This window comes from Calothrix sp. UHCC 0171 (assembly GCF_034931845.1).
Taxonomy (GTDB): domain Bacteria; phylum Cyanobacteriota; class Cyanobacteriia; order Cyanobacteriales; family Nostocaceae; genus Brunnivagina.
Genome location: NZ_JAYGHN010000003.1, coordinates 115,344 through 173,014, shown reverse-complemented (window position 1 = coordinate 173,014; position 57,671 = coordinate 115,344). Strand labels below are relative to the sequence as shown.

Below are 57,671 nucleotides of genomic sequence, written 5' to 3'. Positions count from 1 at the left end.
TCTTGGGAATTAAAAGCATCATTTGCTAAAACAGCAATTTGCCGGGTTTGAATTGAGTTTTTGGGCTGATTTTCCATACTTAAAGCTGGGGAACTCTTACCGTGGTTGGGAATTACTTCTTTTGTTGGTGTAGGAAGTCCTAATCCCATAGCAACACGTTTGGCAAATTCATGTTCAACATGGTTAAACAAACCAACCACACGCTCTTTGACTTCCTTATGCATTACCTTACCCAACTCAAATTGAGCAGCTTTAACTAAATGCTCCTTCTCAACTGCTGATAAACTATTCCAAAATAAAGTCGCTTGGGAAAAATGATCGCTAAAGCTTTGGCTCCGTTCCCTAACTTTCTGTCCCTGCATCTTTTCCATGTAGTGAGCAAAACCACCCATATTTTCTGGTGCTGCCATTGGACAACCACCACCCAGGGAATTGGGGAAATAATTCACTTTGGAAGTGGGAATATTGTACTGGGAAAAACCGTCGCGTTGGTCGTTGTGAACCGGACAAACGGGTTTATTTATCGGTAGATTTTCAAAGTTTGCAGTGCCTAAACGATGTCTTTGAGTGTCTGGGTAAGAGAATATTCGACCTTGTAATAATGGATCATCGGAAAAGTCGATACCTGGAACTACATTTGTTGGTTGGAAAGCAACTTGCTCGGTTTCGGCAAAGAAATTATCGGGGTTGCGATTCAGCACCATTTTCCCAATTGGTTTCACTGGGACTAACTCTTCGGGAATTAACTTTGTAGCGTCGAGAATATCAAAATCAAATTTAGACTCGTCCTCTTCCTCAATAATCTGTACTCCCAGTTCATACTCTGGATAATCCCCCATTTCAATCGCTGCCGACAAATCTCGACGATGGAAATCTGGGTCTTTTCCTCCCAATTGCTGCATTTCATCCCAAACTACCGAATGTACACCCAGTAAAGGTTTCCAGTGAAATTTGACAAACCTGGCTTTCCCTTGCTCATTCACAAACCGGAAAGTATGCACACCAAAACCCTGCATCATTCTGTAGCTGCGGGGAATAGTTCTGTCGGACAAAATCCACATAATCATGTGCATTGATTCCGGCATTAACGAGATGAAATCCCAGAAATTATCGTGGGCTGTCGATGCTTGAGGCATTTCGTTGTGGGGTTCTGGCTTTAATGCATGAACCAAATCGGGAAACTTGATGGCATCTTGGATAAAGAAAACAGGAATGTTATTCCCTACCAAATCATAATTACCATCTTCCGTGTAAAACTTGACTGCAAAGCCTCTGACATCCCGTACAGGGTCTGGAGAACCACGAAAACCAGCTACTGTCGAAATTCTGGCAAATACGGGAGTTTTAACGCTAGGGTCTTGTAAAAACTTCGCTTTCGTTAATTCAGATAGCGATTCGTACACTTGAAAATAACCATGTGCGCCAACTCCACGTGCGTGAACTACACGTTCGGGAATACGTTCACGGTTAAAATGAGCATTCTTTTCTGTGAAGTGGAAATCTTCGAGTAAAGTTGGTCCCCTGGAGCCAGCTTTCAGTGAATCATTGGTGCTGGTAACTTTAACACCTTCATTAGTAGTAATAAATTCGCCAGGTTGCTGACGGAATTGTTCCAAGCTTTGATTCTTACTTTGCTCGTTGATATTTTTCTCGTTGGTGCGATCGCTCATAAAGTTCTTGTTTACCTTTTGTTGATGAGTCGGGATTAATTAGACTTTTCCAGTGCGTAGATAAAAATGCATCGAAATCAATCGAAGTTGAAATTAAATGCAATAGAAAAGTCTAGTTGTAATGTTTTGTTAGAGATTATTTTTACTACCGTCTATCATTGTTCAAATTTTTAGCTAGAATAAACATCAACCAAATGTAATACTTAGTTCTATTGATATTTATGTAAAAAGATAGATGACGAAAATATCTAAGTTTATATACTCAATTTTTTTAATAATTAAGTAAGCAATTTTTACAATTTATTTTTTTAAGTAGAACGGTGCAAATAAACCGTAGACGCGGAGCGGCTTCTCGCAGAGTAGTATGTAACGAAAAGTAAACTGACTTGAAAAGCTCTTCCCTCCTGCCTTATGCCCTCTGACTTGAAAGAGTCATTAGTTATTAGTCATTTATTATTCCCCGCGTCCCCGCGTCCCCTATTATTCCCCGCGTCCCCTCGTCCCCCTTTCATGCTTGGCGATGAAATTTTTTCATTAGGACTGCCTCCTGCCTTGCCATAACGACAATTTTTAACACCGACCTACTTAATACTGATGTTAAGTATTCGTGTAAAAATAAATAGAACAAGTAGTCAGCGTTTGACTGAGACGTTCGACGAGCGCTTACACCAAAGGTCTTGCCCAACTTTGGGAAATAGTAAGCGAGACGCTTGCACTACTGATTTTTAGATGATTCCTAATTGAATAAAAAATAATAATTAAACGTTTCTATAGAAATCTAGTTTGATGTATGAAAAAAGATTAACTAGTACACAACGCCAGAAATAAAGCTACCATCTAACATGCTTGAAAAGCTGATAAAATGCTCTTTCTTTCTTTTGCCTTCTTACAAAGTTAGAAGTGACGGAAACCGACACCGTCTATTTTGCGCTTCTGACTTTTGCCTTCACGCACTAGTGGCGCGACACAGCTAAAATGATGCAATAGAAAATGTTCGTAGTTGTGCTTTAGCACATTCTCAAGCATAAGTCTAATGCACTAAATTTAGCTATGTCCTAGCAAATATTAGCGAAATCACTAATTAGCTAAAAGCTTCCGAAAGATATTCTGCGGCTGCCGCAACAACTGCGATCGCATTTTCATAGTCTAGTCTAGTAGGTCCCAAAACCCCTACACTACCCACAGCTACCGAACCGCGTCGGTAAGTCGAAGAAATTAGCGAGCAGCTACGTATCGGTTCTAATGGGTTTTCCGCACCAATCCGAACTGTCACCTTCTGCTTACCTGCTTCCTCGGCTTCTGGTTCCTCAAAAATCAATCGCCAAAGTTGTTCCTGTTCTTCTTCTAATAACTGAATGATAGTTTGTACCTGCTGTAATTGCGAAAACTCCGGTTGCCGCAACACCTCAGAAACCCCCCGCACCATAATTTGCGCGTTGGCTGGTGTAAAATTGCGACGGTTAATTTCCGCTAGCGAAGTCTTCAAAAATTCCCCATAATATTGAAATTCACGATCTAATTCCGTCCAATCTAGATTCGCTAATTCCAACAAACTTTTGCCCCGCAAATGACTATTCAAAAAGTTGGAGACAATCTGTAATTCCCTGTCAATTACTTCTACATCTGGTTGATTCCCATTATCACGTGTAGGAACGTCCAGTAACATTGAATGTGTCTCATATCCATCCGTCACCACAATCAACATTACCTTCCCAGCCTCGATTTGCACCATTTGTAAATGACGCAGCATCGCCGCACTATTTTGCGGCATCGTAATTAAAGTTACACAACCGCTTAAAGTGGACAAAATTTGCGCCGCACCATGCAACAGCGCTTCTAAACTCCAATCTTCCAACTTCAAACGCTTTTGTAGCGCTTGTTCAACTTGCAAAGATAGCACTTCACTCGGCGTTATTAACTGGTCTACATAGATACGATAGCCCGAATCGGAAGGAATTCGCCCTGCGGAAGTATGCGGTTGATACAACAATCCCACCTTTTCTAACATCCCCATCACATTACGGATTGTGGCAGAACTGACACCAAGGTTATATTCCTCAAGCAAGGTTTTGGAACCAACTGGCTCTGCTGTGGCAATGTAATGTCGCACCGTTGCCCAAAGTATATGCTGTTGTCGATTAGTTAGCTGGACTTGCATAGGTTGTGTTTACTAAAGGCAATTCTTAAATAAAAGTTTGATAAAGACATTGAAGAAGAGATGTAATCAGAAACTGAGAAAAAGAAAATTAAATTAATATTTAGTTAAGAAAGATAGCAAATTAAGTTGTTCAGAATAGAAAAAGCAAAATAAAGTTACATCTTTGGGGAAAATAATCGTATGATTACGCAAAGTTAACCAATCTGAGGTATTTTTGGAGTCAGCCGATGCAGTCATTGTTGGCAATTAACTGAATCAAATTGTCATCCGGCGAATACTCATAAACTTTACTTATATAAATATATTTTCACATATATCACCAAAAGGCTGTAGTTTTGATTACTAAAATACTTGTCAACTTGTTGTTGTAGCCTGCGTAGAAATGCGGGGTTTATTTTCCGAGGGATGCATAGGGGACAAGACTATGCTGATGTTTCCGTGTATCCCCCTCTTGCCAAAGTTTTCTAGTCTTGGCTAATGGTTAATACTGGGGAATTGAGGAGTCAACAATAATTGAATAGGCATCTATCCCACCAGAGATATTTTTAACATTTGTAAAGCCTTGGTTAACTAGCCACTGACACATTTGTTGCGATCGCACACCATGATGACAGAGAACAAGGGTTTCTTTTTCGGAATCTAAACGAGAATGAATTTCATCGCCCCAAGCAGCAAACTCGCTCAAAGGCAAATTAGTAAAGCCAGCGATGCTGGCGATATCTATCTCTTGAGGTTCGCGGACATCGACTAATTGCAGATGAGAATCGCCGGAGACTAAACGTTCTTGCAATTCTTCGACGCTGATTTGGGTAATAGTTAGATGCGGAGGTCTGCCAGTCATGAACTTTTAGTTAACAATATCTTTATCTTTACTTATCCTATTCTCCCATCTTGACAAAAAATTTATCAAATTGCTTAGTGGTGAGTGAAAATAGAGCATTTGTCATCAGTCTTTCTTTTTTCCCCTTTCCCCCTTCCCCCTTTACCTTTAACCTTAAATATCAGTGAGTGTGGAATAAAAATATGAGGAGAAGTCTATTCTTTCGTTTTCTGGCAGCAAGCTTGGTTGTGCTGCTGGTAAATTGCTTTATCTTCAGTGAAACTTCGGTTGCTGCTGCTTTTGGCTCTAACAAAAGTATTGGTGGTGGAGAGCAACCCAATGCAGCTATTTTTGTATCAAAACAAGCTCCAGCAATGGTGTCAATACTAAATACAGAACGCTTGCAGGGACTGGAGAAGCAAGTTGATTTATCGAATTTGAAAGCAAGTTTTTTGAGTAATTCTGGTATAGATTATCGCCAAGATATACAGCCTTGGCTTGGTAGTGAAATAACACTTGCTATCACGAGTTTAGATTTTGATCGTGATGCTGAGAATGGGAAACAACCTGGTTACTTGATGGCACTGGCAACTAAAGCACCTGAGAAAAGTCGCGAATTTCTGCAATTATTATTTTCTAAGCGTGTATTGGCAGGTGCAGATTTAAATGTTGAAGAATATGCTGGTATAAAAATTATCGCTGATTATTCCCAGCCCGAAAAAGGAATGCTAAGTGGTGCGGTTGTTGGTGATAAATTTGTGTTGTTTGCTAATGATCCGAAGGTGTTACGGGAAGCTATTAATAATGTCCAAGCACCCGATTTAAATTTAACTAGTTCCCCCCAGTATCAAGAAGCCGCCCAGCAAATTTCTCAGGGTGCGTTAGGCGTGACTTATTTAAATCTGCCTGCGGTTGCTGAATGGCAAGGCTTAAAGCTACCCGTACAAACTTTCGACACCCAGCTTGTTTCCCTATCTCTAGCCGCAAAAGGTTTACTCGCCGAAACCGTTGCCTTTACTCCTGAGGCAATTCCCACATCTTCGCCAAAACTCTCAAAACCAGTAGGCGCATTGCAATATATTCCACCCACTTTTGGAGTGACTTTTTCCAGCAGTGATTTGAGCAATATCAGTAGCAGCAATCTCGCCCGCTATTGGCAGCAACTAGCTGGTGCTTTATCAGGAAAAAGCGAAGTTAGCATTACTAATTTTGTACTACCTTTAGCAGAAGCACAAAATCGTTGGGGTGTAAACTTATCGGCAGATATATTTAAGTGGGTGACAGGCGAATATGCAGTTGCATTAATGTCAAACCCGCAACAAGGAAATCCTGATTGGGTTTTTGTGGTGGAAAAAACACCTTCATCACCCGATGGAATTTCCCGCTTGGATGAAATTGCTGCAAAAAACGGCTTAAGCGTGAGTTCGTTCACTTTGGACAAGCAACCCATCACCGCTTGGACACAATTAGCTGCTACTACCACCAAAACTGACGCTAAAGCCAAACCATCTTTCAGCATTGCCGCCCAAGCTTACGGGGTGCATACTACTCTTGGTAATTACGAAATTTTCACTTCATCTTTAGAGACAATGCATGAAGTTCTCGCCAGTAAAGATCATAATTTCACAGACAACCGTAATTTTCAAAAAAGTATTGCTGTATTTCCCAAAACCAATCAGGGGTACATCCATATTGATTGGGCAAATAGCCAAGATATTCTCCAAAAACAGCTACCCATCCTCAAACTGCTAAAAGTTGTCGCCAAACCATTATTTGACAATTTGCGATCGCTTACCATCAGTAACTACGATAACAGCGAGCGATCGCTCAAAGGTGGTGCGTTTTTCCAACTTGATAATTTTTGACTCAATATTTCTCCGTGTCCCCGCGTCTCTAAGTCTCCGTGTCAGTCTCAATAAATCAGTATTTAACCGAACATAGTGTGACACATTCACATCTGACACACCCCCTAAATTCTTCAGGGGTATATCACTATAAAATAGTGTATATAAAAATACTTTATGCAATAAGGGATGGCTGTTATGAGTAAACGTCGCTCCCAAAAGCTGCCAATCCTGACAACAATAAAAGCTCAATTAAAAGCTCAAATAGGGAATGGTTGCTTAAAAAGTGGATGGCTTTTGAGTATAATTACAATATTTTTCACAGCACCTGTACTTGCAGATGCTGCTCACTTTGGCACGATTAGTTTATCGCCTGGATTTAATCCAAACGCAACATCAATTTCTGGTTACACAGGGGGTGCTTACTCACTGTCAGCCATCACAAATCGAGACATTAACAACAAAGCTTGTTTGGGTTTCGCTGACCCTACTCCTGACCACATTATCATTTTAGAACAAGATTTTTCTCAACTGAAGGTACTGGTAAATAGTGGTGGTACTGACACCACCCTCTTAATTCAGGCTCCAGACAATACGATATACTGCGGTGATGATACTGGTATGAATAAAGACGCAAGCATCAACCTAAAAAGTTTGCAGGCTGGAAAATATAAAGTTTGGGTGGGAACATTTAATGCCAACGTCAAACAAAATTACACCCTGAATCTCCAGTAGTAGTTAGGAGATGTAGTAACAAAAATAACTCTTGTTTTCTCCGCCTCTCCTTCACTCTCCCCCTAGATGTTGACGTAAAAGCCAATTACTAATTTCCAATCGGATTAGGGGATGATGACAGGAAAAACGCTAAGATAGATTGGAGCTATTTTGGCAAATCGAGGATGTTGTGAACGTGTTATCTACACTCCTAGTTGACTTCCGCATTATATTTGAACGTGACCCGGCAGCGCGTAACTGGTTGGAAGTGTTATTTTGCTATCCCGGTTTGCAAGCACTGCTCTTTCACAGAATTGCACATCAACTGTACAAGGTTGGTATCCCCTTTATTCCCCGTTTCATTTCCCATATTGCCCGGTTTCTCACTGGGATTGAAATCCACCCAGGTGCGACAATTGGACATGGAGTATTTATCGATCATGGTATGGGTGTCGTGATTGGTGAAACTGCGATCGTTGGTGATTATGCTCTCATTTACCAGGGTGTCACCCTTGGTGGGACTGGAAAAGAAAGTGGTAAACGTCACCCAACGTTAGGCAAAAATGTTGTTGTCGGCACAGGGGCAAAAGTTCTCGGTAATATTGAAATAGGTAATGATGTCCGTATTGGTGCGGGTTCGGTTGTATTACGAGATGTTCCTTCTGATTGCACAGTAGTTGGCATACCCGGACGTATCGTTTTTCGCTCCGGTGTACGTGTGAACCCGTTAGAACACGCTAGTTTACCTGATGCCGAAGCACAAGCAATTCGGGCATTAGTTGACAGAATTGAACAACTAGAAGAACAAATAAACCAGTTGCAAAATTTACAAAAACAATCAAGTGTTTATACTAGTATGCCAGCGTTTGTTAATGCTGGTGATAGTCAAAGGCTAGAGCAAGCCATACGTAGTGACATCCACGAGATACATAATTATTGCCGTATTCAAGATAAGGCAATAGATGAATTTTTAGACGGTTCGGGAATTTAATTGGTATTTTGGGGAATTTGCATAGGCGATCGCACTACTTCCCATCAATGATTTAATTAATAGAAATTTAATGAACAGAAATGCGATCGTAATCAGAGTAACGGTTGTGTGGAATTGCATAGCTGCTGCTAGCCCGAAAAACAAACAGAGACGTTACATGTAACGTCTCTAAATGTTTAAACCTATCAATACCTCAGCTAGCAGGAGGATTTTGGGGAGTATCCTCTATAGGTTCTTCAGCAGTAGGTGCTAATGCAGCATCGGGGGCTAATTCCTCCACAGGAATGTTTGGTTTGTACTCTGAATCTGGTTGGGCATTTTCCACTAACTCCGCAGATGGGGGATTGGGCGGGACTGCTGCGGGTGGGGTAATTTCCACTACTTGTGTTTCCGTATTGGTGGCAGCCACATCACCCGTTGCATCAGTAAATTCCTCTTTAGTCAAAGCTTCGATAATTTGTGTTGGGGAAGCAGTCGCAGAAGTTGTATCTTGAGGCTTATTTTTATTAATGACTTGTTGTGCCTTATTTTTTGCCCCAGAAAACAAACTACTAAGGCGCTGCGGCAACGATATCTTACTAACTTGCTGCTCGAATATTGCTTTGACTTCCTCTGTGCTGGGTACAGGAGTTTGCAAAGCGTTAGGTGTGACTTGGCGACGCAATGTAAATGTTTGCCAGCCAAACCAATATAGCAATGCCACGCTAGCAATATGACCCAACAACAAACCTCCACTAATGCGGTGAGCAAATATCCATATGACTAATGCATAAAATAAACCAACACCGCTCCAGATAAAATCATTTTTCCGGTGAACTTCGGGAAAAAAGAAAGCCACCATGTAAATTGCGGTACTGCCCATGAAAACAGCTAAAGCCAGAACATATGCAAGCATTTTTGTTACTCCTCCAAATATAAGATAAGAGTGCTGAGTAGAAGTTGTGGGAACTTTTGAGTTATTGTATTAATGAACCAAAGCACTGAGTTGCAATTCAAGGTAAGATTTTAAAGATAGGCTTCACTTATCACTTGATGACTTTTAAATCTACTCAGCACAGCCTGCGGTAGAGACTTTAAGCGGCTGATTGTAGAGTAGCAAACAACAGCACACCCTTTGGGAAGGTCTTTGGCGTACAGCACCCAGCAATACCTCTATTCCAATTTCGCGCTTTTTGCAAGCTATTATGTTGACTCAGATACAAATTTAAATTTTTTATCTGTGTAAATTATGGATTTTTACTCTTTGCCACAACTCTTAATGTCTTCTTTAGGGAAGAAGCGAAATTCTCGGACTACCCTAAAAAATGAAAGAATCTGCAAGAGTTAGCCAATAGAATTATGACATTGCAAAGTTTTGGTGTGATTGGTTTGGCTGTTATGGGCGAGAATATCGCGCTCAACGTTGAACGTAACGGCTTTCCAATCGCGGTTTACAACAGATCGCGAGAAAAAACTGATGCCTTCATGGCGAACCGTGCAGGAGGTCGTAATGTTGTCGCGGCATTTGACCTTAAGGATTTTGTTGCTTCCTTAGAACGTCCTCGCCGTATCTTGGTGATGGTACAAGCCGGTAAGCCAGTTGACGCAGTAATTGAAAACCTCAAACCATTGTTGGATGAAGGCGATATTATTATCGACGGTGGTAACTCTTGGTTTGAAGATACAGACAGACGTACCAAGGAGCTAGAACCAACTGGTTTACGCTATATCGGTATGGGAGTCAGTGGCGGTGAAGAAGGCGCTTTAAACGGTCCTTCGTTGATGCCTGGTGGTACCGAAAGTTCCTATCAGTTCCTATCGCCAATTTTCAATAAGGTAGCTGCTCAGGTTGATGATGGTCCTTGTGTCACCTACATTGGTCCTGGTGGTTCCGGTCACTATGTGAAAATGGTTCACAACGGGATTGAGTATGGCGATATGCAGCTAATTGCTGAGGCATATGACTTGCTCAAAAATGTAGCTGGACTGAACCATACACAACTTCACGATGTTTTCACCCAGTGGAACACCACTGACGAACTCAATTCATTTTTGGTTGAGATTACTGCCAATATCTTCCCCTACATTGACCCTGATACTAAGAAGCCTCTAGTTGAGTTGATTGTAGACGCTGCTGGGCAAAAGGGAACCGGACGCTGGACAGTACAAACCGCTTTAGAATTGGGTGTTGCCGTACCGACAATTATTGCGGCTGTAAATTCCCGGATTCTCTCTTCTATCCGCGATGAACGTATTGCTGCCTCGAAGCAGTTAACAGGTCCTTCTGGTAAGTTTAGTGGCGACACTAAGGCTTTTATTAATAAAGTCCGTGATGCCCTATATTGCTCGAAGATTTGTTCCTATGCACAAGGCATGGCATTGTTAGGTACTGCTTCCAGCACCTATAATTGGAATTTAAAATTGGGCGAACTAGCACGAATTTGGAAAGGTGGTTGTATTATTCGGGCTGGTTTCTTAAATAAGATTAAGCACGCATATGATGAAAATGCGACTTTGGCAAACTTATTGTTAGCACCAGAATTTAAACAAACCATTCTTGATAGACAAGCTGCTTGGCGCGAAGTGATTGTAACTGCGGCACAGTTAGGTATTCCTGTACCTGCATTTAGCGCATCTTTAGATTACTTCGATAGCTACAGACGCGATCGCTTGCCCCAAAATCTCACTCAAGCACAACGCGACTACTTCGGGGCACATACTTACAAACGCATCGATAAAGAAGGTACATTCCACACTGAATGGGTTCCTATTACTGAAGCGAAGAAATAAGCGATTTGCTGATTGGTTATTGATTTAATGGTTAATGATTAATTGTTTTTAACTTTTGATTTTTAACTTTAAATCAATAGCTCTAATTCATCGATTGTTTCACTTTTGAATTGGATAATTCATGTCCCTGACTTCTATCATATATAGAGGTTAGGGATATTTTTTTATTAAGTGTAATAATTTGAATGATGTTTTTCTACTGATTATTTCCTAAGAATTTTGAACGCATTTCTTCTAATTCTTCATCAATTTTACTTTTGCTGGGAATTGCATTATTTGTTGTTTGTGATGTTGAAGATGTAGGATTAGGATTATTTACTGGCTTGCCAGCACCAAGAAACATCGTTTTTATTTCGTTTAATTCTGTATCAATCTGACTTTGACTTTTTTGCTGATTATTACTTGCTGGGGTTTTAATTGCTTGATTATTAGTTATGAGTGCTACTGGTAATTTGACAGGAGTTGTTAGAGGTTTATTTGTTGGTTGCCATTGTTCTAAATCTTGCAATATCTCATCTACAAGCTGATAGCGACGTGCTGGAATTGTTTGCAGCATACTATCAATAATTGCTGCTAATTCATTGCTCAGAGGCGTTGTTAAAAACTGTCTCCAAATCCAAGTATCGTTATGGATATCGTGCAAATCAAAAGGAGATTTGCCTGTGAGTAAGTTAATGCAAGTTACACCCAAGCTATAAATATCGCTAGCAAATAATGCTTTCCCGCGAATTTGTTCAGGTGCCACATATTCAGGACTCCCAATACTTGTACCAGTTTTATTCACATCCGCGTTTGTAGCGACTTTTGACGCACCAAAATCTACCAATACTAAATTACCAGGATTATGTTCGCTAATCGCCGTAGAACGTCCTGGAAGTGCGCGACGACGGATAATATTTTCTGGTTTGATATCGCGATGAATTACATTACGTGCATGGCAAAATTGCAACACGGGCAATAAATCATAGAGCAGATGACGAATTTGCGTTTCGCCAAAAGTACCACTATGGGCTAATTCTTGGGCGAGATTGTACCCATCAATAAATTCCTGAACTAAGTATTGTCTATCTTCCTGGGTAAAATAAGCCAGCAAATCGGGGATTTGAGGATGTTCTCCCAACTCATCAAGACGCATTGCTTCTTGGTTAAACAATTCTACAGCTTTTTGCAAGGTGCTAGTTCCCTGTGCTTGCGGGTAAAATTGCTTAATTACACAGTGGGGTTTAGAAGGTTTATCTTCATCTACCGCTAAAAAAGTTCTACCAAAACCACCTTGTCCGATGGGTTTCATGGCACGATACCTGTCCTTAAGTAATAACTTAGCACCACAGGTTAAGCAAAATCTTCCATCGTTGGTGTTTTCAGGTTTCGGACAACGGGGATTTAGGCAGTAGCTCATTTCCAAAATTGCGATCGCACTTTATTTCTATTGTGCCTCAATCATGAGATTTGCGATCGCTTCATCTGAGATGCTATCAATGATGATTGGCATCTTTAGGTAATGTGAAGTTGCTCAATAACTTTTTTACTATCCGACAAAAGATGAAATTAGTATTTGTTAAAGTTGAAAATCACCATTTTTTGATGATATCTGCTCAACAATAATTTTCTTTTTTTATGCAAGTCTTATTCAATATTTGCCTAGTTTTTTATATTTAATTATACCTTGGGAATACTTTCTTCAAGTAATAGGTTGTTGACCGGGATTGACTGCATGAATATACTCACAGCCAGATGTAGGAAAACCCCTTTTATAACAAGCTTCTTCTGGTTTACCCCATCCCAATTGTAAAACAATCTCTAAAAAATCTGATTTTTCATATACTAATAAACCTGCCCATTCGCTGCGTTGAGCAATTCGGAAATAATCTTCCCTTTCAATTTTTTGATGTAGTTTACCGTGGTGAATACTCAAATACAAATCCATCCCCACAGTTACTTCATTCCAAAATAATAAAATCTTATCTTTGGCAGCTTTTAATATTTCTAAATCACTGTCTAAAGCCAATAACTGCGTGTCAACTTCAGGATATGAAAAACGTTTCTCTTTTACAATTACTTCACGCCAAATAATCCCTGATACATTATTTTCACGTTGATATTGATGAATTGCTGCTTTAAAATCCTGATATGCAGTAAACTTTTGCAGACCATCAGCACGAATAAATTGGTCGAGTATAGGACTTCCTGAAACAGTTACATCTAACTTCAGACGTTCACCTTTCAAACAAGCTTGACGTTCGCTTGCCAAAATTTGGATTAGTTCTTGAGTAGTGTAAACATTTGTCATCAGAACCATCCCTATAAATCAAGAGTTTTAATAGTTAGGGGTACTTGAGTCAGGAATCAAAAGTTATAATTCGGAATTTGGAATTCAATAATTTTCACTTTTCCTTTGAGACTTTATATCTTGACTTTTGTCATTATGTTTTGTTTTGACGATGAATGCAGTATTGAATCACACCATTTTTTAGGGCAGAATAAGAACAAGTATACTGCCCATAAATGTTATCTAGTTATTATTGACGTAACTCACTACTAAACTCATTGAAAGAACGTCGTTTCAATTCCACTGATTCTGTACGAGGTAACAAATCAAATATTTCTCGAAAGCGATCGTCGATTTCTTCAAAAGGAACTTGACCTTTTTTATTTAAAACAACTTTACCATCTGGATTAAACACTACTACTTGGGGAACCCCACCAGAATAGTAATAACCTGGTTCTGTGGGTTCATATTTTGCTTTTACAGGAATAGTATCGACATCAACTGGGATAATTTCGGTGACACGACCGTAAAATGCTTGTACCTCAGAACCGACGATCGCATATTTTTTGCAGTCGCTACTATCATCAACATAGAAGATCATAAATATTGGTTTATGTTCAGAAAGTGCGGTTGCCAAAGTTTCTTTAGGCGGAACTAAAGAACCATTACCCGCATAAACCACGAAAATATTACCGTCGTATCTGTCATCATCAGCACCCGCAAAGGCTGGCTGAATCATCAGAAAACAGAAACAAAGTGCTATTAACAAGCATTTAGAGACAAAATGCCGCCAGTCTGAGAGTATATTTTGCGATATGTTTGGGAATAAATTTCGCGATCGCCAATTAATGCAATTCATCAAAAAAACCTTTCAACCTTGATATTTATGGTCAATTTGTACTGAAAACAGCAGACTGGAATGGATAATGATTTACGCCTGCACCATTTTTAAGATAACAGGGAGTGGGGAGTTGGAACTGTGTAGACGTGAGATATCACCTCTCTACGGGTATTACTTTTCCCCTGTGTTGGGATTAGGAATGCTGGCTTTTTTGCTGAAGATTCGCTAAACTCTCGCTAGTTAAATTTGTGATTTTATTTTGACTGCTAAATAATTGCCTGAAAATTAGGGTACGGATGTGGGAAATAATATTGGTTTGATTGATAGATTAAAACTTGGTCTAGCTGTGTCGATCGCAAAAAGCGTAACTTTTGCAGTGCGAAGTCTGAAACTTGGTGCAGCAAGTGTACTCCCAGGTGCGATTGCGCGTAAGATAGAACCCCGTTTGCTAGAACTACTCAGTCGCCAGGTAAAAAATGGGGTGATCCTGATTGCAGGGACAAATGGTAAAACGACAACTTCGCTATTGTTGTGCGAAATTCTCGAACGCAAGGGTTTTCGTGTCGCCCATAATTCTACTGGTGCTAACCTGGAAAATGGTTTGGTGACTGCTTTGATGGAAAGCTGTGATGCTTTTGGTGGCTTAAGTGTAGATTATGCGATTTTGGAAGTTGATGAAAATATCGTCCCCAAAGTTCTCGCACCTATCCAACCCAAAGCTATTCTCGCTTTAAATTTATTCCGGGATCAACTCGACAGGTATGGGGAAGTTGATAGCATCAGTAAACGTTGGACAACAGCAATTTCCACCAATTCACCGAATACTACTGTGATTCCCAATGCTGATGACCCCACATTATCCTACCTTGGTCAGCAATTATCGCAAAAAGTTGTATTTTTTGGTTTAAACGAGCCAGAAAAATATTTAGCGGAAATTCCCCACGCAGTAGACTCAATTTATTGCCCAAATTGCGGTAATCCTCTCACTTATGCAGGGGTTTATTTGTCTCATTTGGGTGAATTTAATTGCTCTAAATGCGGTTTTCAGCGTAGCCAACCGGATTTAAATAGTAGTGAATGGTCGCAGGTTTTAGTGGGTTTATACAATAAGTATAATACCCTCGCAGCAGCTACAGCCGCTAGGGAATTAGGAATAGATGAAGCGACAATTCGTGCAACAATTCCCACTTTCCAACCAGCATTTGGTAGGGCGGAAGAATTACAAATTCAAGGAAAAAAAGTCCGCATTTTACTCTCTAAAAATCCTGTGGGTACTAATGAGACAATTCGCGTTGTGACTGAAAGTAATGACAAAACTACTTTATTAGTATTAAATGACAGAACACAGGATGGTGAAGATGTTTCTTGGATATGGGATGTAGATACTGAACCTTTAGTTCAACGCGGGGGAACTTTAATCGTCAGTGGCGATCGCGTTTACGATATGGCTTTACGTTTGCGTTATAGTGAGACTTCCCTTGATAGTAAAGTTAATTTAATTGTTGAAGAGAATTTAAAGGTTGCGATCGATAAAGCCTTGGAAAAAACTCCCGCTAATGAAATCTTGCATATTTTACCAACCTATACGGCAATGCTAGATGTGCGAGAAGTTTTAACTGGGAAGAAAATCCGCTAGTGGTCTGATTTGGAGATTTGTAGAGACATAGCCATGCTACATCTCTACTCCTAAATTACTGTAATTTGACAGCCGCACATTGTAACGGCAACACTTCCTCCAAAGTTAATTCATGGTCAGAAGTCAGATGACTATTACAACAAATAGTGCTGAAAAATACAGGTTGTCCCACCACTTCCGAAAAATGTTTTTCTAACAATAATCTGGAAGTAATATCGCCCAACAAATCAGCTAAATCTTTGGTTAATTGGTCTTTATCGTCTCGATGAACCATTCTATACCTAAATGGCTTTTCTCCAACAATTTCTCTAATCGCCGCATCAAAATGATCAGGTTTCGCATCAACATAGGCAAACGAAACTTCCTCAAGAAACTTCCAAGCAACAGGAAAAATCTCGCGAATATTTTCGAGATAATTTCCACCCTGATAAACCAAAGTCGCAGTTTTACAGTCCATTTTTCCCTGTTTTAATGACTGGACAATACACAAAAACACCACTCTAAATCTAAGTATCTAGAGTGTATCGGCAAACTTGATTCAAAATAATTGGGGTGTTGAGTTTGCACCCATAAAATATTTGTGCAATAATTCTTAGCCATCATATAACTATAAACGACGTGACTAAGGTAACATTTAGATTGTTTTTAGATTACGCACATCGCAATTCTAAAAAACACTGTTTATGTAAATACTTAGTTACAAAATCATTATTTCCTAATCTAAAATCCTAAATCTTAAATCCGAGAGGGGTATATGAACTCGCAACTATACACATTAACGATTGGCTGGCTGTATCCAAAACTGATGAGTACCTACGGTGACAGAGGCAATGTCACCACGATTGAGAGACGTAGCCAATGGCGTGGTTTCGATGTGAAAGTATTACCCCTTGATCAAGCAGCAACAGCCGAAGAGATAAAATCAGTTGATATTATTGTTGGGGGTGGCGCACAGGACAGACAGCAGGAACTTGTCATGCGCGACTTAAAAGGTGCAAAAGCTGAGGCAATGCGTGAAAAACTTGACAACGGGACACCCGGAGTTTTTACCTGTGGTTCCCCTCAATTACTTGGACATTACTACGAACCTGCTGCTGGCAAGCGTATTGAAGGTTTAGGAATATTGGATTTAGTTTCCGTACATCCTGGTGAAAATACCAAGCGCTGTATTGGCAACTTGGTTATAGAAGTTACAGCCAAAAAGTTGGCACGCGACTTAGAAGCAATGATTGGCATGAAACCCTATTTAGTAGGGTTTGAAAATCATGGGGGAAGAACCAAACTAGGAAAAACTGAAGCTTTAGGAAAAGTTATCTATGGCTTGGGTAATAATGGCGAAGATGGAACCGAAGGTGCTTTTCATCAGAATGCGATCGCTACCTATTCCCACGGTCCATTATTACCTAAAAATCCTTTTGTTGCAGATTGGTTAATTCAAACAGCGTTGCGGCTGAAATATCAACAACCCATTCAATTATCCCCCTTGAATGATGAATTAGCGCAGTATGCCAGAGAAGCAATGTTGAAGAAGTTGAAAGTTGAATTACCAACAGAAAAACAACGATTGCCAACCGTTGTCTCATAAATCTTGATTTTTCGTGGGGAGAGAAGCCCGGTTGCTGGGATTGTCTATGCTGAATTGGGATTCTGCATGGGGGAGAAACCGGGTTTCAAAGACTCCTCAGGTTATGCAATCCTACACAGGACTTAATTCCTTTTCATGCTGGGGATTTGCTTCGGGACCATCGGCTTCTGATGGTGGCACAACTTGCCAGAATTTTGCTAGGTATTCTTGCCAGTGTGCCAAAATCATCTTCGCTTTTGGTGAACCTGTGCGTTCTAGATGTGCCTGAATCAAGTCTTGGAGTTGCTTTTCTCCAGCTTGGGTGGTTATCCGTTGAATCTTGACGATTTCTGAGTTGACTAATTCGGAGAAACCACCGGATTCATCCAAGAAGTATCCTAGTCCTCCTGTCATTCCGGCAGCAACGTTACGTCCCACTTTACCCAGGACGACAACTACACCACCCGTCATGTATTCGCAACAGTGGTCTCCTGCTCCTTCAATCACTGCCGTCGCTTGGGAATTACGCACCGCAAAACGTTCCCCTGCTAACCCATTGGCATACAAATATCCACCTGTTGCCCCATACAGACAGGTATTGCCAATAATCACATTTTGTGCTGGGTCATATGTGGCATTGGCATGAGGTTTGATGATGATTTCACCACCATTCATCCCTTTACCCACATAGTCGTTTGCCTCACCTTCCAGAGTCAGAATCATTCCCGGTAAGTTAAATGCACCAAAGCTTTGTCCGACGCTACCGTTGAAGTTGAGGTTGATTTGCCCCTGAAAACCATTATCGCCGTATTGGGATGCGATCGCACCTGCTAATCGAGTACCAACTGTGCGATCGGTGTTGACTATTTTGACGTTTTTGGTGATGCTGGATTGGTTGCGAATGGCGGCTTGAATCTCTGCATCGGCAAGTAATTGGTCATCAATAACATCTCCATTGCTGTGGACGACTTCGTGCTGTAACCAAGTCCGGTTTTCGCGGGTGTCGGGAAGCTTTAACAAGCAATCAAGGTTGAGTGCCTGGGTTTTGGTTAAGTTCGCACCTGCACGGGTTGTCAATAAGTCTGCACGTCCGACAACATCGAGCAAGGAACGATAACCCAAACGTGCCAGCAAACTCCGAACTTCTTCAGCAATGAAGTAGAAGAAATTCACCACATGCTCAGGCATTCCATTAAAACGTTTCCGCAGTTCTTCTTTTTGGGAAGCGACACCAACAGGGCAATTATTGGTATGGCAAATCCGCGCCATAATACAACCTTCGGCAATCATGGCAATGGAACCAAAACCGTATTCTTCGGCACCCATTAATGCACCTATCAATACGTCCCAACCACTCTTCAAACCACCGTCAACCCGGAGAATAACTCTGTCGCGCAGTTGATTTTCCATGAGGACGCGGTGGACTTCTGTTAATCCGAGTTCCCACGGAGAACCTGCGTGTTTAATTGAACTCAAAGGTGATGCGCCTGTACCACCATCATGCCCGGAAATTTGGATAATGTCGGCGTTGGCTTTGGCTACCCCAGCCGCGATGGTGCCGATACCTATTTCCGCAACTAACTTCACCGAAACCTGTGCTTGCGGGTTAATTTGGTGCAGATCAAAAATTAGCTGTGCCAAATCTTCAATCGAATAAATATCGTGGTGTGGTGGTGGTGAAATTAATGTGACACCAGCTTTGGAACGCCGCAACATGGCAATGTAGGGACTAACTTTTGCACCTGGTAACTGTCCACCTTCACCCGGTTTTGCACCTTGAGCAATTTTAATTTCGATTTGCTTGGCACTCATTAAGTATTCGGGTGTCACCCCAAACCGTCCCGATGCGACTTGTTTGATGGAACTCGTGGCAGTGTCGCCATTCCGTAACCCTTTCAGATGTGGTAAGATTTGCGATCGCCCATCTTTAACATCATCGACAACTTTGTAGCGTACCGGGTCTTCACCACCTTCACCTGAGTTAGATTTACCGCCAATGCGATTCATGGCGATCGCTAGAGTTTCGTGGGCTTCCCGCGATAGCGCCCCTAAGGACATGCCACCAGTACAGAATCGCTTGACAATGTCGCCCACTGATTCCACTTCTTCAATGGGGATGGGCTGGCGATCGCTCTGGAAGTCGAGTAAATCTCGCAATGCAGTTACAGGACGGTTTTGTAGGTGTTTCTGGTAAACTTCGTAATGGTCATATTGCTTGCCATCAACAGCTTTGTGTAGCGCTTTCGCCAGTTCGGGGCTGTTCATATGGTACTCACCACCGGGGCGATACTGAACAAAGCCCAAGTTTTCCAACTTCTTAATGTTGATTTCCGGGAAGGCTTTACAGTGGAATGACAATACTTCCTGAGCGAGTTCGCGGATACTCAAACCACCAACACGGGAGGTTGTACCCCGGAATCCTAATTCTAATAAATCTGCTCCAATCCCTATGGCTTCAAAGATTTGGGCTGCTTGATAACTCGCCAGCAAAGAAATACCCATCTTCGAGAGAATCTTCAATAAACCAGCTTCGACAGCTTTGCGGTAATTCTTCTGGGATTTCTCCAAACTCATCGCCGCAATCTTACCCCGTTCCATAAATTGCTGGGTTCTGGGGTCTGCCCACCAATCCTCTACCGTTGCCAATGTCATGTAAGGACAAACCGCATCAGCCCCGTAGCCAATTAGACAGGCGAAGTGATGCGTACTCCAACACTGAGCAGTATTAATGACCAGGGATGTTTGGGTTCTTAAGCCTTGTTTAATCAGGTAATGGTGAACTGCTCCCACTGCGAGTAAGGGAGGAATGTAGGTATTTTCGCTGCTGGCTCCTGCGTGATTTTGGTCACTGAGGATTAAAATTTCCGCACCAGATTTCACGGCTTCTGCGGCTTGTAATTGCAATGCTTCCACTGCCGCTTTTAAGCCATCGGGACCGGAGGAAATAGTAAATAGGGTGGATAATTCTTGGGTTTGGAAAGATGACTTTTTAATCGCGGTTAATTCATGGATTAGTAAAACTGGTGAATCCAATTTTAACCGTCGGGCGTATTCGGCTTTCGGGTCGAGTAAATTGCCCCTTGCCCCTAATTCAACCTTCAATGACATTACCAAACTTTCCCGCAATGGGTCAATTGGGGGGTTTGTCACCTGGGCAAACCTTTGTTTGAAATAGTCATATAGTAGGTGCGGTTTTGTGGATAGTACCGCTAGGGGGATATCGTCACCCATACAAAATGTTGGCTCTTTCCCATCCTGCGCCATTGGCTGGATAATCATTTCCACATCTTCAGTGGTGTAACCAAAGGCTGTTTGCTGACGCAGTAGGGTTTGACGGTCGATAGTTACTTGTCCTCTGTCATTGGTGGCTTTGCCATTTCCATTGACTGATGACAAATGACCATTCCCGTTCCCATTCCCGTTTCCATTCCCGTTCCCATTCCCGGCAACTATTGTGTTCAGGTCTTGACGATATTGACGCAACCATTCGCCGTAGGGACGTTGCTTAGCAATACGCTGCTTAATCTCCCAATTTTTCAGAATTTCCTGACTTTCCAAGTCAACTGCGATCGCTTGCCCTGGTCCTAAGCGACCTTTTTCCACTATATCTTCTTCGGGAAATTCAACTACACCCGCTTCCGATGCGACAACTATGTAGTCATCTTTGGTGATACAGTAACGAGCAGGTCTTAAGCCATTGCGATCGAGGGTTGCTCCAACTTTTTGCCCATCGCTAAACACTAGCAAGGCTGGACCATCCCAAGCTTCTTGCATTCCACTGTAGTATTCGTAAAAATCGACAATCTCTGGGTAATTACGTAGGTCTGGCTGGTTATTATACGCTTCAGGAACCATGATCATTAGGGCTTCCAAGGGGCTGCGTCCCGATCGCACCATCACCTCAAAGACATTATCTAATGTTGCTGAGTCACTATTATCAATTTGTACAAATGGTTTGAGTTCGTCAAAGCGGTTTTCCCAAATTGGATGATTCAAACTGGATTCACGCGCTGTCATCCAGTTAATATTACCCAGCAAAGTATTGATTTCGCCATTATGACCTAACAACCGCATTGGTTGGGCAAGGGGCCATTTGGGCATGGTATTGGTACTGAAGCGGCGGTGGTAAACGGCAAAAGCACTGGTAAACGCGGGATTTTTTAAATCCTCATAAAATTCGCCCAAAACAGCCGATCGCACCATCCCCTTATAAACAATAGTCCGGCTTGATAGGGAAGCAATGTAAAAGTCTGGGGAGATTTCAGCCACAGCTTTCACTAGCCGACGACGGGTAATATATAATTGCCGTTCTAATTCATCACCACTTTTGTCTGCTGATGTCAACAAAACTTGCTGTATTAAAGGCAAGTTTTCACGGGCTTGTATACCTAATAAATCTGGTTTGACTGGTACTTCTCGCCAGCCCACTACTGTTAATTTTTCTTCGGCGGCAACCTGAATAAAGATACTACGTATTTTCTCAGTTAGCTGTGTGTCTTGAGGTAAAAAAAGCATCCCCACAGCATTACTGCTATTGTTAGTAAAATCTTGATTGAGTGCCGTCAGTAAATGTATTTTATTTGACTCTAGTGCCTGTTGGAACAACTGCCAAGGAATCGCAGTCAAGACACCTGCACCATCGCCAGAATCGCGATCGGCACTGCAACCACCACGATGCTCTAAACATGTTAAAGCTGTTAAGGCTTTCTCGATAATTTCATGACTAGCTTGATTTCGACGATGGGCAATAAAGCCCACACCACAAGCATCGCGTTCTTCTACCAACCATCTTTGTCCTTGATACATACACCTGGATGAACTATCTGAATTTTCCGCAATTGTCATTGTCTGCTCTTGATTTGTTGACTCGTTATTCATAAACTATCCCTGATACCAACCAACTGTGATTTTTACCACCTGTTTCGCCAAAGTTTTTTCAACAAAGCAATGGAACACAGTCAATGGAAAATTTAGTTAATGTCGAAATTTAGAGAAAAAAAATTCTAACTCCGGGTTTTCTTTTTAAACTTTTACCCGTGTTAAAATCATACCGTTATTTTTGGGGTTTACCCTGAGTTCGGCGAACTACATTTCTCACCCAAACAATTTTTTATTTACGCCTTGAAACTATGTATTTTTCCAATTTCCTTATCCCAATCAAAACTGGCTTTCAGGCATAGTCTTTTGTGACATCCTGAATAAAGTTCGTGTCAAATTTTTCACTCGATTACCGAGCTGAAAAGCTTATCATTCAGCAACAAAATCAGCGTATTACACTACATACCCATTTGACAATTCCTAACTGTATCTTTTGTTGTTAACCGATTGATGTCGATTATCCTTTGTCACCTGCATTGCTACCAGTTCTACCCCACTTAAGTAGCAACCATGAGTGAGGACTGAACATCTTAAGTTCCCAACAATTACCAAGACCGTAGCCAATATTTGGCTTGTAGATATTTGGTTTGCACTAGTGTTGTTAGGTACATCTATAGCGCACTTTATAAATTAGGAAAATTACTTTTTGGCTTACAAGAGACAAAAGCCCATATTCACATTAACATGTTCTCGCTTAAAAGTAATGTCATTGTTTGCTGATATTCCCGAAAATAGCTCGGAAAAATGATCAAACCCTGTCTTGACCAAAAACTATCAATGCTCAGTAGCAAAAACATAATGCAAAAACCGCAAAAACACTTAGCTCTACCTTGCCAGGAAATCCTTCAAAAAGCTAATATCAAGCTTGATCGAAAATGCCTGTTATTAATAATTTCTAGCATACTGTGTTTAACAACTTACAATCATCCCGCGATCGCCCAAACGCAAATTCCTGGCAATCCAGGCATCAAAACACAACCGATAGTTAAAGGTGCGATCGCTAATGGTAATCAAATCTCCCTCAACGGTAGAATTCTTCCAGGTGCATGGCTACAACGCCAAGCAGGTAAAAATCAAATTACAACCCATATTGGGGATGGTTCCTTACAGCAGTTAATTGGTATAGAGCTATTAGATACCAACGTTCCCACAAAACAACCAATAAATTGGTTTTCCCCCAAAGCAAAACCACAAATTTTGACAGCCCAATTAGCGGGAAGTTATCGTTATCTAGATATTACAAATTTAGCAAAAACAGCAGGCTGGCAAATTCAACTACAAGGTAATATTTTAAATATTACTACTCCGCAGACAAAAATTACTAATATTCGCGAAGCTAGCTACATAGCAACTATGCAAATGTTGGTAAAAAATGAGAAACCACTAGCACCAGAGCAAGTATCAAAAGCTAAAATTGTTACCATCAATCTTGATCGCCCCACACCTTGGCAAGTACGCCAGGAACTACCAGTCAAGCGAGTTGTAGACCCCGACGCTGTTAATCCTCAACCCACAGCCCCTCCCAACCGCGAATGGACAATTATTCTTGATGGAATTGCAGACCCAGCATTAATTCAGCGTTACACACCAGTAACATCCCCATTAATTCCTCAACCAAACCCACTCCAACAACTACCAGTACCCCCCATCACCCCAACTCCACAGCCAGACACCACTGTCACACAGGTAGAAGTTGTTAATAATCAAACACTGATTCGTGTCAGTGTTCCCTTTGGCTTTGCCCCACGTATCCAATCGACATCAAATCCATCAGTTCTAAATGTAGAAATCCGTCCTGATGCATTATTACCGCGTAATATTACTTGGACACCAGGGTTACGCTGGCGACAACAATGGGTAAATTTAGGACAAGATAGCTTCCCAATTGTTTCCTTAGAAGCAAACCCCCGTAACCTGCAACTAAAACCCATAGTTTCTAATTCCGATACACTGATTGGTACAGCGCCCTGGATTCAGACAGCGCAAAAATACTTAGCAGTTGCCGGTATCAATGGCGGCTTCTTTAATCGTAATAATAGATATCCCTTGGGTGCAATTCGCAGTCACGGAAAATGGTTATCTAGTCCAATCTTAAATCGAGGTGCGATCGCCTGGAATGATTCTGGGCAATTTTACGTAGGTCGTCTCACTCTCGGAGAAACATTAGTCATTAAAGAAGATAATCCCACCTTATCCAGAATGCCGATGAATAGTGAGCAACCAATATTATTTCTCAATAGTGGCTACGTTCAAAGCGGACTTGCTCGATACACACCAGCCTGGGGACAGACTTACACGCCACTCACTGATAACGAAAGTATAATTGTTGTCGAAAATAACAAAATTACTCAGCAGCTATCCGCAGGTAAAGCCAACGAAAACCCCATTCCCATACCCACTTCTGGCTACTTACTCACCATTCGGGGCAAAGCACCCAGCAATTTTACTTTTCCCATTGGTGCCAACGTCAGCATTAAAAGCGGCACCATTCCCGCCGATTTTAATCGCTATCCCCATATTATTGGTGCGGGACCACTACTGGTACAAAATCGTCAAGTTGTGCTTGATGCCAAAGCCGAAAAATTTAGTGATGCATTTATTCGTGAAAAAGCCATCCGTAGTGCCATCTGTACAACTGCCAACGGTAATGTAATTATTGCATCCACCCACAACCGCGCTGGAGGAGCAGGTCCCACCCTCGCCGAAAACGCCCGACTAATGCAGCAAATGGGCTGTATCAATGCCCTCAATTTAGACGGAGGAAGTTCTACCAGTCTCTACTTAGGCGGACAACTAATCGATCGTTCCCCTAGCACCGCAGCCCGTGTTCATAATGGGATTGGTATTTTCTTGAAAAAATAGAGAGAACTCAGTAATTCCCCCTCAGCACTGTCTTTTAAAAACATCAAAATAAGTTTTGATTAAGTTCATGAAGAATTGGTATAGACACGGTAAATATGTCAGGTGTTGATTACACTGCCTCTTGTGATTTTGCTATGTTTACCAAAAGTGGCTGAATTGCTGATTTCTACGGTTGCGATATTGTGTCATTTTTTTTCATCAATTGATTATGTAATTAATTGGCTAATCACGTTATGTCCCCCAGAAAAGAGGTAACAATGGCTCAAGAGACAGCGCAGGTAAACACAATGCCCCTTCCGACTTCTGTAACTCCTCGAGGTGTAGCGGCTACAGAGTTGCGTCCTTGGGGTTCATTCACAATTTTGGAAGAAGGACGAGGTTATAAAATTAAGCGTATCGAGGTTAAACCAGGACATCGTCTCAGCTTGCAAATGCACCATCACCGCAGCGAACATTGGATTGTTGTTTCTGGTACTGCTAAAGTTGTCTGTGGTGACGCAGAAGTGCTTCTTAGCAACAATCAATCTACCTATGTTCCTCAATGTACAGCACACCGTTTAGAGAATCCTGGTGTTATCCCTCTGGTATTGATTGAGGTTCAGAATGGGGAATACTTAGGCGAAGATGACATTGTTCGCTACCAAGATGATTATGCTCGGACTGAGAAGAAGTAATTATTCCTGAGGACAATGGGCATCAGGTAATATGCTGTCCATAGCAGTTAGTTTTTGCTTAAAAGCTAACTGCAATCGCTTTACAGGGAAGGAAACTTAAATTTTTATTGCTCCCTATCCTGAGTTCAGGATATTTTCAGAATTGCTTTTGAGCATCAATATTTGGAATAATTATGATCACCCATCTGCAAGCTGAGAATCTAAGATGGGATTTTTAATGACCCATTTTTGGAGCGAAATTTATTTTGCCATTTAACCTATGATTAGCATTAGCCCAACTGCGATCGCGGAAATTAAACGAATGCAGTCAAAACAACAAAAATCAGACCTTTGGTTGCTTTTAACTGTGAAATCTGGTGGCTGTTCTGGATTATTTTACGATCTATCGTTTACAGAAAATCTGGCAAATAGCGAACCTACTTTCAACTGTAATGGCATCCCAGTGGCGATCGATACCGAAAGCCTCAGTTATCTTCACGGGTTAACCCTCGATTACTCAGAAGACCTCGTTGGTGGTGGTTTTCGTTTCCACAACCCACGAGCTACCTCAGTTTGCGGCTGTGGCAATTCTTTTTCCCTGGATAGCAATGTATAATCGGCAAGTCTCAATTACTTCTCCGACTCTAATCCGGCTTCATTCCCGAAACAAGTTAAAAATTAATCATCAAAATCCCAGTTATAGCAGCATTTAAGACCTGACCTAAAAATTAATTTGCAAAACAATCTTCAAAACGATATAATCAGGATTTGTTAAAACTTAGACCATAAACAGCTTTATTCGCTGTAACTCATGCCAACCATACAGCAGCTTATCAGAACCGAACGCGAAAAAGCGCGTCAGAAAACTAAGTCGCCAGCTCTGAAACAATGCCCGCAACGTCGGGGAGTTTGTACCAGAGTCTACACGACAACTCCAAAAAAACCGAACTCAGCGCTGCGTAAAGTCGCGCGGGTTCGCCTAACCTCTGGCTTTGAAGTCACAGCCTATATCCCTGGTATTGGTCATAACCTACAGGAACACTCCGTTGTGATGATTCGCGGTGGTCGGGTTAAGGATTTACCCGGTGTTCGATACCACATTATTCGCGGTACATTAGATACTGCTGGGGTTAAAGACCGCAAGCAAGGTCGTTCTAAGTACGGAACCAAGCGTCCCAAACCAGCTAAGGCTTAAGATGCAATTTCTTTTTGCTGACTCGATTAATCACCTGACAGTCTCTCGCGAATTTAGGTAGAATGGCAAAAGCAAAGGAGTCTGAGCGGTAGAGTTAGTATGCTGGCTTTCCACCCTCAGATTTGCTGCTTATAACTGATTTGATTTTAAATTAGTCCGTTGCGTAGGCGTTATTTTGATTCGCCTGCTAGTCTAATTGCAAAAATCAAGTTAAATTAGTAAAGCTTCCTCCGCAGCCTGTGCTTATTGTTTGGGTACAGAGTCATTTGAAAATGCTCTTAGCAGCATTGGCATCTTAATTTGATATTTAGGTATATAATTAATGTCGCCTTACTTGTCTGGATTGAGGACGACAAGTTGTTGAAGTCAGCGTCGCTGCAATTGTAGTGAGAAGTTAGAACCAGAAGTGTTTATGACGGTAACTACCGCAATAAAAGCTTACTCGGTAATATTCCAGATAATTTCGTTGCTTTGATCGGAAATTTAAGGGTTAAATATGTCTCGTCGTGGTGTAATTCAAAGGCGACCAGTTCCGCCTGACTCTGTATATAATAGCCGTTTGGTTAGCATGATTATTCGCCGGATTATGCGCCACGGGAAAAAATCACTGGCTGCGCGTATTGTTTACGATGCCATGAAAACAATTGGGGAACGCACTGGTGGCGACCCCCTAGAAACATTTGAAAGAGCAGTGCGGAATGCCACTCCTCTGGTTGAGGTAAAAGCACGACGAGTCGGTGGTGCAACCTATCAAGTACCAATGGAAGTACGTAATGAACGCGGCACAACTTTGGCGTTGCGTTGGTTGGTACAGTATTCTCGCCAACGCCCCGGTCGTACAATGGCAGGCAGACTCGCAAATGAGTTGATGGATGCTGCCAATGAAACCGGCAGCGCAATTAAGAAACGAGAAGAGACGCATCGGATGGCAGAAGCCAATAAAGCTTTCGCGCATTATCGTTATTAAGCGGGCGGTATGCCTACCTCACAAGATAGAGTTTTATCGTCCGTTTTTTTTGTTTTTGATCCTCTTTTAAAAAGAGAACCGATATATCGCATGAGCTTGAATTTGCGGTATGTCGGATTTACAAAAAAAGGCGGTTTTCCGTAAAAGTATAGAAACTTAACAAAGTGTAATATACGAAATATATGGGCGAAAAATATAGGAGGGAGCCGTGGCACGTACTATCCCGCTAGAGAGGGTACGCAATATTGGTATCGCGGCGCATATAGATGCGGGCAAAACCACAACAACAGAGAGAATATTATTTTACTCTGGGATAATTCATAAAATTGGTGAAGTACACGAAGGTACCGCCGTTACCGACTGGATGGATCAGGAACGGGAACGCGGTATTACAATCACAGCTGCCGCGATTAGCACTAGTTGGAAAGACCATCAAATAAACATTATCGATACTCCCGGTCACGTAGACTTCACAATTGAAGTCGAGCGCTCAATGCGGGTATTGGATGGTGTAATTACAGTTCTTTGTTCCGTAGGTGGCGTGCAGCCCCAGACGGAAACTGTATGGAGACAAGCAGACCGTTACAAAGTACCCCGGATTGTTTTTATCAACAAAATGGATCGTACTGGCGCAAACTTTTATAAAGTTTACGAACAAGTACGCGATCGCCTCCGTACCAACGCGATCCCCATCCAATTACCCATTGGCGCAGAAACAGAATTTTTAGGATTGGTTGACCTGGTAAAGATGCGTGCATACATCTATACCAATGATAAAGGTACTGATATTCAAGAAGAAGATATTCCCGCAGACATGCAGGAACTCGTAGCAGAATACCGCGCCAAGTTGATTGAAGCGGTATCAGAGACCAGCGACGAACTGATGAATAAGTACTTTGAAGGTGAAGAACTCACCGAAGAAGAAATTCATACAGCATTACGTAAAGGAACCGTAACAGGTAAGATTGTACCAATGCTTTGCGGTTCTGCCTTCAAAAACAAAGGCGTACAACTGTTGCTAGACGCAGTTGTTGATTACTTACCATCCCCCCCAGAAGTACCAGCCATTCAAGGAACCCTACCGAATGGTGATACTGTTGAGCGTCATGCTGATGACAGTGAGCCATTATCTGCACTCGCCTTCAAGATTATGGCTGACCCCTACGGTCGTCTCACATTCGTGCGTGTTTATTCAGGAGTCTTGAAAAAAGGCAGCTACGTTCTGAATGCGACGAAAGGAAAGAAAGAACGAATCTCTCGCCTAGTGATATTAAAGGCAGATGAGAGACAAGACGTAGATGAGCTTCGTGCTGGTGATTTAGGGGCAGCACTAGGATTAAAAGATACATTGACTGGTGATACAATCACAGACGAGAACTCACCAGTAATCCTAGAATCTCTGTTCATCCCAGAGCCGGTTATCTCGGTGGCGGTAGAACCCAAAACCAAGAACGACATGGACAAGCTGTCCAAGGCTCTGCAATCGCTCTCCGAAGAAGACCCAACCTTCCGTGTTAGCGTTGACCAGGAAACAAACCAAACTGTGATTGCCGGAATGGGAGAGCTACACCTAGAAATACTCGTAGACCGGATGTTACGCGAATTTAAGGTAGAAGCTAATGTGGGCGCACCACAGGTAGCTTACCGCGAAACAATTCGCAAAGCCGTAACTAGAGTAGAAGGTAAATTCATCCGTCAAAGCGGTGGTAAAGGACAGTACGGTCACGTAGTCATCGATCTGCAACCAGGGGAACCTGGAAGCGGTTTTGAATTTGTCTCCAAAATAGTTGGTGGTACTGTACCTAAAGAGTACATTGGACCGGCGGAAACGGGGATGAAAGAAAGTACCGAATCCGGTATCTTAGCTGGATATCCCCTGATTGATGTTAAAGCAACTCTGGTTGATGGGTCTTACCATGATGTAGACTCTTCAGAAATGGCTTTTAAAATTGCTGGTTCCATGGCAATGAAAGAAGCTGTGATGAAGGCTTCGCCCGTACTGCTAGAACCCATGATGAAAGTTGAGGTAGAAGTACCAGAAAACTTTCTTGGGGATGTGATGGGAGACCTTAATTCCCGTCGCGGACAAATAGAAGGCATGGGATCGGAACAGGGTCTTGCAAAAGTAACTGCTAAAGTCCCATTGGCAGAAATGTTTGGCTACGCTACTGACATTCGGTCGAAGACCCAAGGTCGTGGTATCTTCTCAATGGAGTTTAGCCATTACGATGAAGTCCCTCGCAATGTTGCCGAGGCAATCATCGCTAAAAGCAAAGGGAACGCATAACTTAAAGATAAAGGAAACGAGTATTCATGGCACGCGCAAAGTTTGAACGGACTAAACCCCACGTTAACATTGGTACTATCGGTCACGTTGACCATGGTAAAACCACTTTAACCGCAGCTATCACCATGACCCTTGCGGCTCTGGGGAATGCAGTAGCAAAAGCTTATGACCAAATTGATGCCGCTCCAGAAGAACGGGCACGTGGTATTACAATTAATACCGCGCACGTAGAGTACGAAACAGAAAATCGTCACTATGCCCACGTAGATTGTCCAGGCCACGCTGACTATGTGAAAAACATGATCACTGGTGCAGCACAAATGGACGGTGGTATATTGGTTTGCTCTGCTGCTGACGGTCCCATGCCCCAAACTCGCGAACACATTCTGTTGGCGAAGCAAGTAGGTGTACCCAGCTTGGTTGTCTTCTTGAATAAAGAAGACATGGTGGACGACGAAGAACTATTGGAACTCGTAGAATTGGAAGTCCGCGAACTCCTTAGCAGCTACGATTTCCCTGGTGATGATATTCCCATCATCAAAGGTTCTGGTTTGCAAGCATTGGAAAAAATGACTGCGGCTCCCAAGACCCAACGTGGAGAAGACAAGTGGGTAGATAAAATCTATGAATTGATGGATGCTGTAGATTCTTACATTCCTACCCCCGAACGTGACATTGATAAGCCTTTCCTGATGGCGGTAGAAGACGTATTCTCCATCTCTGGTCGCGGTACAGTTGCTACTGGACGGATTGAACGTGGAAAAGTCAAAGTTGGCGACAACGTTGAGTTAGTTGGTATTAGAGATACCCGTGCGACAACTGTAACTGGGATCGAGATGTTCAAGAAGAGCCTCGAAGAAGGTATGGCTGGTGATAACGCTGGTTTACTACTTCGCGGTTTGAAGAAAGAAGAAATTGAGCGCGGTATGGTTTTGGCTAAACCAGGTTCTATCACCCCTCATACCGACTTTGAAGGTGAAGTATACGTTTTGACCGAAAAAGAAGGTGGTCGTAAGACTCCTTTCTTTGCAGGCTATCGTCCTCAGTTTTACGTACGTACCACTGATGTGACTGGAACCATCGAAGCATTTACCTCGGATGACGGTAGCGCCGCAGAAATGGTTATGCCTGGAGACCGGATTAAAATGACTGTGAAGTTAATTAACCCGATCGCAATTGAACAAGGTATGCGCTTTGCTATTCGTGAAGGCGGTCGTACCATTGGTGCTGGTGTTGTTTCCAAAATTGTTAAATAACACTTGGCTTTTTAGTTAAATATTAGAGCGGGGATGATATAATACGTCTCTGCTCTTTTTATATCCCCAAATCTTATTTTGGATTCTAGATTTTGGACTTGAACTTGAAGACTTGAACTTGCAAATTAAATCCAAAATCCAAAATCCAAAATCTCAAATCTGTAGAACCAGGAAAACTTAAGATGGCAACGCTACAACAACAAAAAATCAGAATTCGTTTGCAAGCCTTTGATCGCCGTTTATTAGATACTTCTTGCGAAAAGATTGTCGATACAGCTAACCGCACAAACGCAACAGCTATTGGTCCGATTCCTCTACCAACAAAACGTAAGATTTATTGCGTATTGCGATCGCCACACGTTGATAAAGACTCACGAGAACATTTTGAAACCCGCACCCACCGTCGCATCATTGATATTTACCAACCTTCTTCTAAAACGATTGACGCATTGATGAAGTTAGATTTGCCATCTGGTGTTGATATTGAAGTTAAATTGTAATTGGTTGAGAGCTAATAGTTAATAGTGATAGTTAGTAGTTGATGGCAAGATTTTAGTTATTGGTTTCGCCTTTTTAACTATTCTCTCTCCACAAAAAACTACTAACAACTCACCAGCAACTATTAATCAGTACCTAACCAAAATACATAGTGTAAATGATTACAAAGCCTGGAGAAATATTTCTCAGGGCTTTTTAATTGCAGCGAAACAAAATGATAAGATTTAAGAGTAATACGGGGAAAATTAAAGACTTGATATCTAATCAACAATTAAATTTATACCAGAGTAAAAATGGCTTCATCTAAAATTGCAGTTCGCGAACTACCTCTGTTCCCGTTACCGGAAGTAGTTCTATTTCCCACCAGACCTCTACCCCTGCATATTTTTGAGTATCGTTACCGAATCATGATGAACACGATTTTGGAAAGCGATCGCAGGTTTGGAGTATTGATGGTTGATCCGATTAAAGGCAAAATCGCCAACGTTGGCTGTTGTGCAGAAGTAATTCACCACCAACGTCTACCAGATGATCGAATGCATATGGTGACATTAGGACAACAAAGATTTCGGGTTCTCGAATACTTGCGCGAGAAGCCTTACCGAGTTGGTTTAGTTGAATGGATTGAAGACGAACCCCCAAGCCAGGACTTACAGCCCATAGCTACAGGTGTCGAACAACTTTTACGGGATGTTGTGCGTTTATCTGCAAAGCTGACTGACCAAAATATTGAATTGCCTGAAGACTTACCCAATTTACCAGTAGAGCTATCATACTGGGTTGCCCATAATCTACATGGTGTACCTTTGGAACAGCAAGCATTATTAGAAATGCGATCGACTGTTACACGTTTAGAACGGGAAGCAGAAATCTTGACTTCGACTCGCAATCATCTAGCTGCTCGCACCGTTCTGAAAGATACATTTAACCAGAAATTATAAGTACACTTTTCAACGAGTTGTTAGCTGTTATTTTCCGCTATAATGCTTATTTAAAATCTCAAATTGTTACCCAAAAACTAACAGCAGGCGACTATCAATCACTGATAACTACTACCTAAATTGCATCAGTTGGCAATACATTGTAGCTACCAAAAATTTTCAGGATTTCTGTGTAATTTAACAGTTCCTGCAATGCTGACTGCATCAATGGTTGGTGAATGTTTGCTTCAATGTCGATGAAAAATAAATACTCCCCTAAAGAGCGCTTGGTTGGACGTGACTCAATCCGACTGAGATTAATTCCTAAGTTTGCAAATACTTGTAGTGTTTTTGCTAACACCCCAGGTAAATTGGCAGGAACACTAAACGCTAAGGAAGTATGACTGGCATTGGTTGGGGATGTTAAAAATGATTCTACATTACTGTTTTGACTCACTACCCAAAAACGAGTACAGTTTTCAGGACTGTCATTTATATCCCTAGCTAATATTGGTAAGTGATAAAGCTTTGCGGCTCTTTGTGAAGAGATTGCAGCAGCGCTTAAATCAGCTTCCAGGCTTTGAAGTGCTTCGGTTGTCGAATTAGTTGCTACGGTTTGAACGTTCGGAAGAAAACGTTCTAACCATCTTTGACATTGTGCCAAAGCTTGAGGGTGCGAATATACAGTTTGGATGTTCTCTAAACTAGTAGCACAAGAAATCAGTACGTGAATGATAGGCATGACTAAAGCTAAACTAATTTGTAAATTGTCTAGCTGCCACATCGCATCCATTGTCATTGTCACGCTACCTTCAATCGAATTTTCTGCGGGTACTACGGCTAATTTTGCCTGCCCCTCCGCTACAGCTTTGATGGATTGGGCAATGCTGGGATAGGGACACAAAATAACATTTTCAACTGTTGTCTTCGCCAGCCAGTCCATATAAAACAGAGCCGCCTGTTCGCTATAATTTCCTGGAGGTCCTAAATGTGCGATTGATAGATTCATATTATACTCGCCTGAATTGCAAACTTAATTCATCAAACTTAATTCATAAAATTCGCTTCAATCTTCTGATACACTACTGTTAATTCAAAATTAACCTAAATTTTCACAGGGAAGGATATATTCTTTCAATATTTTCTTCAGGTTGATAGTAATCTCATCACCAGCATTGATGACCAAAAATTGATGAGGCGTTTGGAAATAATGCCTTTTCATTGATTTTAAAGTCAAATAAGAGTTGGCTGATGAGTATTTTCTGGGTATCGATAAATATCTTAAATCAAAAATATTAAAATATTCATAAAGGTAATTTCAAAAAACCATGGCGACTAAGTTTATTAGCACCCAATCTGTAGAACTTGCCGTTCCAGAACAAGTAATTCCGATTCAACACTACCTCCGCCAACCACAACGTCTAGTTAATGCTTTAGTTGACTCCAGCAGAATTAAGCAACTTTCAGAAGAAACATTTCGCCTAAAAATGCGACCGCTTACTTTCATGTCATTAAGCATTCAACCGACTGTTGAAATGAGAGTTTGGCTGAAATCAAATGGAGTCATTGGGCTACAGTCAATAGGTTGTGAAATTATAGGTTTTGAGTATATTAACCAACGCTTCAATCTCAATTTAGAGGGGTATTTATCTGTTGAAGAACTGTTCACAGGGACGCATTTAAAAGGTCAAGCAGATCTACAAGTAATAATAGATTTGCCTCCTCCCTTTTGCTTCACTCCCAAAACGATTTTGGAAACAGCTGGTAATGGTTTACTAAAAAGCGTCTTACTCACAATTAAACAGCGATTATTACATCAGTTACTTGCAGACTATTGTCATTGGGTTGAATTACAAACTCAAGATGTCCAAAGTTGTGAGGTGAAAACTATGACTACGAGTCAAGAGTCGGGAATTAGGAGTCAAAGCTCAGAGGCTTGTTTACCTTAATCTTGGTAATTGTGATTTCTATAGTCTTTCTCACTCTTGAATTCTAATTCCTGACTTCTTAATTCTTTTGGCAGGGACTAAAAGATTTACGGTGCAACCTTGTAACTCCGTACTCCTGTATAGCTGCTAAATGGCGTTGGCTACCATAACCTTTATTACGTGCTAAATCGTATTGTGGATAATTAATAGCCAGTCGGCAGATTAAATCATCACGCCACACTTTAGCAATAATACTTGCGGCAGCGATCGCCAGAGATAAAGAATCACCCTTAATAATAGTTTGTTGGGACATCAACAAACCATTCACACGATAATTGCCATCAATTAAGCAAAGTGTTGGCTGTACTGAAAGTTTAAGTACAGCCCTTTTCATTGCCAGTAAAGAAGCCTGCAAAATGTTGATTTGGTCAATTTCAGCAACTGAAGCAAAACCGATTCTCCAATCGCAGGCGATCGCACCAATCTGATGCGCGAGTATACTGCGGCGCAATGGTGACAATTTTTTACTGTCATTAATTCCTGCTGTGATTAATTCCGAAAAAGCACTTTGCGGCAATATTACTGCTGCTGCTACCACAGGACCAAATAACGCTCCGCGTCCAACTTCATCAACACCTGCAATTAGTCCTGGCTGATTCGACAAAGTGGATAATTCTAACCAGTTTGATGTAGTTGGCAATAGAGGTAATTCAATATCTGTTGTCTGCCGTTGTTTGACCATAAATGCTATCTATACAATGCCTAGGAAATACCCTAGGAATCAGCATCATCAGAGGCAGAAGAACGACGACGACGACGACGATTGGGAGTCCCAGAGTCACTCTCATCGCTGGCACTCATGGTTTCTTCTACTTGCTTAACCACTGATTCAATTTTGACTGGTTCTGGCTCTTCGTCCTCAACTTCTTCAATTATGGGTTCTGGTTCTTTGCTAATTTTAATTGGGGCAGGGATTGGAACTGACGCGACAGGTGCAAATGTTTCTTCTTGTTCGGGTGGTGGTGCAGTAGAACCTTGACCTGGTAGGGTCACGTTAATAATTACGGATTTGGGATTTTTCACTTCCCGATTTAAGCGCAATAACGGCGAAACACCCATCAATGCGTAAACATCCTGTTCATCAGTAGTCATTTCCACCGAAACAATTTCTGGAGGTTCGACAACTGGTTTGATCGGTTCGAGCTTTGTTTTTGTGCGATGATCGTAGAGTGTCCCTTTCTGAGCATCACCGCGATCGCTCCAATGGGATTTACCCACTCCGATGGTTGGTAGTTCGGGTGTTCCTCCCATCTCCACATCACTATCGCTATCAAAGTCGGCATCACTCACAAAAGGTATGGGACTTCCGGCTAGCCTCGGCTCCTCTTTCCCATTCCCCGCATTTATACCACCGCCGATACGTTGACGGCGGCGGACACGACGGTTTTTATCACCTAGTTCTTGATAACTAGGATGGTTAATTAAATTCAAAGAATTAAACTCTGGTTCCGCATCAAATCCTTCGTTATAGGAGTCATAACTTTCCCGTGGATAGCTTTCCCGTGGTTCATTGTTAATCCGAGCTACTGGCATCCGGGATTCCCGATGGGTTTCTCGTTGCAGCATTGGTGAAACGAACCGTTCGGGCATTTCTGTGGGAGTGGCGGCAACCCGGGCTTCCGTTTCTCCCGGTAGATGTACGACATGTCCCAAGCCACCACAGGTTTGACAGGTTTGCCCGAACAATTCGTAAATATTTTGACCTTGGCGTTTGCGGGTTAGCTCCACCAAACCTAGTTCGGTTAACTGGGCAATTTGTGGACGTGCTTTATCTGCTCTCAGGGCTTTATTAAAGTGTTCAAGGACATGTAATTGGTCACGTCTGGATTCCATGTCTATAAAATCAACTACAATCACACCCGCAATATTACGTAGACGTAGTTGACGGGCAATTTCGGTTGCGGCTTCGCAGTTGGTCCAAAGTACGGTTTCGCGTGCAGTTGCCGAACGGGTAAATGAGCCAGAGTTGACATCAATGACCGTTAATGCTTCCGTTGGCTCAATAATTATATAACCGCCTGAAGGTAAATCGACCCTCGGCTTTAGGGCTTCTTTAATTGCCGCACTGACGCGGAAATACTCTAAAATAGGTGCGCGATCGCGATGGTGATCGATTAACAATCCTTGGGGAGTTTGTCCACCACTCCAATTTTGCAAGTACTGCTTGACTCGCTTCAGCCCGGTACTCGAATCCACTACAATTCGGTTGACATCTGCGCCATACATATCCCGGAGGACGCGCTGAATAAAGTCATCGTCGCGGTTGAGCAATGCTGGGGCACGGGTTGACTGTGCCTCTTGCTGAATTAATTCCCACTGCTTTTGCAGCGCTTCTAAGTCTTCAATAATCGCTTCTTCTGGTTTGCCTTCAGCTTCGGTACGTACCAATAAACCCATACCCGCAGGTTTAATCAGAATTGCTAATGCCCGCAATCGGTTACGTTCGTTCTCGTTTCTGATGCGACGAGATAAATTTACGCCTCTTCCATAGGGCATTAAGACTACATAACGACCTGGTAAGGTAATATTACCTGTTAGTCTTGGTCCTTTAGTACCTGTAGGCTCCTTCATTACTTGCACCAAAACTTTCTGCTGTGGTGTAAGCAACTCAGTAATTGCGGCAGCACTGCGTTTTAATCGTAATGGTCCTAAATCAGTGACGTGAATAAAACCATTACGTTCAGGGTCGCCAATGTTTACAAATGCAGCATCAATCCCAGGTAACACATTTTCGACAACGCCTAAGTAAATATCACCAATTTGGTGATGTCCTGTGGCGACTACAAGTTCTTGTATTTGATCTTCAGAAAAAACAGCGGCAATTTGATGCTGCTCGGCTATGATAATTTGTTTCGGCATTCAATTTCCTCAAAAATTGGCAGCACAAACGATTCTGGAGGTTGCTTATCCATCTTTGCCTTGGCTTCCATTTTTTGTTGCTAATAATAACAAGTTCTTAGTTCCAGTCTTAATGGGGGAAGCTATCAACATCATAATGACAAGCGCATTTGCTGGCGAGGAGCATTGCCTAACTACGCTTTAGTAAGCCTACGTTCCAGAACGGCTGCATAAAGTTTCAGCAATAATAATCATTCGCTCTTGGTTATTATTACTGCAATACTGCATCCAAAAGAGTCTAAGTCAAAAGTTCTGTACGTTGCAAGAAGTAAAAACTTGTCCTGTCGGATAAGTGATTTTTAGAAGGCGTTAGAGCCAAAAAGCTTGTCATAGTAGTGACTGACTGCAATAACAGCATTAAGCCACCAATCAATACAAACTCATTCTTGATTCGTTCTCAGGGTTCCTGCTATCTAATTCATGGATATACTTACATCCCTTCCTTAGTTGACGTTTCTATGGGTGATGTCGTTACGCCATTGGCGACAGTGGGGAAATCCACACACTGGCTCATCTTTAACCCTCAACGTCCAGACACGGGCTAGCCGTCCGTGTTTTGTATAGACTTAAAGTTAAGTCTCTAGATTACTTAGCTTAATTTTCGCCAGTGGTAATCTTTTTGGTCAGAGTTACTCAGCTACTAGTTCTTGCCTTTTGTCAACCTATATTTTCCAGAAAGTTTGTCTAGATTTGTTAAGGTTTGTCATGGCTTTAGGTCTCCTAGTCCGTTCTCCTGGGGCACATTCTTGATAATAACAGTCCGCAAAGTCGGAAACCCTGGATTCGGCAGCTATTTTTTTAGCTTGTACAAGCTGTCAGCGTGAGCAGTATTCTAGCTTAAACTAGCTTTTAACTTTACCGAAAGGGAATAGCAAATAGAAAACCTCTTGCTATTCCCAGAGGTTGAGCTACTGTCACTACCTCATCTCCAGAATTTTTCGCACCTTTACGATCAGGAATTAGTAAAAATACCTACAGCACTCATAAAGTGTGGATTCAACATTCAGCAATTGTTGTTAAAAGATATGACGAGATTTGCTGACGGAGCGTAATTTAGCTGGCTGATTCATAAAAATAGCTGTAAGTGAGAGAGTGCTATCTAATCTACACGGTTTGTATCCGGGAAAAACCCTAGAAATGACACTCTGAAATCTTTGCTCTTCTACCCTGAATATAAGGGGAACGAATCAGTTCACTCAATGCAGCGTCAGAAAATTTCTCTTCACCCCATTCTAACGCAACCTTGCAAAAAATCAATTCTTTCATGTCGGGTTTGAGGGTAAGAGATTGAGTGCTTCCTCTCTTTGTGCTTAACTCCGCATTTAATCCCGCAAAATCAGGGTACGTCGATGTACTTGTAAGAGTTGAAATTCTCTACCTGCGACTTTTTCTAGCATAAACAAGATGTGTTCTGGGCGCAACAGGGTTCCATCGTTACGACAACTACCTAGATATCTTAGTGTTACAGCATCGCCACTAATTTTGGCTGAACCTTCAACTAATTGTAATTCAAACAAGCGATCGCGCAGATTGACTGTATGGGTTTTGCCGGATTTTGTTGTTTGCTCCCACAAAAATTCTGCTTGGGTTTTGATTGTATCAATCCATAATTCCCACTGTGCAGGGTTTGTTTGCTCCATGGTGGCGACTGTGATGTCATATGCAGCATTTTCTAAAATTTGAGTTGCGGCTGGTGCTTTTAAATCCAGTTCTACGACTTTGTATATCGGTATCTCCTCTGGTAAGGCTTGCACAAGTTGTTGGCGAAAATTTTCTAGATCAAGAATTTGTGTGAGTTCAAAATCAACGATTTCACCACTACTGGTAGCACCTAAGGGCAATGCATTAGCCAGAGAAATCCGGGGGTTAGGATGGAATCCTCCCGTAAAAGCGATTGGTAATCCAGCCCGTCGCACAACACGATCAAATAATCGCGTTAGGTCTAAATGCCCGACTAATGACATGTTCCCAAGTTTACCAAACCAAACCCGTAAGCGCTGTACTTTGTTGGTATTGGGGACAAAATCTCCAATAAATTCAGGGATGGCAGGGGGTTCAATGACAATATTATGACCAAAGTCAGTACCACAAACCCCGCAGTGGGAACAACCGTCAAAGGAACAATCGGGAACTGTAGCGGCTGCAAGGGCACGTTGCAAATCTTCTTGTAGCCATTTTTTCTCGATGCCAGTGTCGATATGATCCCAAGGAAGAGGTGTATCCAGAATTGGGAGATTTTGATTTTCCCCTTCTTCTTGTCTGGCTGGCACGCTAAATACATTCCATTCGCCATTTTCGATTTGGCGATACTTGAAGGATAAACCAACTTCGGCAATAGCTTGTGCCCAAGCGCCAAAGGCTTTGTCTATGCTGTCATACCAAGCATCCATGCCAGCACCCAGTTCCCAGGCTCTTTTGACAACTTTACCAAGAGTGCGATCGCCGCGTCCAATAAAGTCTTCCATTGCGGAAATCCGTACGTCGGTATAATTGACTTTTACACCGCGTAGTTGACGAAATTCTCGACGTAATAATCTTTGTTTGCGCTCAAATTCGGCGGCGGCGACGGAGTGCCATTGAAATGGGGTATGGGGTTTGGGGGTAAAATTAGAAATTGTCAGGTTAAAATTGAGTGGCTTTCTTCCTTTCTCGCGGCATTCACGTTGTAACCAAGCAACTGTTTCCACGATTCCGAGAACATCACTATCGGTTTCACCCGGTAAACCAATCATGAAATACAGCTTGATTTTGTCCCAACCTTTTTCCCAAGCTGTTTTCACGCCACGTAATAATTCTTCATTTGTCAAACCCTTATTGACAATATCACGCATCCGTTGCGTGCCGGCTTCCGGAGCAAAGGTTAAACCAGCTTGCCTGGTTCCACCTAAAATATTAGCAATGTTTTCGTCAAACCTATCTACCCTTTGGCTGGGCAACGAAAGCGAGATATTTTCATCCTTTAGGCGATTTTTGATTTCTACTCCGACTGCGGGCAGGGAAAGATAATCAGAGCAGGATAGCGATAGTAGGGAGAACTCGTTATAACCAGTTTCCCGCATTCCCTGATCTATGGCTGCCACAACTTTATCAGGTTCGACATCGCGAGCAGGGCGGGTGAGCATTCCTGGTTGACAGAAGCGACATCCTCGCGTGCATCCACGTCTAATCTCGATTGTCAAGCGGTCGTGGACAGTTTCCACGTACGGAACAAGTCCAATGGAGTATGCGGGGATTGGAGTTGCCACCCGCCGCAAAATTCTTGGGGGCACATCAGGGCGGTTGGGATGAACCGAACCATCTGTGGTTAAGTCGTAGAATCTGGGTACATAGACTCCTGGGACTTGTGCCAAATCGAGTAATAACTCTTCACGACTCAAACCTGCGGCTTTACCTTCTTCTAAAACTAAACCGATTTCCGGCAGCAGTTCTTCGCCATCACCCAAGGCAATAAAATCAAAAAAGTCGGTGTAAGGTTCAGGATTCGATGTTGCTGTTTGTCCACCTGCGAAAATCAGGGGGTAGTTTCCGGCATCCCGTTCTTTCCATGTCAGGGGAATTGCAGCTAAATCGAGCATTTCCAGGATATTGGTTGCTCCTAGCTCGTAACTGAGGCTAAACCCTAGGATATCAAATTCAACGAGCGATCGCTTGGACTCAACTGCAAACAAAGGGGTTTGGGTTGCCCGCAGTTTAGCAGCTAAGTCTGTTGCTGGTAAATAAGCGCGATCGCATAATTGACGGGGTTGAGCATTCAAAATGTTATAGAGGATGACATGCCCTAAATTCGATGCACCGACTTCATAAATTTCCGGGTAGGTTAGTACCCAGCGAACCTTAGCTTGGTGCCAAGGCTTGTGAATTGAACCCAGTTCGTTACCTAGGTAACGTGCGGGCTTGAGGATATCTGGTGTGATTAAGTCTTGTACTGCAACAGCCACGTTTTGCTATCTTCTAGCTTGTTTCAAAATTACAGCAATTCACATCCAACTTAGCACTTATTCGGGGTCTTAAGATATCTCAAGCCTTCTTTTTTATACTTGTTGGTATTTTTGATCGGTATTTTTATGAATAATTTTACGTTTGTCAATCTAGTATGGCGATTTCTGCCTCCAAATCTAGTATTTCAAATACGCGATCGAGTTGGGTGAGTTCAAAAATTATTCTCTGGGCGGAAGAGACAGAACAAAGGCTAAAGCGCTTATTTAGAGCTTGGGCAAGTTTGAGCGAAGATACTAGTGCCATTAGTCCGGCACTATCGAAGGATTCGACATCCTGGAAGCTGACTAATAAAGCCTGAGTGTCTTCATGTCTCAACATTGTTGTCAAGTCGCGTTCAATCTCTAATGCATTTGCCGCATTCAAGTTTCCTTGAGGAGCGACTGTTGTAAATTTCGTTTGACTAAGTACTGCTTGCATAATTACATCCTATATACCTATTTAAAGTGTGCAAACTTTAAAGATAGATGTATTTGACCATAAACTGTTTTCCCATGCATCGACCATTCGTATTAAATCTCTTTGCTGAATTTTATTGGTAGATGACCTAAGTTTAAAGATTCTTATAACCATTCAGGGAAATGTATTTAAATATACTTTTTTTACTTGCCATTCGACAAAGAATAACACAGTCAGCAGAAACGACTGTGGCTTAATCTGAATTTAAGAGGGAATTAAGCATAGTTTAAGCTCACTAAACAGCTGCGATCGCGATCGCTCAAAAAATTATTCAAAGTCACTTTTTATACTAAAAACTACATGAATAATTACTATGAAAGTAGGTTAGGTTTAATGTTATGCAAACAAAATATGCTATCCGCCAATTGGTAGAAAAGGCTCTGAATATCAAGAAACTGACTCCAGAAATTGAAAATGAAATTAATTATGAATTAACTGCACTGGGCTATATTTCTGATGTTGACTATGAAGCGTTGGAATTATTGATGGCGGAGATGGATGCTGGGCGTATCCAATTAGTTGCCACTAGTTGATGATAATTGAATGATTTAATTTTCAGGGAGATAATTCTTTGCGTAAACTAGTACATAATGACGGCAATGAGCACACCATTATTAAATGCTGAAAAGTCTACTAATAATGACTTTACCCAACCGCTAACTCATGACTTTTTTTAATGTACTAGTTAATTGAATTAAGTAGAATTCCTTAGCATAGAGTTTTGATTTATATCGTACGTATTTATACGTGATTTTAGCTATAATTTTCCACCAATAAGAACATAATTATACAAACCTCTTCTCAATTCCAGCATCACTCCACTGTACCTATTTAGAATCATCTTGAATATGTAGCCAAAGTTTTTGAATAAACTCATTTAATTTTTGCTTGGCAACTCGCTCAAGTTCTGGTTTTGCTTCCTTCACAAGCACTTGGCTAAGGAACTCAACAACTTCAGTGTCCAAAGCAGCTTGAAATGAATGTAAAGACCATAATAAATCAGATGCATTTCGCAAATCGCTAACTGTTATAGCTTCCTCGGCAAAATTGACTAGTAACAATGGACGTACCCAGCAAAGTTGGCGAGAAACAACCAATTGAATAAGTTCTACATACAAACGATTGTCGCCGCACTCTAGAAATAAAATTTGTCCCTGTTGAAACTTGAGATTATTATCCATATCCACTGGGCGTACACAGAGTCACACGAGTATTGCTATATTTTCGATTTTAGAGGGGAAAAGAGGGGAAATTCCCATACCCCCTAACCAATTGTGTTTGCCAGTCGTGCAATATATTTTAGAATCAATGTTATAGAATAAATGTGATGATTGTGGAAAACTGTGAAAAAATCTGAGCAAAGGCTCTGCTGTAGTCATAAGAAAACGTTCATAGCAAAAGAACCGTGTCAGTCGAAACTATTCAAAAGCCTTCAACAACCCGGAAATTAGCCCCTAGGTATCGGGTTTTGCTCCATAACGACGATTTTAACTCGATGGAGCATGTGGTACAAACCCTCATGACTACTGTGCCCAGCCTGACACAACCCCAGGCTGTGAGCATTATGATGGAAGCCCATACGAATGGTATTGCCTTGGTTATCACTTGCGCTCAAGAACATGCCGAGTTTTATTGTGAAACCTTAAAAAGTCATGGTTTAACCAGTACGATTGAGCCAGATGAGTAAAATTTTTGTGGGTTGACAAATCCAATCTCGGAAACAGACAATACCAAGTTTCTGTGACATTTGCAGCAGATTCAAGCAAAATAATTTTTGTGGAGACGCGACACTGAAAGCAAAATATCGAAAGTGCCAAGTTCGTAGCTCCGCAATTTTGTATATAACTTGGTATGAAAATTAACTTAGCTTATCTAGCTCAATGTCCCGCACCTATCAGGATAATTAGCCTTCTATTATGTTTATTAGCGGTATGGTTGCCGATTGCTATACCAATATATTTACTTATAAATGATGCGAACTTAGTCACCATTTTAACAATGGGATTGTTGGCGATCGCATTTTTTATTTTCCTGCCACGTTGGGGTAAAATTGTTCATCAGGAATCTCATACATATCGTCGTCTTGGCTTAGAATTTAGTCGTAAGAACGGTGTTGAACTGTTACGGGGTTTAGCGATTGGATTAATTAGCATTCAATTATTGTTTTTGTCTCAAGCTGCATTCGGTTGGTTACAATGGCAGCCAGGAAATTTATCTGTTGTACGATTGATTGTGGAAGCGATACCCACAGCTTTTGGGACTGCGCTAGCTGAGGAATTATTTTTTCGCGGTTGGATATATGATGAGTTGGAACGCGACTATAAATCTGAGGTGGTGCTTTGGGCAAGTGCATTAATTTTTCCGATATCACACTTTATTAAACCCATTCCCGAAATCATTCGCACCTCGCCGCAATTTTTGGGATTGTTGCTGTTGGCATTATTATGTATTTGGGCAAAACGTTGTTTTCGGGGGCGTTTAGGTTTGTCGATAGGGATTCATGCGGGTTTAATTTGGGGTTGGTATGTTGTTAATGTTGGCAAGTTAATTAAATACACGGGAAATGTTCCTGTTTGGGTTACAGGTGTTAATGATAATCCTTTGGCTGGAGTTATGGGGTTAAGTTTTTTAGGAATTCTAGCTCTATGGATGCGGGGAAAAATTCAACGTTAAGTTAAAAATTCACAATTTTTTTTCTGTATAGATTTCGCACTGCTAAGTCTCTATAAACTGATTTTATTATCCCCGAATCTCAACAAGTCGGGGATATTTGCATTGAGAAAATAATCAGTTAACAGCAAGTCCTAATTACTCTAAAGGATTGCGAATAAATCCGCATTTGCTACTAGCACAAACATTCGCTAATCCTTCGGAAAAATGGTGTGCTTCATCGAATTGAGGTTCAATCACAAGTTTACCATTTTTATTGATATAACCCCACTTGGAAGCTATTTTAACCGGGGCTAATCCTTCATAAAAAACTGTTGCATCATCAAATTGTGGTTCAATAACTAAATCACCCTTACTATTGATATAACCGTATTTTGAACCAACTTTTACCCTTGCTAATTCTTCCCGAAAGGGAGTGGCAGCATCAAAGTTTGCCGGAATTACCAATGTACCTTGCTGATTGATAAACCCATATTTTTCACCTATTTTTACAGACGTTAACTCTTCTGCAAATAAATTTGCAGCATCATACTGAGGTTGAATAACTAATTTACCTTGTTTATTAATAAATCCCCATTTTTGGGCAAATTTAACTGCTGCTAATCCATTTGTAAAGAACAAAGCATCTTCAAATTGTGTGGGAATTACTATTTGACCTTTTTTATTAATATAGCCATATTTATCACCAATTTTTACTGTTGCTAATCCTTCCACAAATGCAGAAGTAACCGCATCAAATTGTGGTTCAATAACTAGCTTCCCTTTTTTACAAATAAACCCATATTTATTCCCAATTTTTACTGCCGCTAAACCATTTTCAAATAAACTAGGTTCATCAAATTGGGGTTGAATGACAAGTCTACCTTGTCTATTAATATAACCCCACTTTGAATCTAATTTCACGGCTGCCAACCCATCAGAAAAAGTCAAAACCTCCTCAAAATTAGCTTGGATAACAAGTTTCCCGCGCCGATTTATAAAGCCGTACTTTTTGCCAACTTTAATTGGTGCTAATCCTTCCGAAAATTCCGAACTTTGATTAAATTTCGCTGGTATTCTATAACGTATATTTTTAATACTCGGTACTTGCTGGCTATTTTCTATCGTTATCGAGGTATTTGCCCATGTAGGTGACACTGGCGATGACAAAGGTGCGACGATGGGGATTGCTACAACAACTGCCATAATCCCTTGTTGAAGTGGCTTCAGTAATTTTCGTTTATTATTCTGTGCCATGATATACATGCAAATTATATTAACTTAAGCTTGGCACAGAGCTTTAAGAAAATATTTGAGTAATTTTAGCGAGATTAAATTGTAACTATTAATACATTGCTTTTGATGAAGTGATTATATCAATATCACAAGACCTGGGAAGGGTTGCGATCGCGGTATTATTTTAATTAGGGACGTAATTCTAATTTGACTAAGAATGCGATACATGCCTGAATGTCAATCAAGAATCCTGGCAAGTTCCCACCAAACAAGCCCTTTCCAAATTCACCCCATTTAAATTAGCTCCTGCCAATTCTGCACAAAGCAAATTAGCCCCCGCTAAATTAGCCCCCGCTAAATTAGCCCCGCGTAAATCAGCTTCTTCTAAATTCGCCTCACCTAACAAAGCACCCTGTAAATCCGTACGACTCATATCTGCACCCTTAAGATTTGCCCCCGTAAGATTTACACCACGCAAATCTGCACCACGCAAATCAACACCTTGCAAATTGGCATTCATCAAATTCGCACCGCTTAAAAAAGCACCAGCCAGGGAAACATCGCTTAATCTTGCCCCCATCAAATTGGCACCACGTAAATTGCTACCGCGTAAATCTGCACCTGTTAAATCGGCTTGCATGAGGTTCGCACCCATTAAATTTGCCCGTAGGTTGGTTGCTTGCAAGTTAGCACCCATCAAATTGGCACCTTCTAAACGCCCACCTTCAAGTTTGGATGCAGCTAAGTTAGCCCCAATTAGGGTAGCACCAGCTAAGTTGACACGGCTTAAATCAAGGTTGGATAACTCCTCATCTTCTAGATTAGAACCGGGGAGGTTTTTCAGGGTTCCAGTACGAATTTCGTTGATATTCATAGATTTGAGAATACCTCACACGGTGTCGCAAAGTTGCAGAGAGTTTGTTTGATTTACTTGAGAGAACTACTAATTTCTGGACTTGTTTTCCCTTCATTCTCTAAACGAGAATCGAGTAACCACATGCCAACACTAGCTTTGGGTGTCATCAGAGGTAATTCCAAACCCTGTTGTAAGCCCATCACCAGTAAACTCAGGGCTTCCACTAGTTTAGGGTCAAAACGTGTATTTTGTTGTTGCCTGCATTCCTCCAAAGCTTGAGTCAATATTTCTTCTTGGCTCAAACCCGGCGATGTTTTCCCATTCACTCGACATTGAAAGTCTGCTGCTAATGCCAAAATTCTCGACTCCAGAGGAATTTCATCACCTGCCAATTTTGCGGGTTCTCCGCTTCCATCCCACCATTCGCTTTGGTGAGTAATAATTTGGGCGATGGCACGTAGTCTCGGCATTGTTCGTAATACCTGTGCCCCAGGCACTAATGGGCAAGATGGAGGAATATCTGTCGCATCTTCTTGGTAGCGGGTACTGCCGGGAGTCAGTAAACTTTCGGCACGTTGTAATGGGTCAATACGATGCAATAATGCAGCTAGACGCGATCGCTTAATTTGCCATGCGGGTAAGTCTAATAATTGCCCAATTGTTTCTACGAGTGACATGACTTCGGATGCTGCCATAGGATTGGTAATATCTGTTGCATCCATGATTTGCGCCATCCGTAAAAAGGCTTGGATTTCGTTGGCAACCAAATTACGGTCTAATATTTGGTGAGTAGTATTTTTCTGTTCAGTTTGCAGGTAATCAACGACGCGGGTAACGACTGTACTTAAATCTTCGGGTGTCCCTAGACGTGGTTGAATTTGGTTTTGGTATTGGGTAAGTTTTTTTGCTAGTTCGGGATTGTAGTTTTGAATGTGGGCAATTGCTAATGCGGCTGTTTCCTTGACTAATTCTGGTTCAAATGTCCATAAACCGTAGAATTTCCGCTCTAAATCTTCTTTTGGTTTCCCTGTCACCCCATAATCAGCAGGACTAAGCTCTTGACAAAGTACCATTGCTGTGTATCTGGGAGATAGAATAATTAAGTGCCATTCTTCTGAGACTGCATCCTCTGGATTTAATCCCACCAAATCCACATTCGCCAATTGACTAGTGGGGTGTTCAGCCCAACCACTATTCGGTGCTGCCATAATCACCACCTGTTGGGCAATTTTAGCAATATCTGCATAGCGATTGGCTTCTTGTAAGTACCATTTTCCCTGTTGAAAGGCTGTGATTACGAGGGGAGAGTCGTCATGGTTAAGAATGTGGTCTTCGAGTGCGTGACACAGAGACACTAGGGTATTTTTAAAGTAGACCCCAAAGCGAATTGGTCTTTGACTATGACGGTGGCACGTTTCGAGCTTTTGTAATATTGAGCCTTCAAGCATGGGGAATGGAAACTTGGGAATTTTTCACTTTATAAATTAGTGTATCAATTATGAGAAGGGAATGTTGTGACGTTTGTTTGCGCGATCGCAATTTCGGTTTAAGTTTGGTTTAATTTTGAGTTTGATTATCAGCTTAGTTATCAAAGTCCAGTAGATTGGGGTGGGGCTACTGCGCCGATAATATCTGGAGGTAGCAGCCCATTAGTGAGAAAACATCTAATTGCTTGTGGAGTTTGCAGCTTGAGAAGTTTTTGTTGCTGCACCACCCATACGAATTTCTGTAGTAAAAGAACTCATATCTAAACTGCCGGATTGCTTTAACGAACTTACCCGCATCCGCAGGTTTTCGCTGGCAAACCACAGTTTTTCTTCTGATGTCGTCTCTTTTGACTCAATTGTTAATGTTAAAGACTCGTCGGCAGCTAGTTTATAGTAGCCTGTGAGTGGCTTTTCGCTCTTGCTAACCTGGCGATATAGTTTGCCTTGATTGGGATTAGTGGCATCCGGTAGTAGGAGCAAAATTACGGAACCTGTGTTTTTTTGGTTTAATCTGGTTGTATCGTTCCAGTTGACTTTCAGAGCCAGTATTTGCGAATTGGGATTGATTTGGCAGTTTTCGCAAACTTGTGCGAATTCAGCATTTGTAACAGATAGCTTTTCAAAAATAATTTCTGATTTTGCTTCTTGCATCTGCTGGGCTGTGACTAAATGAGATGTACGGTGAGCGAACCATTTTCCCGTGCTTAATTCAAAAAATTCTTCAATATTCATTGTCTGATTGCTTATTTACTTATTTGGGGATTGCATAGGTAAGTGGTGACAATCAAAACCAATCAAGAGCATGTTGTGTTTTCCCACAGGAAGCGCGCTACGCCCTCTTCGGTTTGATATTTAATGAAGCCTACCTGTTGAATTAGGAGATGATTTGGGAATTTTTGACTACAAATAATCATCGCGTTTCCGCGCCAGCCTCAATCATCTCATTATTCGGCAACGCCTTGATTTGTTGCTTGCAAACGGTTAGTGGTGAGTGGTTAGTAGTTATCGCTCATCAGCTAAAGACAACCATTAACCATTACCTCTTAACCATCACCTTATTAACTATTAAACTTGATATCCGGTGTCTGCCAACCGCTTGAGAGAAATTGTTGCAGATTCCGCAACATGTGGATGATTATCTTTTTCTAAGTATTTCAGCGCTGAAACGCTTTTTGGGGTAGGAAGATTGCCTAATGCTTCCGCCAAGCGTTGCCTAACTAACCAATCCTCAGATTGGGCAAAACGGAGGATATTATCCACTGCTGTAATATCTTTGATTTCACCTAATGCCGCAATCGCAGCCTGTTGTAAAACTACTTCCGATGAATCTAAAGCATTAATTAATGCCTCACGGGCACGAACATCTTTTAAATTACCAAGAGCTACCGCAGCGCTAAAACGTACTAACCAGTTGGTATCTTCGTAAAGCATTCGCACCAATAGTTCAAATGCTCGCTTGTCTTCAAGGTATCCCAAAGCACCAGCCGCATCAGCACGAATACTGTAGTCTGGGTCATTTTCGAGGATATTTACCAAAATTGGATATGATTCAGCAGTTTGCTTGATACCAAGTGCAAATACCGCCATTGCCCTAATTTGCAGTGATTCGTCATCGAGTACCTTTTTAATTAATGGTAATGCGTCCTCAGCCGGAACATCGCGCAGATTCGCCAGGGCAACCATGCGATCGCGTAAACTCGGACTATCTAGTTGAATTGATATTTCTTGGATGCTGGGATTAGCCATTTGAATTTAGAGCGCTCTTGCTGTGTGATTTAACTATATTAACTATTGTTGCATTTTCTCAAAATCTTGCAGCCCACAGATATTCATAACTACTTTCCTGATTGACGTTCTTGTAATTTCAACAGGATTTCGGCGTGCATTTCGCGGGTAATTGGGTAAAAATAGGTTAATACCAAACCGAAGATTAGGGAAATCACGGGAATCGGACCAACTGCGATGCGAATAGCTTGTAAAGCTGATTCCGGTTGAATTGGCAGCACACCACTGCCCGCAGTAGCTTCTTTAAAACCAGAAGATTGGAGTGCTAACCCAACGACGAATAATCCAAATGCCAAGCCAAATTTTTGCAGTAGAACCATAAAACCGTAAAAAATCCCTTCCCGTCGCTGTCCAGTTTGGAGTTGATCGAGTTCAATCACATCAGGCATCATTGACCAAGGAACCAGATATGCGACAGAAACCCCAAAACCTGCCATCACAGCGAGAACATACATTAAAACAATTTGACCTGGTTTGAGGAAATATAATCCGCTCGCAGCAATTATCCACATAAACATACCCATGAAGTAAACAATTTTCTTGCCAACACTTTTACTCAGGGCACTCCAGACGAATAGCATTAATAAAGCTGTGCCTTGAACCCCAATCATGACTGTGGGAACATCCGAGTCTTTGAGGAGCATACAGTTAACTACAAAATAGGGAATAGTGCTAGCGGTTATTTGTACTCCTAGCCAAGAACAAAGATATATACCAATTACAAATAAAAATGGTCGGTTAGAAAAGACTATTTTTAGCTGTTCCATGATGGGTATTTCGGCTGATACTTCGGCTTGGGAACGTTTAGCTTCAAATGCTAAAACTCGCTTTTGGGTTCCGAAAACGCACCAATACAGGGCTAAAACCGATATGATGCTACAAACCGCCGCTAAAATTACATATTGTTGCTGGCGATCGCTAATTGTTGTAAAAATGATTCTTGCAAGTATCAGCGAAAAAATACTTCCACCAATGGAAAAGGCAAACCTAAAGCTATTTAAACTAGTACGTTCGTCATAATCTTGAGTGAGTTCGGGTGTCATTGCCGTATAAGGTAAATTCACCACCGTATAAAATACTTGAGAAATAATTGCGATTGCAACATAATACCAAAACAAACCCCAAACATTAGTATTTGGGTCGTTAGTAAATTTTGGAACTATCCACTGCAAAAAGAAAAATACACCAAATGGAACCGCACCGTAAATTAGCCAAGGTAAACGTCTTCCCCAACGTCGAGATTGGGTTTTATCAGTTAAATAGCCGATAAATGGGTCGTTTACAGCATCCCAAATCTTCCCAATCATTAAAATACTTCCAGCGAAACCTGGAGGAATACCAGCAACATTAGTAAAAAAAACTAATAAAAAGAAAATCGAAATATTGGCAGTAATTGCAGGACCTAAATCACCTGCACCATAGGCTAGTTTGGTACTTAAATTCAATTTTTCGCTGCCAGGATTTTTTTCCGAAGAATCTACAGAGGAATCGTTCATATAGCTTTGCACTCATAATAAAATAATTAGAATTGCCATTTACTAAGCATTATTCGCTATCAACCAGGTTGTTTATGCCAGACATTTATGTTTCTTGGTCAGATTATCACCAAAAAATCGAGCAACTCGCTGCTAAAATTTACCAATCAGGTTGGGAATTTAACCAAATTATCTGTCTGGCACGGGGAGGACTGCGAGTTGGAGACATCCTATCCCGTATTTACGACAAACCACTAGCGATTTTAGCTACATCATCTTACAGTGGTGCTGGCAAACAAGAAAGAGGGAATCTCATCTTTTCTCAGCATTTAACAATGACGACTGCAACTTTAGGCTCGCGGATTCTCCTGGTGGACGACTTGGTGGATTCTGGTGTCACTCTCAAAGAAACAATTCCTTGGCTCCAACAATATAGTCAAACTCCCATAGAAGATATTCAAACTGCGGTAATCTGGTATAAAGCCTGCTCAGTAATTACCCCAGATTATTATATTGACTATTTAGCTGATAATCCTTGGATTCATCAACCTTTTGAACCATATGAAATGTTAACTCCAGCAGATTTAGTTTCTAAATATACTGCTGTGAGCGCTACTTAAGGAGTGTTATTGACGATGAACCACGATTATTTTTTGGTCAAACCGGGTGCAAAAATTTCTCTGCAAGATTATGACCCCGAATATACGGGAAAATATCTAAATAAAAGTGATGCTTCAGGGATATTGCAAGCAGATATTGAGCAAATGGGAAAATATCAAGATATTCTCTATGCTCAAAATACTTATGCATTGCTAATTATCTTTCAAGCAATGGATGCTGCGGGGAAAGATAGCACGATTAAACAAGTAATGTCAGGTGTTAATCCCCAAGGATGTCAAGTTTTTAGCTTCAAGTCTCCCAGTTCCGAAGAATTAGATCATGATTACCTGTGGCGAATTACAAAATCTTTGCCAGAACGGGGCAGAATTGGCATTTTCAACCGTTCCTATTACGAAGAAGTCTTGATTACACGAGTACATCCAGAAATTCTGCAAAACCAACAATTGCCTCACTTACCTCCCAAAAATAAAATTTGGAAACAACGATTTGAGGAGATTAATAATTTTGAAAAATACTTGACAAATAATGGTATTGTGGTTGTTAAATTTTTTCTGAATATTTCCAAATCTGAACAGAAAAAACGTTTTTTGAGGCGAATTGAATTACCTGAAAAAAATTGGAAGTTTTCAATTAATGATGTCCAAGAACGTGCTTTTTGGGATGATTATATGAAAGCTTACGAAGATATGTTTAACCACACCAGTACCGAGTGGGCACCTTGGTATATCATCCCCAGTAATAACAAGTGGTTTGCACGTCTTACGGTTTCTGATATCATTTGTAATCAACTCAAACAACTCAATCTTAAATATCCCACAGTCAGCGACAAGCATCGACAGCATTTGCTGCAAGCAAAAGCTGCATTAGAAAATGAAGAGTAGAAAATTTCAACAGCCAGCATTCAGGATTCAGAAGTCAAAATAATCTCATAAATTCAGGAATAGTCAACAAGGATACTGTATTTCTCCTGGCTCCGTCAGCGCGAAATACATTGTTTTATTTTTTTTATGAATGAATGAGTGGTATTTACCTTGTTCAAAGTTGATCTTCTGACTGACTGAGTCCTGAACTCAGAGCTATTCCTAGGTAAAAATCTTAGATGTATGGACATATAATGACAATACACGTAGCAAAATACGCTTCTGAAAATTTCAAGTACCTGTCATCTATATCGATTGCTTTGACTCAGTCACAACTTGTACAGATTCCCACGATGGCGTATGTTGCTTTCGTATTAGCACTGGCATAATCTGGCGACAATTCCCGCAAAACCAATACACTTCAGTCTTACGCACGTGACGTAAAAGTCGGTTGGAACAGCAAGGACAGTAATTCATAATCATTGGTGATGCGAACTATCTTGATTGATGAAGCTATATAAGGCGATCGCAATTGCAGTTTCCCTAGAAATAGCCAAACCACAGCCTCATATGCATTAGCGTAAGCGCGATTTTTTGAGAATCCGCAAACAAAACTTAAAATCTTCCGAATTTCGCAACATTTCTACATACTCAAAAAGTGAGTACCATTATTACTGTCACCCTCACGAAAAGAACGCCAGGAGAATCGAAACACAGTGACTGTTATTAACCTTTGAAAGTAAAAAAAGCAAAATCGCAAGCAAAAAATACCCAGTGCATATTCACAGATGAAACAGGAATAAATTTTTTACCTGTTTTATTCTCAGAAAATAATTTTTCTCAGGCAGTAGTCACTTTAATTTTCACTTGTTCGATTTCTTCAAAATATACAATTAATATCAAGCTAATTGCTTGTTTACAGCATTTATTTTCTGGAAATTTTGAATATTGTTTCTATTAGTTGATTTGCACATTCCAGATTCTAGATTCAGGTAAGTTGAGTCCTTATATATGTATATATTTATATAACATATACAGATATCTGTATTATCCACTACAAGGTAATATTTAACACTTGTTTCTAATTTAAAATTTAAAAAAATAACTCAAATATTGTTTATTTGTAGGAATTAGCAGCTATCTTATCAAGTTCCTAATTACTAATTTACACTGATATTTCTAGCATAAATTTGATGATTGATCATGACAGCATAATTTTAAAGATGTGGTATGTAACTATATCCTCTCAAAACATTAAAATAAATTATACGTGTTTTTTTCAGTATTAGATTCTGAAAATCTGAACCATAAAATAGCTTGAAAACCTTGTATGAAGCAAATTTGTGTCTTGAATATGTGAATTTAAAAACTAAGTGAAAATAGATATTAAGGGTTGTAAAGCTTATGTAAAGAAATGTCCTGATTAATTAGAATAGACCATGTAGATTAGTGAGTTGGTGACTCAAAATAAAAAATAAGTGTATGTACTGATTTATCGTCATCAAGAATTCCACTAACATTTACTTAACCAACAATTATGATTGTTGTGGGTATTAATTGTCGGAAGTGTTGTTCTAGCATAAAACTACAAACTCAACTAACATAATGCCCAGAGAGTTTCAGTGTGTGACAATAATTCAACATGGTTTTTACTAGAAATTGGCTACTTAAGGAGTGTCTGCGGTGAGTAAAATCCAACTATTTACAGTTATTAGTTACGCACTAATGACTAGCTACTTTTTCTCTAATTGGATCAGGTTTTCCTTGCGTCACCCAAGTTCTTCAACTGAAGATGGTTTTTTGTCGTTTGTCATGTGCTGTATCACGACTATTTTGTGGCCCCTGATTATTCCCATGTCTATACTAGAGATAATGAAGACAAGAAGAATAGAGTATGGTACTGCCGTTCCTGTGCTAGCGACGTTATTAGCACTAAGCTTCTCACTGTATCTCAACTAAATCTCTAAATCGATTTAGTTAAATACATCTTTCCCTATCCATCCATCTTGCTTTCAGTCGTCCCGTTAACTTCCCACATTCCTTGCCGTAGATTCAATTTGACTATGTTTGCATTTTGTAAACAGTCGTCTGTCACCCTTATTCCCTGGCTTCAGGGTGTATTGTTGATTACGTATTATCAATGGGTAAAAAATTCAAAAGTATGAGCAAACCTAGACTTGGCTTTGTTTTCAGGTTATACAGCTAGGTTATAGAACAGGAGAATAACTTGCTTCTACTTCAATCTCAGTTACACAAATTTTGTAGAGACGCGATCGCGTCTCTACAATGGTTTTGGGGTTATGAATAGAGTAAAACGAGCGGTGCTACTGTTGTGCTTGGCTCGGGAAAACACCTGGTCGAACTGCGATCGCTACATTTTGACCATTACGACGCAACTCCATACGTAAATCTGTGCCAATTGTGCTACTTTCAACTACCTTTTGGACGCTATCAGCATTAGTAATGCTTTGACCGTTGAGTTTTTCGATAATGTCACCAGCGCGGATTCCGGCTTGGGCAGCAGGCGAGTTGGGTACAACTCTGCGGACAAGAACCCCCTTCTCTCTATCAACATTCAAGCCACTATTGGGGTCAGAATTAATATTTTCCTTCAACTCCGCCGTCAACTCCTGCATTTGGATACCCAAGTAAGGATGTTGAACTTTACCATTTGCAATCAATTGGCTAGAAATGCGCTGTGCAGTATTAATAGGAATTGCAAAGCCCAAGCCCTGTGCGCCCTGAATAATTGCTGTATTCATGCCAATGACTTCGCCACGAGCATTCAGCAAAGGACCACCAGAGTTACCGGGGTTAATAGCTGCATCGGTTTGAATATAACTAACTCGTTTATCCCCAGCACCAATTAAGTTACTGCTGCGTCCGGTGGCACTGATGATACCGGTTGTGACAGTATTATCTAAACCCAGGGGATTACCAATAGCGATCGCCCATTCTCCGGGTTGTAATTGGTCGGAATTGCCGATGGCGACAGTTGGTAAATTATTTGCCTGAATTTGAACTACCGCAACATCAGTTAGCTCATCCTTGCCCAAAACTTTACCTTGGAATTTGCGTCCATCCTTGAGGATAACTTGTACTTTGTCAGCACCATCAACAACATGGGCATTAGTTAAAATTCGACCATCGGCGCTAATCAAAAAACCTGAACCCGTGCCGCGTTCTAAGCGTCTTTGTTGAGGTACTCCACCTCCCGAACCAAAAAAGCGCCGCAAAAACGGGTCATTCAACTCATCTGGGAGTGAAGCTCTGACTGTACGCGAAGCTTCAATACGTACAACTGCTGCACCAACTTTATTGACAACAGATGTCACATAATTACTGCTTGCTGGTGGGCTTAGGGGTTCAGCCTTAACTGGAGTCACAGCTAAATTCGAGACATCCAAAGCTACTTTTTGTTGACTGGAAGCAATATAACCTCCTGCCAATGTCATTCCCGAACCGAGTATGACCAAAGATAAATTTACCGCAGCCCTTCCCCAAGGATTGGCTTTGATTTTGGTATTTTGAGAATCTGAATCAGATTTTGATATGTCAGAATTATTGCGATCGCTCTTAGGTGTCAACCTTTGTTCATCGTGTGGTTCTTTTAACATTTGCTCTCTAAGAAATATACTTCTATTATTTAGACTTGCTTCTACTGTAGATAAGAGTTGTGGAGTTTTTGTTGCACTGATATTTAAGAGTTTACGAACTGTGCCACAAATACTTCTTTTAATCTAAGCTATATTTCGTATAATTGCGGGCTTGTTTCAGTATTTGAAACCAAAAGCCGTCAAACCATACCATCATCATGTTACCCAGCCTGCACAACTTCGCTGAATATTATGGGTCAACAGTTGTATCTATTTAACGATAATTATTATGAATAATTCCCCTCAAATCTTTTGATATCGGAAAAACAAAAATATTTTTGTATTTAAACTCACAAAATTATAGATAAATTCCCGAATAAATAAATACTATCTTTTTATACAAAAAGAGATTTAAAAATATAATTCATCATCTACCTTTTAATTAAGGTACTTTGATGAGACTTAAGAATTATGCTCTCTTTAAAAAATCTAAAATCTGCCAAACTGGCAACAGTAGTCAATCAGTTTTGCTATTCATTGATTACCAGGTGTTTTATTTTTCAGTTTGTATTTGCCAGTTGTAAACAGCCAAGAGTCTATTTAGGGTGTAGTAAAAAAATCAACATATCCTGATAAAAATCCGCAAAAATGTATTATTTGTATCCCTAAAATTAGAGATTACGTGGTACAAAAGTGGATTCAAATTACGAATAAATGCATCAGTAAAGTCATAAATATTATCACTGTTGGAACATGATAGGTCAGTTACTAGCAGGACATTATAAAGTCCTTAAAGTTTTAGGTGAGGGAGGGTTTGGGCAAACCTACATAGTTGAAGATATTCATCTTCCCGGTCATCCACAGTGCGTTCTCAAACATATTAAACCCACTAGTACCGACCCACAAATCCTAGAAACATCTAGGAGATTATTTCAGCGCGAAGCAGAAATTCTCCAACAATTGGGTGATACTC

Annotated in this window: 47 protein-coding genes (2 of these 47 cut by a window edge); 23 read left to right on the top strand and 24 right to left on the bottom strand. The window is 41.1% G+C overall.

From position 1 onward, the window contains the following. The 3 genes from VB733_RS04165 to VB733_RS04155 form a co-directional block, all read right to left on the bottom strand. Positions 1 to 1,670, bottom strand: partial view of a catalase gene (locus tag VB733_RS04165; RefSeq protein ID WP_323338851.1) — the 5' portion only. 469 nt of this gene lie to the left of the window's left edge; only the first 1,670 of its 2,139 coding nucleotides appear in the window; its start codon is at positions 1,668 to 1,670; its stop codon lies beyond the left edge, outside the window. Positions 1,671 to 2,751: 1,081 nt separating this feature from the next. Then, positions 2,752 to 3,828, bottom strand: coding sequence for a heat-inducible transcriptional repressor HrcA (gene hrcA, locus VB733_RS04160; RefSeq protein WP_323338850.1), 1,077 nt, complete (start codon positions 3,826 to 3,828; stop codon positions 2,752 to 2,754). A 481-nt stretch (positions 3,829 to 4,309) separates the two neighbouring features. Then, the gene (locus VB733_RS04155; protein ID WP_323338849.1) at positions 4,310 to 4,669 is read right to left on the bottom strand and encodes a rhodanese-like domain-containing protein; all 360 of its coding nucleotides are present in this window, start codon (positions 4,667 to 4,669) and stop codon (positions 4,310 to 4,312) included. Positions 4,670 to 4,851: 182 nt separating this feature from the next. Here VB733_RS04155 and VB733_RS04150 point away from each other — a divergent pair, with 182 nt between their 5' ends. The 3 genes from VB733_RS04150 to cysE all read left to right on the top strand — a co-directional run bounded on the left by VB733_RS04150 (position 4,852) and on the right by cysE (position 8,197). Next, positions 4,852 to 6,513 (top strand): DUF3352 domain-containing protein, encoded by a 1,662-nt coding sequence (locus VB733_RS04150; protein ID WP_323338848.1) that lies wholly within the window; start codon positions 4,852 to 4,854, stop codon positions 6,511 to 6,513. A 177-nt stretch (positions 6,514 to 6,690) separates the two neighbouring features. Then, positions 6,691 to 7,227, top strand: a complete 537-nt coding sequence (locus tag VB733_RS04145) for a hypothetical protein (protein ID WP_323338847.1) — start codon at positions 6,691 to 6,693, stop codon at positions 7,225 to 7,227. A 175-nt stretch (positions 7,228 to 7,402) separates the two neighbouring features. Beyond that, positions 7,403 to 8,197: a serine O-acetyltransferase gene (gene cysE / locus VB733_RS04140; protein ID WP_323338846.1), complete on the top strand. Its 795-nt coding sequence runs from the start codon at positions 7,403 to 7,405 to the stop codon at positions 8,195 to 8,197. Here cysE and VB733_RS04135 read toward each other — a convergent pair. Next, the gene (locus tag VB733_RS04135) at positions 8,177 to 8,317 is read right to left on the bottom strand and encodes a hypothetical protein (protein WP_323338845.1); all 141 of its coding nucleotides are present in this window, start codon (positions 8,315 to 8,317) and stop codon (positions 8,177 to 8,179) included. The genes cysE and VB733_RS04135 overlap by 21 nt on opposite strands. Before the next feature lie 73 nt (positions 8,318 to 8,390). Then, the gene (locus VB733_RS04130) at positions 8,391 to 9,092 is read right to left on the bottom strand and encodes a Ycf66 family protein (RefSeq protein WP_323338844.1); all 702 of its coding nucleotides are present in this window, start codon (positions 9,090 to 9,092) and stop codon (positions 8,391 to 8,393) included. Positions 9,093 to 9,535: 443 nt separating this feature from the next. Between VB733_RS04130 and gndA the strand changes: the two genes are divergently transcribed. Further along, the gene (gene gndA, locus VB733_RS04125; RefSeq protein WP_323338843.1) at positions 9,536 to 10,966 is read left to right on the top strand and encodes an NADP-dependent phosphogluconate dehydrogenase; all 1,431 of its coding nucleotides are present in this window, start codon (positions 9,536 to 9,538) and stop codon (positions 10,964 to 10,966) included. 196 nt (positions 10,967 to 11,162) lie between these two features. Here the strand turns inward: gndA and VB733_RS04120 are convergent, their stop codons facing one another. The 3 genes from VB733_RS04120 to VB733_RS04110 form a co-directional block, all read right to left on the bottom strand. Then, a complete protein-coding gene (locus VB733_RS04120) occupies positions 11,163 to 12,365 on the bottom strand; it encodes a serine/threonine-protein kinase (RefSeq protein WP_323338842.1) in 1,203 nt (400 codons plus the stop codon). A 282-nt stretch (positions 12,366 to 12,647) separates the two neighbouring features. Then, positions 12,648 to 13,256 (bottom strand): hypothetical protein, encoded by a 609-nt coding sequence (locus VB733_RS04115; RefSeq protein ID WP_323338841.1) that lies wholly within the window; start codon positions 13,254 to 13,256, stop codon positions 12,648 to 12,650. Between the two features lie 229 nt (positions 13,257 to 13,485). Beyond that, complete coding sequence (locus VB733_RS04110) at positions 13,486 to 14,094, bottom strand: thylakoid membrane photosystem I accumulation factor (protein ID WP_323338840.1); 609 nt, start codon at positions 14,092 to 14,094, stop codon at positions 13,486 to 13,488. 280 nt (positions 14,095 to 14,374) lie between these two features. Between VB733_RS04110 and VB733_RS04105 the strand changes: the two genes are divergently transcribed. Continuing rightward, positions 14,375 to 15,712 carry a Mur ligase family protein gene (locus VB733_RS04105; RefSeq protein ID WP_323338839.1) on the top strand — a complete coding sequence of 446 codons (1,338 nt, stop codon included), beginning with the start codon at positions 14,375 to 14,377 and terminating at the stop codon, positions 15,710 to 15,712. Positions 15,713 to 15,767: 55 nt separating this feature from the next. Here the strand turns inward: VB733_RS04105 and VB733_RS04100 are convergent, their stop codons facing one another. Beyond that, positions 15,768 to 16,169, bottom strand: a complete 402-nt coding sequence (locus VB733_RS04100; protein ID WP_323338838.1) for a hypothetical protein — start codon at positions 16,167 to 16,169, stop codon at positions 15,768 to 15,770. Between the two features lie 297 nt (positions 16,170 to 16,466). Between VB733_RS04100 and VB733_RS04095 the strand changes: the two genes are divergently transcribed. After that, on the top strand, positions 16,467 to 17,297 hold the full coding sequence (locus VB733_RS04095) for a type 1 glutamine amidotransferase (protein WP_323338837.1): 831 nt from the start codon (positions 16,467 to 16,469) through the stop codon (positions 17,295 to 17,297). 111 nt (positions 17,298 to 17,408) lie between these two features. On the opposite strand, the gene gltB is transcribed toward VB733_RS04095, so the two are convergent. Next, entirely contained in the window at positions 17,409 to 22,154 is a 4,746-nt protein-coding gene (gene gltB, locus VB733_RS04090; RefSeq protein ID WP_323338836.1) for a glutamate synthase large subunit, read from the bottom strand. Positions 22,155 to 22,952: 798 nt separating this feature from the next. Between gltB and VB733_RS04085 the strand changes: the two genes are divergently transcribed. From VB733_RS04085 to VB733_RS04045, 9 genes are all read left to right on the top strand, one after another. Continuing rightward, on the top strand, positions 22,953 to 25,016 hold the full coding sequence (locus tag VB733_RS04085) for a phosphodiester glycosidase family protein (RefSeq protein ID WP_323338835.1): 2,064 nt from the start codon (positions 22,953 to 22,955) through the stop codon (positions 25,014 to 25,016). 257 nt (positions 25,017 to 25,273) lie between these two features. Then, a complete protein-coding gene (locus tag VB733_RS04080) occupies positions 25,274 to 25,690 on the top strand; it encodes a phosphomannose isomerase type II C-terminal cupin domain (protein ID WP_323338834.1) in 417 nt (138 codons plus the stop codon). Positions 25,691 to 25,949: 259 nt separating this feature from the next. Next, positions 25,950 to 26,285, top strand: coding sequence for an iron-sulfur cluster assembly accessory protein (locus VB733_RS04075; protein WP_323338833.1), 336 nt, complete (start codon positions 25,950 to 25,952; stop codon positions 26,283 to 26,285). Between the two features lie 195 nt (positions 26,286 to 26,480). Beyond that, positions 26,481 to 26,864, top strand: a complete 384-nt coding sequence (gene rpsL, locus VB733_RS04070) for a 30S ribosomal protein S12 (RefSeq protein ID WP_096615860.1) — start codon at positions 26,481 to 26,483, stop codon at positions 26,862 to 26,864. 496 nt (positions 26,865 to 27,360) lie between these two features. Continuing rightward, on the top strand, positions 27,361 to 27,831 hold the full coding sequence (gene rpsG / locus VB733_RS04065) for a 30S ribosomal protein S7 (protein ID WP_096615861.1): 471 nt from the start codon (positions 27,361 to 27,363) through the stop codon (positions 27,829 to 27,831). 208 nt (positions 27,832 to 28,039) lie between these two features. After that, on the top strand, positions 28,040 to 30,118 hold the full coding sequence (fusA, locus tag VB733_RS04060) for an elongation factor G (RefSeq protein WP_323338832.1): 2,079 nt from the start codon (positions 28,040 to 28,042) through the stop codon (positions 30,116 to 30,118). Positions 30,119 to 30,144: 26 nt separating this feature from the next. Next, complete coding sequence (tuf, locus tag VB733_RS04055) at positions 30,145 to 31,374, top strand: elongation factor Tu (protein ID WP_096615863.1); 1,230 nt, start codon at positions 30,145 to 30,147, stop codon at positions 31,372 to 31,374. A gap of 182 nt (positions 31,375 to 31,556) precedes the next feature. Continuing rightward, positions 31,557 to 31,874, top strand: coding sequence for a 30S ribosomal protein S10 (gene rpsJ / locus VB733_RS04050; protein WP_010998474.1), 318 nt, complete (start codon positions 31,557 to 31,559; stop codon positions 31,872 to 31,874). 291 nt (positions 31,875 to 32,165) lie between these two features. After that, a complete protein-coding gene (locus VB733_RS04045; protein WP_323338831.1) occupies positions 32,166 to 32,813 on the top strand; it encodes an LON peptidase substrate-binding domain-containing protein in 648 nt (215 codons plus the stop codon). Positions 32,814 to 32,928: 115 nt separating this feature from the next. On the opposite strand, the gene pheA is transcribed toward VB733_RS04045, so the two are convergent. After that, the gene (gene pheA, locus VB733_RS04040; protein ID WP_323338830.1) at positions 32,929 to 33,801 is read right to left on the bottom strand and encodes a prephenate dehydratase; all 873 of its coding nucleotides are present in this window, start codon (positions 33,799 to 33,801) and stop codon (positions 32,929 to 32,931) included. Between the two features lie 319 nt (positions 33,802 to 34,120). Between pheA and VB733_RS04035 the strand changes: the two genes are divergently transcribed. Beyond that, entirely contained in the window at positions 34,121 to 34,741 is a 621-nt protein-coding gene (locus VB733_RS04035; protein WP_323338829.1) for a DUF1997 domain-containing protein, read from the top strand. 58 nt (positions 34,742 to 34,799) lie between these two features. Here the strand turns inward: VB733_RS04035 and VB733_RS04030 are convergent, their stop codons facing one another. Both VB733_RS04030 and VB733_RS04025 read right to left on the bottom strand, forming a co-directional pair. Then, the gene (locus tag VB733_RS04030) at positions 34,800 to 35,462 is read right to left on the bottom strand and encodes a ribonuclease HII (RefSeq protein WP_323338828.1); all 663 of its coding nucleotides are present in this window, start codon (positions 35,460 to 35,462) and stop codon (positions 34,800 to 34,802) included. 32 nt (positions 35,463 to 35,494) lie between these two features. Continuing rightward, positions 35,495 to 37,639 (bottom strand): Rne/Rng family ribonuclease, encoded by a 2,145-nt coding sequence (locus VB733_RS04025; protein WP_323338827.1) that lies wholly within the window; start codon positions 37,637 to 37,639, stop codon positions 35,495 to 35,497. Positions 37,640 to 38,013: 374 nt separating this feature from the next. Between VB733_RS04025 and VB733_RS04020 the strand changes: the two genes are divergently transcribed. Then, complete coding sequence (locus tag VB733_RS04020) at positions 38,014 to 38,223, top strand: hypothetical protein (protein WP_323338826.1); 210 nt, start codon at positions 38,014 to 38,016, stop codon at positions 38,221 to 38,223. 777 nt (positions 38,224 to 39,000) lie between these two features. Here VB733_RS04020 and VB733_RS04015 read toward each other — a convergent pair. Together VB733_RS04015 and VB733_RS04010 are read right to left on the bottom strand one after the other, a co-directional pair. Next, a complete protein-coding gene (locus tag VB733_RS04015; RefSeq protein WP_323338825.1) occupies positions 39,001 to 41,616 on the bottom strand; it encodes a TIGR03960 family B12-binding radical SAM protein in 2,616 nt (871 codons plus the stop codon). A 145-nt stretch (positions 41,617 to 41,761) separates the two neighbouring features. Beyond that, on the bottom strand, positions 41,762 to 42,094 hold the full coding sequence (locus VB733_RS04010; protein WP_323338824.1) for an STAS domain-containing protein: 333 nt from the start codon (positions 42,092 to 42,094) through the stop codon (positions 41,762 to 41,764). Between the two features lie 377 nt (positions 42,095 to 42,471). Here VB733_RS04010 and VB733_RS04005 point away from each other — a divergent pair, with 377 nt between their 5' ends. Continuing rightward, positions 42,472 to 42,666: a hypothetical protein gene (locus VB733_RS04005; protein ID WP_323338823.1), complete on the top strand. Its 195-nt coding sequence runs from the start codon at positions 42,472 to 42,474 to the stop codon at positions 42,664 to 42,666. A gap of 294 nt (positions 42,667 to 42,960) precedes the next feature. On the opposite strand, the gene VB733_RS04000 is transcribed toward VB733_RS04005, so the two are convergent. Beyond that, positions 42,961 to 43,314: a hypothetical protein gene (locus VB733_RS04000; protein ID WP_323338822.1), complete on the bottom strand. Its 354-nt coding sequence runs from the start codon at positions 43,312 to 43,314 to the stop codon at positions 42,961 to 42,963. 224 nt (positions 43,315 to 43,538) lie between these two features. Here VB733_RS04000 and clpS point away from each other — a divergent pair, with 224 nt between their 5' ends. Together clpS and VB733_RS03990 are read left to right on the top strand one after the other, a co-directional pair. Continuing rightward, positions 43,539 to 43,820, top strand: a complete 282-nt coding sequence (clpS, locus tag VB733_RS03995; protein ID WP_096615873.1) for an ATP-dependent Clp protease adapter ClpS — start codon at positions 43,539 to 43,541, stop codon at positions 43,818 to 43,820. Between the two features lie 164 nt (positions 43,821 to 43,984). Beyond that, positions 43,985 to 44,806 (top strand): CPBP family intramembrane glutamic endopeptidase, encoded by an 822-nt coding sequence (locus tag VB733_RS03990; protein WP_323338821.1) that lies wholly within the window; start codon positions 43,985 to 43,987, stop codon positions 44,804 to 44,806. 135 nt (positions 44,807 to 44,941) lie between these two features. Here the strand turns inward: VB733_RS03990 and VB733_RS03985 are convergent, their stop codons facing one another. From VB733_RS03985 to VB733_RS03960, 6 genes are all read right to left on the bottom strand, one after another. Then, positions 44,942 to 46,039, bottom strand: coding sequence for a WG repeat-containing protein (locus VB733_RS03985; RefSeq protein WP_323338820.1), 1,098 nt, complete (start codon positions 46,037 to 46,039; stop codon positions 44,942 to 44,944). 220 nt (positions 46,040 to 46,259) lie between these two features. After that, entirely contained in the window at positions 46,260 to 46,892 is a 633-nt protein-coding gene (locus VB733_RS03980) for a pentapeptide repeat-containing protein (protein WP_323338819.1), read from the bottom strand. Between the two features lie 53 nt (positions 46,893 to 46,945). After that, on the bottom strand, positions 46,946 to 48,322 hold the full coding sequence (locus VB733_RS03975; protein ID WP_323338818.1) for a DICT sensory domain-containing protein: 1,377 nt from the start codon (positions 48,320 to 48,322) through the stop codon (positions 46,946 to 46,948). A 216-nt stretch (positions 48,323 to 48,538) separates the two neighbouring features. Further along, complete coding sequence (locus tag VB733_RS03970; protein WP_323338817.1) at positions 48,539 to 49,093, bottom strand: phycobiliprotein lyase; 555 nt, start codon at positions 49,091 to 49,093, stop codon at positions 48,539 to 48,541. A gap of 333 nt (positions 49,094 to 49,426) precedes the next feature. Further along, a complete protein-coding gene (locus VB733_RS03965) occupies positions 49,427 to 50,107 on the bottom strand; it encodes a HEAT repeat domain-containing protein (protein ID WP_323338816.1) in 681 nt (226 codons plus the stop codon). An 89-nt stretch (positions 50,108 to 50,196) separates the two neighbouring features. Next, positions 50,197 to 51,642: an MFS transporter gene (locus tag VB733_RS03960; RefSeq protein WP_323338815.1), complete on the bottom strand. Its 1,446-nt coding sequence runs from the start codon at positions 51,640 to 51,642 to the stop codon at positions 50,197 to 50,199. A 74-nt stretch (positions 51,643 to 51,716) separates the two neighbouring features. On the opposite strand from VB733_RS03960, the gene VB733_RS03955 reads away from it, so the two are divergent. Together VB733_RS03955 and VB733_RS03950 are read left to right on the top strand one after the other, a co-directional pair. Continuing rightward, the gene (locus VB733_RS03955) at positions 51,717 to 52,241 is read left to right on the top strand and encodes a phosphoribosyltransferase (RefSeq protein WP_323338814.1); all 525 of its coding nucleotides are present in this window, start codon (positions 51,717 to 51,719) and stop codon (positions 52,239 to 52,241) included. A 15-nt stretch (positions 52,242 to 52,256) separates the two neighbouring features. Then, on the top strand, positions 52,257 to 53,123 hold the full coding sequence (locus tag VB733_RS03950; protein WP_323338813.1) for a polyphosphate kinase 2 family protein: 867 nt from the start codon (positions 52,257 to 52,259) through the stop codon (positions 53,121 to 53,123). Positions 53,124 to 53,529: 406 nt separating this feature from the next. On the opposite strand, the gene VB733_RS03945 is transcribed toward VB733_RS03950, so the two are convergent. Continuing rightward, the gene (locus VB733_RS03945) at positions 53,530 to 53,664 is read right to left on the bottom strand and encodes a hypothetical protein (protein ID WP_323338812.1); all 135 of its coding nucleotides are present in this window, start codon (positions 53,662 to 53,664) and stop codon (positions 53,530 to 53,532) included. 1,762 nt (positions 53,665 to 55,426) lie between these two features. Continuing rightward, positions 55,427 to 56,719, bottom strand: a complete 1,293-nt coding sequence (locus tag VB733_RS03940; protein ID WP_323338811.1) for an HhoA/HhoB/HtrA family serine endopeptidase — start codon at positions 56,717 to 56,719, stop codon at positions 55,427 to 55,429. Between the two features lie 732 nt (positions 56,720 to 57,451). On the opposite strand from VB733_RS03940, the gene VB733_RS03935 reads away from it, so the two are divergent. Then, on the top strand, positions 57,452 to 57,671 hold the 5' portion of the coding sequence (locus tag VB733_RS03935) for a protein kinase domain-containing protein (protein ID WP_323338810.1). 1,577 nt of this gene lie beyond the right edge of the window; 220 of the gene's 1,797 nt are visible here — the first part of the coding sequence; the start codon lies at positions 57,452 to 57,454; the stop codon falls past the right edge of the window.

Excerpts from the sequence above, each read along its gene's own strand:
- hrcA (WP_323338850.1), bottom strand. The coding sequence starts at position 3,828 with ATGCAAGTCCAGCTAACTAATCGACAACAGCATATACTTTGGGCAACG.
- VB733_RS04155 (WP_323338849.1), bottom strand. The coding sequence starts at position 4,669 with ATGACTGGCAGACCTCCGCATCTAACTATTACCCAAATCAGCGTCGAA.
- VB733_RS04150 (WP_323338848.1), top strand. The coding sequence starts at position 4,852 with ATGAGGAGAAGTCTATTCTTTCGTTTTCTGGCAGCAAGCTTGGTTGTG.
- VB733_RS04145 (WP_323338847.1), top strand. The coding sequence starts at position 6,691 with ATGAGTAAACGTCGCTCCCAAAAGCTGCCAATCCTGACAACAATAAAA.
- VB733_RS04135 (WP_323338845.1), bottom strand. The coding sequence starts at position 8,317 with ATGCAATTCCACACAACCGTTACTCTGATTACGATCGCATTTCTGTTC.
- VB733_RS04130 (WP_323338844.1), bottom strand. The coding sequence starts at position 9,092 with ATGCTTGCATATGTTCTGGCTTTAGCTGTTTTCATGGGCAGTACCGCA.
- gndA (WP_323338843.1), top strand. The coding sequence starts at position 9,536 with ATGACATTGCAAAGTTTTGGTGTGATTGGTTTGGCTGTTATGGGCGAG.
- VB733_RS04120 (WP_323338842.1), bottom strand. The coding sequence starts at position 12,365 with ATGAGCTACTGCCTAAATCCCCGTTGTCCGAAACCTGAAAACACCAAC.
- VB733_RS04115 (WP_323338841.1), bottom strand. The coding sequence starts at position 13,256 with ATGACAAATGTTTACACTACTCAAGAACTAATCCAAATTTTGGCAAGC.
- VB733_RS04110 (WP_323338840.1), bottom strand. The coding sequence starts at position 14,094 with ATGAATTGCATTAATTGGCGATCGCGAAATTTATTCCCAAACATATCG.
- VB733_RS04100 (WP_323338838.1), bottom strand. The coding sequence starts at position 16,169 with ATGGACTGTAAAACTGCGACTTTGGTTTATCAGGGTGGAAATTATCTC.
- VB733_RS04095 (WP_323338837.1), top strand. The coding sequence starts at position 16,467 with ATGAACTCGCAACTATACACATTAACGATTGGCTGGCTGTATCCAAAA.
- gltB (WP_323338836.1), bottom strand. The coding sequence starts at position 22,154 with ATGAATAACGAGTCAACAAATCAAGAGCAGACAATGACAATTGCGGAA.
- VB733_RS04085 (WP_323338835.1), top strand. The coding sequence starts at position 22,953 with ATGCAAAAACCGCAAAAACACTTAGCTCTACCTTGCCAGGAAATCCTT.
- VB733_RS04080 (WP_323338834.1), top strand. The coding sequence starts at position 25,274 with ATGGCTCAAGAGACAGCGCAGGTAAACACAATGCCCCTTCCGACTTCT.
- VB733_RS04075 (WP_323338833.1), top strand. The coding sequence starts at position 25,950 with ATGATTAGCATTAGCCCAACTGCGATCGCGGAAATTAAACGAATGCAG.
- rpsL (WP_096615860.1), top strand. The coding sequence starts at position 26,481 with ATGCCAACCATACAGCAGCTTATCAGAACCGAACGCGAAAAAGCGCGT.
- rpsG (WP_096615861.1), top strand. The coding sequence starts at position 27,361 with ATGTCTCGTCGTGGTGTAATTCAAAGGCGACCAGTTCCGCCTGACTCT.
- tuf (WP_096615863.1), top strand. The coding sequence starts at position 30,145 with ATGGCACGCGCAAAGTTTGAACGGACTAAACCCCACGTTAACATTGGT.
- rpsJ (WP_010998474.1), top strand. The coding sequence starts at position 31,557 with ATGGCAACGCTACAACAACAAAAAATCAGAATTCGTTTGCAAGCCTTT.
- VB733_RS04045 (WP_323338831.1), top strand. The coding sequence starts at position 32,166 with ATGGCTTCATCTAAAATTGCAGTTCGCGAACTACCTCTGTTCCCGTTA.
- pheA (WP_323338830.1), bottom strand. The coding sequence starts at position 33,801 with ATGAATCTATCAATCGCACATTTAGGACCTCCAGGAAATTATAGCGAA.
- VB733_RS04035 (WP_323338829.1), top strand. The coding sequence starts at position 34,121 with ATGGCGACTAAGTTTATTAGCACCCAATCTGTAGAACTTGCCGTTCCA.
- VB733_RS04030 (WP_323338828.1), bottom strand. The coding sequence starts at position 35,462 with ATGGTCAAACAACGGCAGACAACAGATATTGAATTACCTCTATTGCCA.
- VB733_RS04025 (WP_323338827.1), bottom strand. The coding sequence starts at position 37,639 with ATGCCGAAACAAATTATCATAGCCGAGCAGCATCAAATTGCCGCTGTT.
- VB733_RS04010 (WP_323338824.1), bottom strand. The coding sequence starts at position 42,094 with ATGCAAGCAGTACTTAGTCAAACGAAATTTACAACAGTCGCTCCTCAA.
- VB733_RS04005 (WP_323338823.1), top strand. The coding sequence starts at position 42,472 with ATGCAAACAAAATATGCTATCCGCCAATTGGTAGAAAAGGCTCTGAAT.
- VB733_RS04000 (WP_323338822.1), bottom strand. The coding sequence starts at position 43,314 with ATGGATAATAATCTCAAGTTTCAACAGGGACAAATTTTATTTCTAGAG.
- VB733_RS03990 (WP_323338821.1), top strand. The coding sequence starts at position 43,985 with ATGAAAATTAACTTAGCTTATCTAGCTCAATGTCCCGCACCTATCAGG.
- VB733_RS03985 (WP_323338820.1), bottom strand. The coding sequence starts at position 46,039 with ATGGCACAGAATAATAAACGAAAATTACTGAAGCCACTTCAACAAGGG.
- VB733_RS03980 (WP_323338819.1), bottom strand. The coding sequence starts at position 46,892 with ATGAATATCAACGAAATTCGTACTGGAACCCTGAAAAACCTCCCCGGT.
- VB733_RS03975 (WP_323338818.1), bottom strand. The coding sequence starts at position 48,322 with ATGCTTGAAGGCTCAATATTACAAAAGCTCGAAACGTGCCACCGTCAT.
- VB733_RS03970 (WP_323338817.1), bottom strand. The coding sequence starts at position 49,093 with ATGAATATTGAAGAATTTTTTGAATTAAGCACGGGAAAATGGTTCGCT.
- VB733_RS03965 (WP_323338816.1), bottom strand. The coding sequence starts at position 50,107 with ATGGCTAATCCCAGCATCCAAGAAATATCAATTCAACTAGATAGTCCG.
- VB733_RS03960 (WP_323338815.1), bottom strand. The coding sequence starts at position 51,642 with ATGAACGATTCCTCTGTAGATTCTTCGGAAAAAAATCCTGGCAGCGAA.
- VB733_RS03955 (WP_323338814.1), top strand. The coding sequence starts at position 51,717 with ATGCCAGACATTTATGTTTCTTGGTCAGATTATCACCAAAAAATCGAG.
- VB733_RS03950 (WP_323338813.1), top strand. The coding sequence starts at position 52,257 with ATGAACCACGATTATTTTTTGGTCAAACCGGGTGCAAAAATTTCTCTG.
- VB733_RS03940 (WP_323338811.1), bottom strand. The coding sequence starts at position 56,719 with ATGTTAAAAGAACCACACGATGAACAAAGGTTGACACCTAAGAGCGAT.